Here is a 56,825-nt window from a genome sequence, read left to right as displayed (position 1 = left end):
GCGCTCATCTGGGAGGGCGATATCGAGACGCTGACGCTGACGCAGAATGCCCAGCCCGCCTTGATGGCAACTTCGATGGCTGCGATGCGCGCGCTTGAATCCGAGGGCGTGGCGATCACCAGGGCAGCCTTTGTCGCCGGTCATTCGCTGGGCGAATATTCGGCGCTGGCCGCCGCCGGGGCACTGAGTGTCGCCGACACCGCGCGCCTGCTGCGCACCCGTGGGCAGGCGATGCAAAGCGCGGTTCCGGTGGGCGTGGGTGCTATGGCCGCGATCCTGGGGCTGGACCTGGAAGCGGTGCGCGAGGTTGCCGCCGAGGCCGCGCGGGGCGAGGTCTGCCAGGCCGCCAATGACAACGACCCGACGCAGGTCGTGGTCTCGGGCGCCAAGGCCGCCGTCGAGCGCGCCGCCGAGATTGCCAAGGCCAAGGGCGCCAAGCGCGCGATCATGCTGCCGGTCAGCGCGCCCTTTCACTGCGCCCTGATGCAACCTGCTGCCGATGTGATGGCCGAGGCGCTTGCCGCGGTCGAGATCAAGGCGCCGGCGGTGCCGCTGGTGGCCAACGTGCGCGCCGAGGCGGTGAGCGACCCCGACCTGATCCGGCAGTTGCTGGTCGAACAGGTGACCGGATCGGTGCGCTGGCGCGAAAGCGTGCAGTACATGGCCGCGCAAGGCGTGACCGAGATATGGGAGATCGGCGCCGGCAAGGCCCTGTCGGGCATGGTGCGCAAGATCGAGCGCGATATCGTCTGCAAAGCCGTCGGCTCACCCGAGGATTTGCAAAAGGCGCTGGCGGAAACCGCCTGAGTTACCCCAAAAAGGCAAGCCGCGGCCGGTTGGCCGGGCAGGAAAGGATGGATTTGATGTTTGATTTGACCGGAAAGAACGCACTTGTCACCGGAGCTTCGGGCGGTATCGGCGGTGCGATTGCGCGGGCCCTGCATCAAGCGGGCGCAACCGTGGCGCTGTCGGGGACACGGGTAGAGCCGCTTCAGGCGCTGGCGGAGGAATTGGGGGAACGCGCCCATGTACTGCCGTGCAACCTGAGCGACCCGGCCGCGGTCGAGGCCCTGCCAAAGCAGGCCGCCGAGGTGATGGGGTCGGTCGACATTCTGGTGAACAACGCCGGCATCACCCGCGACAACCTGTTCATGCGGATGTCGGACGACGAATGGCAGAGTGTGATCGACGTCAACCTGACCGCGACGATGAAACTGTGCAAAGGTGTCCTGCGCGGCATGATGAAGGCGCGCTGGGGCCGGATCGTGAACATCTCTTCGGTGGTCGGCGCCATCGGCAATCCGGGGCAGGGCAACTATGCCGCCTCCAAGGCCGGGGTCATCGGCATGTCCAAGGCGCTGGCCTACGAGGTGGCGAGCCGGGGAATCACCGTCAACGCAGTGGCGCCGGGTTTCATCACCACGGCGATGACCGACAAGCTGACCGAGGATCAGAAAACCGGCCTCCTGGCGCAGGTTCCCGCCGGCCGCATGGGGACGCCCGAGGAAATCGCCGCGGCGGTCCTGTATCTGTCCAGCCCGGAAGCCGCCTATGTGACCGGAGCCACCTTGCATGTGAACGGCGGTATGGCCATGTTGTGATCGCCGCGGGGGTCAAATGCGAAAGCGTTTGCCAACGCGCCCGTCTGTGCTATAGGCGGCGCATCCTGAAGAGGGCCGGTCGATGGGGTCGGCCTTCTGCTTTACCCGGGGCATCCCGGAACCTGAACCGCCCGGACAGGGCAAAACCAAGCCACCCCGAGCGGGCAAGGGCAAAATTGGGCCAGCGGCCCCGTAGGAATGAGGAACTGACATGAGCGACGTCGCAGATCGCGTTAAGAAGATCGTTGTGGAGCACCTGGGTGTCGAAGAAGACAAAGTGACCGAGAACGCCTCGTTCATCGACGATCTGGGCGCGGACAGCCTCGACACCGTCGAGCTGGTCATGGCCTTTGAAGAAGAGTTCGGCATCGAGATCCCGGACGATGCGGCCGAAACCATCCAGACCTTCGGCGACGCCGTCAAGTTCATCACCGAAGCGTCCTGATCTTCGGTAAAAACCGACAGGTTTCCAGGCGCCTTCCGGCAGGAAGGCGCCTTTTTCGTCGTCGTGATCCGATCGCGGGTTGCCAGAATCTGCGCGTCTTTGCACCTTGAGAGTGAGGCAGGCAAAAAGGACGGGCACGAAATGATCCGATCCATCCCGATATTGAACACCGCGCGGTTGCGTCTGGCCGGCATGCGGCCGGAAGATTTCGATCGCTATGCAAGTATCTGGGCCGACCCCGATGTCGTGCGTTTCATCGGTGGACGGCCGAAGACCCGTGGCGAATCCTGGGAGGCCTTTCTGCGCAACGCGGGCCATTGGCAGATGACGGGCTTCGGACAGTGGGGCGTGGTGATGCAGAAGACCCGCCAGATGGTAGGGCAGGCGGGGTTCTTTTTCACGAGCCGCGGGCTAGGAGACGACTTCGATCCCTATCCAGAGGCAGGATGGGTCATGGCGCCCGAGGCGCAGGGCCAGGGGCTGGGCCGCGAAGCGGTGCAGGCGGCACATGACTGGTTTGACCGCGTGATTCCGGGGCGGTTGGTCGCGATGATCACAGCGGGGAACGAACGCTCGATCGGTCTGGCCCGTAACCTGGGCTATCAGGAGATGCGCAGGGCCGAATATGGCGGCTCGGAGGTTGTCCTGATGCGCCGGGACGGTCCGCCCGGACACCGCTTCTAGCCGTCGTGTCGCGAAATGTCGGCGTTTCACCGAATTCAGGTCAGAACTCGACTCGAAGCGCTGTGATATGATGGCTCTCGTTGGCTTTCAGCGGAGGAGCGGTCATGATCATCTACCCGACAATGGAATTGCAAAAAGGTCGATGCGTCAGTCTCGATCGGGGGCGCATGGAAACGCCCATGCTTTGGCATGTCGACCCGATCGCCACGGTCGAGCGTTGGGCCAAGGCGGGGGCGGAATGGATGCACCTGACGGATCTGGACGCGGTCGCGGGCCAGACAGGCAACGACGCGCTGGTTGAAGAGATCATCCGCAAGGCGGAGATCCCGGTGCAACTGGCCGGCGGCATGCGGTCTCGCGAACGCATCGAGCACTGGATCGACAAGGGGGCGGGACGGATCGTGGTCGGCACGCTTGCTGCCCGTGATCCGGCCATGGTCAAGGACCTGGCCAAGCGGCACCCGGACCAGATCGTGCTGACGGTGGATATCTGGCAGGGATATGTCATGACGGACGGCTGGAGCAGCCAGAGCGCCTATACGCCCGAGGCGTTTATCGATGCCTATGCAGGCACTCCTTTCGCGGCAATAGTGGTGACCGATATCGACAGCGACGTCGGCGATGTCGACGCGCGGCTGAGCGTGATTGCCCGCGTGGCCGAACATTCGCGGACTCCGGTCATCGCAAGCGGCGTGGTGCGGACGGTCGATGATATTTCGCGCCTTGCCTATGTGCCCAACATATCCGGGGCGCTGGTCGGTCGTGCACTGTTCCACAAGACGCTGGAACTGGACGAGGCATTGCGGATCGCAAGCGACTCGCACGAACCGGTTGCGCCGTTTCAATAGGGCTTGCCTGTCGGTCCGGGATGCGGAACCCTGATCCGGAAACGGAAACGGAGGTTTCGATGGTTGGGCTGAAGGACATGTTCGGCGGTTGCGGCGCGCCAGACAGCTTTCTGGGGCTGCGGCGCGCCGATATCGGTGCACTGGAGGCCGATATCGTCATCTTCGGCGCCGATTGCGCGACGCCCTATCGGTCGGTCGGGGCCTATTGTTCGGGCGGTCCCGCAGCGATCCGGGCCGGCAGCGCCGCCTATGCCGGCGACCCCGCCAAGGTGAACTTCGACCTTGGCGGACCCATCTTGCCTGGTGGCGTACGGGCGGTTGATGCCGGGGATGCCGCCGTTGACCCGTCCGACCCGCCCGGAAACCGGGCAAGAATCGAGGCAATGACCAGCGCCATCCTTTCGGCCGGCGCAGTGCCGGTCCTGCTGGGCGGCGACGACTCGGTCCCCATACCTCTGCTGGCTGCCTACGCCGATCACGGCCCGATCACCATTCTTCAGATCGACGCGCATATCGACTGGCGCGACGAGGTCGAGGGCGAACGCTGGGGCCTCAGCTCAACCATGCGGCGGGCCAGCGAGATGGCGCATGTGGAACGTATCATCCAGGTCGGTGCGCGCGGTGTCGGCTCGGCCCGGATGGATGCTCTGGAGGCCGCGCAGGCATGGGGAGCGCATCTGATACCCGCGCATGAACTGGACGCCGATGGCATCGACCGGGCGCTGGATCTGATCCCCCACGGCACGCAGGTGGTGATCTGTTTCGATTGCGATGCGCTGGACCCGTCGATCATGCCGGCGGTTATCGCGCCCACGGCGGGTGGGCTGACCTATGGCCAGACCCTGCGCCTGATCCGTGGCGTCGCGAAAAAGGCGCGGATCGCCGGGTTCGACCTCGTGGAATTCATGCCCTCCAGCGACCGGAACGACGCCGGTGCGGTACTGGCCGCGCAGTTGCTGACCACGGTTCTTGGTCTCATCGGGCGGCAGGCGGCAACCTCTCGCTGAAGGGCAAGTTACCCTTGCTCTTGCCCACATGGGGCAGGGCAGGGTATGAGCGGTTCTCGAACACCAAGAAGGCGAGAGGCAATTCATGCGCAGAGTCGTTGTAACCGGACTGGGACTGATCACTCCTTTGGCCAGCGGGGTCGAGGAAACCTGGTCCCGGCTGCTGGAGGGGCAATCGGGCGCGGGCCCCATCACGCGCTTTGATGCGATCGCATCGGGCGTAACCACGACCTATGCCTGCGAAGTTCCGCGCGGCGATGGCACCGGTGGTACCTTCAACCCCGACGACTGGATGCCGCCGAAAGAGCAACGCAAGATAGAGGATTTCATCCTCTACTCCATCGCGGCCGCCGAGATGGCGTGCAAGGATGCCAATTGGCTGCCCGAGGATGAAGAAGACCGCCTGCGGACCGGCGTTCTGATCGGTTCGGGCATCGGTGGGCTCGGGTCCATTGCCGAGACTGCCAACCTGATCAAGGAAAAGGGGCCCCGCCGGGTGTCGCCGTTCTTCATTCCCGGTGCGCTGATCAACCTTGCCTCGGGCCAGGTGTCGATTCGTCACGGGTTCAAGGGGCCGAACCATTCGGTGGTGACTGCCTGTTCCACCGGTGCCCATGCGATCGGTGACGCCAGCCGGATCATCCGCGCCGGCGACGCGGATGTGATGGTCGCGGGCGGAGGCGAGGCCTGTATCTGCGAGATCGGCATCGCCGGGTTCAACGCCTGCAAGGCGCTGTCGACCAAATATGCCGACAATCCCAAGGCTGCCAGCCGCCCCTATGACGCCGACCGCGACGGGTTCGTGATGGGCGAGGGCGCGGGCATCGTGGTGCTGGAGGAATACGAGCACGCCAAGGCGCGCGGTGCCAAGATCTATGCCGAGGTGCTGGGTTATGGCATGTCGGGCGACGCCTATCACATCACCGCGCCGTCCGAGACGGGCGATGGGGCCGAACGCTCGATGCGGGCGGCGCTGCGTAGCGCCGGGTTGGAGCCGTCGGATCTCGATTACATCAACGCGCACGGCACCTCGACCATGGCCGACACCATCGAACTGGGCGCGGTGGAGCGGCTGTTGGGCAACCACGCGGCCAATGTCACCATGTCCTCGACCAAATCGGCCACCGGGCATCTGTTGGGCGCTGCTGGTGCGATCGAGGCGATCTTTTCGATCCTGGCGATCCGCGATCAGGTGGCGCCGCCGACGATCAACCTGGACAATCCGGCCGTTGAAACACCGGTCGATCTGGCGCCGAACGCCAAGCGCGCGCGCAAGATCGACATCGCCCTGTCGAACTCCTTTGGATTTGGCGGTACAAACGCAAGCGTGATCTTCGGAAAGGTCGGCTGATGTGGCGCGCTCTTGCCTCGAACATGCTGACCGTTCTGGCGGTGGCATTGTTCCTGGTTGCCGGAGTGATCCTGTGGGGCAAGTCGCAATATGTTGCGGAAGGCCCCTTGGAAAACGCGATCTGTCTGCAAGTCAAAAGCGGGTCGAACATGACCCGTGTCAGCCGCGACCTGGAGGCCGCTGGCGCGGTGACCAGCGGAGCATTGTTCCGTATCGGGGCGCGGTATTCCGAAAAGGCGGCGCAGCTCAAGGCGGGAAGCTATCTGGTCAAGGAGGGCGCCTCGATGGAGGGGATCATCGACCAGATCACCCGCGGCGGCGCCAGCACTTGCGGCACAGAAATCATTTATCGTGTTGGTGTCAACAAGTTGCAGGTCGAAGTTCGTGAACTTGACCCAGCAACCGAGCAGTTCGTCGAGCTGGTGGAGTTCGATCCCACAGCGGGCGAAGCGCCGGAAGTCTATGCCGAGAAACGCGACCAGCGGGATACGCGCTACCGGCTGGCTCTGGCGGAAGGTGTCACCAGTTGGCAGGTGGTCGAGGGGTTGAAAGCCTGGGACGTGCTGTCGGGCGAGGTCGCTCAACTGCCTGCCGAAGGCATGCTTGCCCCGGACAGCTACGAGGTGCAGAAAGGCGCGGATCGCGCTGCCTTGCTGGCGGAGATGCAGGAAAAGCAGACGCTCAGGATCAATGCGGCCTGGGAGTCTCGGCAAGATGGATTACCGATCCAGACACGCGAGGAACTGCTGATCCTGGCCTCGATCATCGAAAAGGAAACCGGCGTTCCCGAAGAGCGCGGCCAGGTGGCAAGCGTTTTTGTCAACCGGCTTGAGCGCGGCATGCGGCTGCAAACCGACCCGACGGTAATCTATGGTGTCACCAAGGGGCAGGGTGTGCTGGGGCGCGGCCTGCGGCAGAGTGAGCTTCGCAAGGTAACGCCTTGGAATACATATGTGATAGACGGGCTGCCGCCGACGCCCATTGCAAACCCCGGCCAGGCAAGCCTTGAGGCGGCGGCCAACCCCGAGGCAACGAATTTCGTGTTCTTCGTGGCCGATGGGACGGGTGGACATGCCTTTGCGGAAACGCTGGAAGAGCATAACCGCAACGTCGCCAAGTGGCGTGAGATCGAGGCTCAGCAGCAGGGCAACTGACAGCAGACACGCAGGTTACGGGTCTGGTCGCCGCTTCCGGTCGGTCCAGAACCGGTCTGCTGAAACCACGCCACATGCACCCAGAAAGGACAGCGCGGCCAGCGCGGTCTCGGGCGCGGCGGTTGTGGCAAGCCAGCCCGCCAGAGGATAGGCGACAAGCCAGCAAGCGTGTGACAGTGCGAATTGCGCCGCAAAAAGAGCCGGCAGATCACTGGGCGACCCGGACGAGCGGCGCAACAATCGCCCCGATGGGGTCAGCGCCATGGAGTAACCGGCCCCGATCACGGTCCAGGTCGCCAAGAGTGCCGGCCACCCCCAGGGAGGAGACAGGCCGGCAAGCGCCAGCACCAGCCCCGCGCCGGCCATCAGCGCCCCCCCCGCCAGCATGACGGTCCGGTCGTTGCGTCGGGTCAGAAGGCGCGGCAGGAGCAAGGCGATCAACATCGAGCCTCCACCGAAAGCCCCCAACGCAAGGGCCACGTTGCGGTCGCTGCCGCCCAATTCGGCCTTTACCAGCAGCACGGTATTGACCAGAACCATCGCGCCGGGCATCGCCACGGCCACGTTCAATGCCATAAGCCCGCGCAGGTTCCGGTCATCCAGGTAGAGGCGCAGACCGCGCGTGGTACGCGCCCAGATACTGCGCCTTTCCGGGGTCGGGTCGCGGGGCAGTGCCACGGTCAGGACCAGAAGCGCAGAGCCGACAAAGCCGAGACAGGTGCCTACGAAGAGCGCATCGAATGTCACCAGGCCGAGCAAGGCGGCCGCCAGCGCCGGGCTGGCAAGGCTTTCAATGTCATAGGCAAGGCGGGACAAGGACAGGGCCTTGGTGTATTCGTCTTCCTCTGGCAAGAGCACCGGGATGGTGGCCTGAAAGGCCGGGGTAAACCCGGCGGAAGCTGCCTGAAGCACGAAGATCAGCGAATACACCTGCCAGACCTCGGTCACGAAAGGGAGGCAGAGTGCCGTTGCCGCGCGCACGAGGTCCAACGACACCAGCACTTTTCGGCGGTCGAGTCCTTCGGTCAGCGCCGCCGCAACCGGTGACAAGAAGACATAGGCCAGCATCTTGATGGTCAGCGCCGTTCCCAGGACGATCCCGGCGCGATCGCCGGCAAGGTCATAGGCGAGGAGTCCCAAGGCAACCGTTGTCAATCCGGTTCCGGTCAGCGCGACCACCTGCGCGGCAAAGAGATGGCGATAGGCGCGATGGCGCAAAACGTCGATCATGGACTTTCGAAGCACTTTTCCGGTGGCGGATGCCCCGCCGGACCGCGGGGCATCGGGTATCATTCCGCAGGTGTCGGTCTATCGGTCGGCGGTTCGGGATCCTTGCCGCCCTTCACCCATTCCCGGGCGCCCTGCATCACCGCATAAAGCACGGGAACCACCACGACTCCGACCACCGTCGCCGCCAGCATGCCTCCGAAGACGGCGGTTCCGATGGCCTTCTGGCTGGCGGCACCGGCGCTGTTGGCGGTCAGCAGCGGCACCACCCCCAGCAGGAAGGACAGGGCCGTCATCATCACGGCGCGAAACCGCTGTTGCGCGGCCTCGGCGGCGGCTTCCCGGATGCTCAGACCCTTGGCGCGTTGTTCCATCGCGAATTCGACGATCAGGATGCCGTTCTTGGACGCCAGGCCCACCAGCATGATCATGCCGATCTGGGTATAAAGATTGATGTCCGAGCCGACCACAGCGACCGCCAGCACCGCGCCGAACATGGCCACGATCACCGACAGAAGGATCGACACCGGCATCGACCAGCTTTCATATTGCCCGACCAGGAACAGGTAGCCGAACAGCACCGCCAGCCCCAGGATCACCTGTACCATGCCGCCCGAACTCAGTTGCTGCTGCGCGGTGCCTGTCCATTCAAAGGCATATCCGGGGGGCAGGGCGTTTGCCGTTTCCTCGGTCATCACCCGGATCGCGTCGCCGGTCGACAGTCCGGGCGCGGGCACGGCCGTCACCGTTGCCGAGCGGAACAGGTTGTGCCGTTTCAGCAGCACAGGCCCCAACACGTTCTCGACATCGACCAGCGTGCCCAGCGGTACCATCTCGCCCTGGGTCGAGCGGACATAGAGGTTGCCGATATCCTCGACCTTGTCGCGATAGCTGCCCTCGGCCTGGATCATCACCCGGTAGACCCGCCCGAACAGGTTGAAGTCGTTGACGTAATACGAGCCCAGATGCGCCTGCATGGTTTGGAAGACCTCGGCGACGGAAACCTGCAATGTCTTGGCCTTTTCCCGGTCGAGATCGACGAAAAGCTGCGGCACGTTCGCGCGGAAGGTGGTGTAGCTCTGCGCGATCTCGGGGCGCTGGTTGGCGGCGTAGACCAGTGACCCCACCGCCGCGGCCAGATCCTGTGCCGAACCGCCGCCGGTCTGCTGCACTTCCATCTCGACGCCCGCCGACATGCCCAGGCCCTGGATCGGCGGCGGGTTGAAGGCCACGATCGAGGCCGCGCTTTCGCCCCAGGCGACGGCGAGGATCCGGTTCAGGATCGCATTGGCACTCAAGTGCTCCTCTTGCCGTTCGCTCCAGTTCTTCAGGTTGACGATGATCATCGCGCCGCTGGGGGACACGCCGTTCAGCATCGAGAAGCCGTTGACCAGAACGGTATTGGCGACGCCCTCTATGGCCCGGAACTGTTCGTTCAGCCGGTCGGTGACCGTCTCGGTCCGCGCCAGCGTGGCGGCGTCCGGCAATTGCACGTCGACAAAGAGATATCCGTTGTCCTCCAGCGGCAGGAACCCCTTGGAGGTGTTGCTGAACAGGGTGCCTGTTCCAAGCGCCAGTGCCGCGATGATGCCCAAAGAGACAACGGGGACGATCAACAGCTTGCGCACGATGGCGACATAGCCGTCGCGGGTCTTTCCGATGACGCTTTCGAACAGGGCCAGAAGACCCGTGGGAGGGCCAGAGCGGGCCTTGAGCACCAGACCGCAAAGGGCTGGTGACAGCGTCAGGGCGTTGATCGACGAGATCACGACCGCGGTCGAAATGGTGATGGCGAATTGCGAATAGAGACGCCCGGTAATGCCGGGCATGAAGGTTACCGGGACAAAGACCGCCAACAGCACCAGCGTGGTAGCGATGACCGGGCCGGTGATCTGGCCCATCGCCTTGCGGGTCGCCTCGGGCGCGCTCAGACCTTCTTCGGCGATGATGCGCTCGACATTCTCGACGACCACGATGGCGTCGTCGACCACGATGCCGATGGCAAGAACCAGCGCGAAAAGGCTGATGGTGTTCAGCGACATGCCAAAGGCGAGCAGGAATGCAAAGGTGCCGATCAGCGATACCGGGATCGCGATCGCCGGAATCAGCGTGGCCCGCCAATTGCCGAGAAAGACGAACACCACCGACACCACCAGAACAAAGGTCAGCATCAGTGTCGAGACCACGTCATTCAGCGACTGTTCGACGAAGTCGGTGGTATTGAACGGGATCTCGTATTCGACATCGGCGGGGAAGGCATGCGAGAGCCGTTCCAGCTCGGCCGTGACACGTTCGGACACCGCCAGTGCGTTGGCCCCTGGCGCCTGGTAGATCGCCAGGATCGTCGCCGGTTTACCTTGGAAATACCCGGACGCGTTATAGAACTGGGCGCCCAATTCGACACGGGCGATATCCCCGACCCGGACAATCGCCCCGGCGCTGCCGGTCCGCACCACTATGTTTTCAAACTCCTGCACCGAACTCAGGCGGCCCTTGGACTTGATCGTGTACTGGAATGTCTGGCCTTCGGGCGCGGGGGGTGCGCCGATCTGGCCCGCCGACACTTCGAGGTTCTGTTCCCGGATGGCGGCGATCAGGTCGCCGGGGGTGATCCCCAGTGCCGCCATCTTGTCGGCGTCCATCCACATGCGCATGGCATATTTCAGGTCGGTCAGCACATCGGCCTTGCCCACGCCCTGCACCCGCGCCAGCGCGTCCTTGAGGTTGATCGACGCATAGTTCGACAGGAACACGCTGTCATAGGTGTCGTTGGGCGAGGTCAGCGTGACGACCATCAGCATGTTGGTCGAGGATTTCTGGGTCACAACGCCCGAATTCGTCACCTCGGCCGGCAGGGCCGAAAGCGCCTGCGCCACCCGGTTCTGCACGTTGACCGAGGCGATGTCCGGGTCGGTGCCGACCTCGAATGTCACGCTCAGCGAATACGAGCCGTTATCGGCCGAGCTTGACGTCATGTAAAGCATGTCGTCGACGCCGTTGACCTGCGCCTCGATCGGGGCGGCCACCGCGTTCTCGACCGTTTCGGCATTGGCGCCAGTGTAGTTGGCCGAGACATTGACCACCGGCGGCGTGATGTCGGGGAACTGCGCAACCGGCAGGGCCATGTAGCCGATGGCCCCCATGATGGTCAGGACAAGCGAAATGACGAGGGCCAGTTTGGGCCGGCTGATGAAAAGCGCCGAGAACATGGCTTAATCCTTCGGCTGTTCGGCGGCCATAACGGCGTCGACGGCCACGCCGGGCCGGACGCGCTGAAGCCCTTCGATGATGACGCTTTCGCCTTGCCGCAGCCCGTCCAGCACGATGACCGCATTATCGACCGTGTCGCCGGTCGTGATGTAGCGTTGTTCCACCATCTGCTTGTCGTTGACGACAAGAACGAATTCGCCGCGCTGGTCGCGTTGAAGGGCGGCCTGCGGAATCAGGACACGGGTGGTTGGCTCGAGCGCCGAGATGCGCACATGCACGAAAGCCCCGTCGACCAGAAGCCTTCTGTCGTTGCCGAATTCGGCCCGCAGGATGATGGCGCCGGTCAGCGGGTCGATACGGTTGTCGATGAAGACGATACGCCCGGTCTCGTCCAGATCTGTACCATTGGGCAGTCTGACATGTACGTCGGGGCTTTGTTCGCTCTCCGCAAGGCTGTCGGTCGTTTCCCCCAGTTCCTGGAGCACGTTGACAAGCTGTTTTTCGTTCAGGGCGAAACTGACATAGATCGGCGTTTCGCGGACCAGCGTGACCAGAGGCGGGTTGGTGGGCCCCACGACATCGCCTTCGGACGTGGTTACCCGGCCCATCCGCCCCGGAAATGGAGCCCTGATTTCAGTATAGCTGAGATCGAGTTCGGCCTGCCGGATCGCCGCCTGGGCCGATTTCACGGCGGCTTCGGCAACCAGTTCATTTGCGCGGGCAATGTCCACCTCCGATGCCGGAGTGGCATCGCGTCTCAGCAGTTCCTCTTTTCGGGCAAGTTCGACGCGTGCAAGTTCCAGACTCGCCTCGGCCTTGTCGAGGTCTGCCTTCCGGGCTTCGAGCGTGGCTTGATACAGGTCCGGTTCGATCCGGAAGAGAACGTCACCTTCGGCGACCATGCTGCCATCTTCGACTGCCCGTTCTTCAAGAAAGCCATTGACCCTGGCCACGATATCGACCTTGTCGATGGCTTCGGCGCGCCCGATGAACACGGCCTCTTGCGTGATATCCTGCGTGTAGGCCGCCGCGATCGAGACCTTGGGGGCGGGTTGTTCCGCCGATTGGGCATGACCGGGACAGGCAATCCCAAGACCAAGCCCCAGCGCCAATGACGCCACCCATATTCTGGTAATCGCATATGGGCCGACGTTTCTGACAATGATGTAATCGTCTTGCATGAAATACCTCGTCTCAATTTTCCGGCCATGGGCCGGTCGTGGCAGCGCGGGCACGCAGTTCGAGTCAGGCCGGTTCGTTTTCGACAATGACCCCAAAGGTCCCAACTCTCAAGCAAACCGTGGCCCGATGCGGGCGCGGGCTTTCGCATCCTGAATGCGCAAGCTAAAACGTTGTGAACCGCTTTCCAGGGAAGCCGCCATGAACGGGTCCGCGACCGGCCGGCATTTCGTTTTCGTTCTCGACGACGGCTTCACGATGCAGGCGTTTTCGTCTGCGGTCGAGGTCCTGCGACTGCTCGAGCGGGTGCGTCCTGGCTCCGGCTACAGCTATAGCGCGGCCAGTCTCTCGGGCGATCCGGTCGCAGCCTCGAACGGGTTCCGCGTGATTCCCGATGCCGATGTGAAAAAGGTTCCGCCGCGCGCGGTCATTGTGGTCGTTGCCGGCGTCCGCGCGAGCCAGAGCGAGGAACCGGCGCTCGCCTCGCTTGTTCGTGGATGGGCGCGTAAGGGGCACCCTGTCTGGGGTATCTCCTCGGGCGTGGTACGACTGGCCCAGTCTGGTGTTCTGAACAACAGGCGGGTAGCGGCGCATTGGGAGGATGTATCCTACCTGCGCGACCGTCACCCTCTGATCGAGGTAAGCGCTTCGCTTTTCGTGTCGGACGGCGATGTCATGACCTGTGCCGGCGGCGGTGCCGCCAGCGACATGATGCTGACTGTGCTGCGCCGCGATCTGGGCGGCGACATCGCTGACGAGATCGCGGCACGGCTTGTGATCGACGCGGTGCGTGGGGGGCGCGTCCGGCAGCGACGGGCGCTGGAGATGCGGTTCGAGACCCGTCATCCCGTCGCTTTTGCCGCGCTGCGCCTGATGCGGGCAAATCTGCTTCCTGCTTTGCCGATCACCGCCATTGCCCGGGCACAGGGTGTATCCGAACGGCAGTTGGAAAGGGTTTTCGCGCGCGAGTTCGGAAAAACACCCAGCGCGCTATATCTCGAATTGCGTTTTCAGGACGCGCGGTCCGAAGTGCGGGATGGTCGCCGCAGCCTGACCGAGATCGCGATGGACCATGGTTACAGCCCCGCGGGTTTCGCGCGCAGCTACCGCCGGCTTTTCGGTTTACTGCCCTCGGAGGATCGACGAAAGGCGATGTCGGAAACAATCACCTGATGTGGCGGAACCGGTCATGTGCGGTTCGTGCGGCGGACTTATCCTTGCTCCCAAAGCAAGGGAATTCCAATGACAGTCCCGATGATCATGGTCGCACCGAACGGAGCGCGGCGCGGCAAGGCCGATCATGCCCGGCTGCCCCTGACGCTGGATGAAACGATTGGCGAGGCGCTGGCCTGTTACAACGCCGGGGCGGCATCGCTGCACTTGCATGTGCGTGACGATGCGGGCCGCCATTCGCTCGATACCGGCCGCTATCGTGAGGCGCTGACGGAACTGGCCCGCGTCGCGCCGGGCATGGCGGTGCAGATCACGACCGAGGCGGCCGGACTCTACAGCCCGGCTCAGCAATTCGATTGCCTGCATCGCTTGCGCCCGGACTGGGCGAGTGTCGCGCTGCGCGAAATCGCGCGCGACCCTTTGATCGCTGCCCGTCTCTATGCACGGGCTGCGGATCAGGGGACCCGAATCCAGCATATCGTCTATGACCGGGCAGACCTGGAAATCCTGTTGCGCGGCCGCGCCGATGGCAGCATTCCCTTGCATCAGGACGAGGTGATCTGCGTGCTGGGCGCGTATGATCCGCCACGTGCCGGCGCACCGGGAGATCTGGAGGCGCTTCGGCCCCGGATTGCCGGCCTGCGTCTCGCGGTCTGCGCCTTTGGCCCCGCCGAACAGGACTGCCTGCTGTCGGCGGCGCGCCACGGAGCCGAGATCCTGCGTGTCGGATTTGAAAACAATCTGCTGTCGCCCGACGGCAGCCTCTGGCCCAACAATGCCGCAGCGGTTGCCTCGTTGCGGTGTCACCTGGAAAGGCAAGCCGCATGAGCCACGTGTTTCCCCGCCATTGTCACGCGCAGATGCCGACCGCCGTCGGGGGCGATGGGTGCTACCTGATCGACAGTTCCGGAAAACGCTATTTCGATGCGTCGGGTGGCGCGGCGGTGTCCTGCCTGGGGCATTCGAACGACCGTGTGCGGCAGGCGATCAAGGACCAGGTGGACCGGCTTGCCTTTGCTCATACCGGGTTTTTCACGTCCGAACCGGCCGAGGCTCTGGCCGATCTGCTGATTGCCAATGCGCCGGAAGGGATCGAACGGGTCTATTTCGTGTCGGGCGGTTCCGAGGCGGTCGAGGCCGCGATCAAGTTGGCACGGCAGTATTTCCTGGAAATCGGCCAGCCCGAGCGGCGGCACCTGGTCGCACGGCGGCAGAGCTATCACGGCAATACGCTTGGTGCTCTGGCGGCCGGCGGCAATGCCTGGCGTCGGCGGCAGTTCGACCCTCTGCTGATCAGCGTCAGTCACATCGCGCCCTGCTATGAATACGCAGAACGGGCAGAGGGCGAGAGCCTGCTCGACTATGGACAGCGTGCGGCAAACGAACTGGAGGCCGAGATTCTGCGCCTGGGTCCCGAAACGGTGATGGCCTTCATCGCCGAACCGGTGGTGGGCGCCACATTGGGCGCCGTGCCTGCCGTCGAGGGCTATTTCGCGCGCATTCGCGAGATCTGCGACAAGTATGGTGTCCTGCTGATCCTGGACGAGGTGATGTGCGGCATGGGGCGCACCGGGCATCTTTTTGCCTGCATGGGCGAGGGGGTAAGGCCCGATATCGTGACAATTGCCAAGGGGCTGGGGGCAGGGTATCAGCCGATCGGTGCGATGCTGTGCTCGGGAACGATCTATGACGCCATTGCGGGCGGGTCGGGCTTCTTCCAGCATGGTCATACCTATATCGGACATCCGGTCGCGACCGCCGCCGGGCTGGCGGTGATCCGGGAGATGTTGGAGCACGATCTGCCGGCGCGGGTGCGCGCCTTGGCGTCTCCGATGGAGCGTCAGTTGCACAAGGTGCTGGGGCAGCATCCGAATGTGGGCGATATTCGCGGACGAGGCTTGTTCTGGGGCGTCGAGTTGGTGGCCGACCGGGAGAGCAAGGCCCCGTTCGATCCCGCTCTCGGTCTGGCGGGAAAGATCAAGAAGGCCGCCATGGCGCGCGGCCTGATCTGCTATCCGATGCCCGGCACGCGGGACGGGCGCAACGGCGACCATGTCCTGCTGGCGCCGCCCTTCGTCATGGCCGAGGACGACGCGACACTGATCGCCGAGCGCCTGGCAGCGGCAATCGGCGACGTGATCGGGTAAGGGCAGCCCGGAAGCCATGCCTGTTGCAGGGCAGGGATGTGGGTGTGCTTCGCCCGACAGGGTATTGGAATTTCGAACGAATTCCGAAATCCAGCACACTGGGGGCGGCGCTGAATCGGAATTTGGGACAAATCGTGAAGACAAGGTTTCGATGAAACCTTGTTTCGTGGTCAGTTCCGCACACCCGCGAACTTCTGCTGCCAGCCTTCGCGGTCTTCGTCGCTGATCTTGGCAAACAATACTTCAGGCACGGTGAAAGCATGGTCTGGTTTGAGAACCCCAAGCGCGGCCGGAACGTCCTCGGGCCAGCTATCGTCGGTCGTATTCATCGCCTCCAGCATCCGCGCGGATGAGGCCGGAATGAACGGCGCCGAAAGAACCGCGTAGAGACGCACCAGGTTGAGAGCCAGCCGGACCTGCGCCGCCGCCTGGACGGGATCGGTCTTGAACAGGGTCCAGGGCGCCGCGCTTTGCAGATATTCGTTGCCTGCAGCCCAGATCGCGCGCAATTCCTGCGCCGACTTGCGAACTTCCATTGCCTCCATATGCGCTTCATAGGCGCGGACCCGCGTCGTCAGCTCGGCGATCAGTGCCTGTTCCTGCGGGCCGTAATCACCGCCGGCAGGCACTTGCTCGCCGAATTTCGAGCGGCAGAACTTGGTGATCCGGCTGACGAAATTGCCCAGCACGTCGGCCAGGTCCTTGTTCACGCTGGCCTGGAAATTCTCCCAGGTGAACTCGCTGTCGCTGTTCTCGGGGGCGTGGGACAGCAACCACCAGCGCCAGTAGTCGGCCGGCAGGATGTCCAGCGCCTGGTCCATGAACACGCCCCGGCCCTGGCTGGTCGAAAACTGGCCGCCGTCATAGTTCAGGTAGTTGAAGGATTTCAGGTGATCGACCATTTTCCACGGCTCACCCGAGCCGATCAGCGTGGCCGGAAAGCTGAGCGTATGGAAGGGTACGTTGTCCTTGCCCATGAACTGCACATAGCGAACGTCGTCGGCGCCCTTGTCGGTGCGCCACCAGCGCTCCCAATCCGCGTCCGGCTTGCCGTTCGCCTCGGCCCATTCGCCGGCGCAGGCGATGTATTCGATCGGCGCGTCGAACCAGACGTAAAAGACCTTGCCTTCCATGCCCGGCCAGTCCTCGTCACCCTTCTTCACAGGAATGCCCCAGTCCAGGTCGCGGGTGATGCCGCGGTCCTGCAAGCCGTCACCATCATGAAGCCATTTCTTGGCGATCGAGGTCGTCAGCACCGGCCAGTCGGTTTTGGAGTCGATCCAGGCGTCCAGCTGATCCTTCAACGCCGACTGGCGCAGGTAAAGGTGCTTGGTCTCGCGTACCTCCAGGTCGGTTGAGCCGGAAATGGCGCTGCGCGGCTCGATCAGGTCGGTCGGGTCCAGCTGCTTGGTGCAGTTCTCGCACTGGTCGCCGCGCGCCTTGTCATAGCCGCAGTTCGGGCAGGTGCCCTCGATATAGCGGTCAGGCAGGAAGCGGCCGTCGGCATTGGAATAGACTTGGCGTTCGCTCACTTCGCGGATCAGGCCGTTTTCGGCCAGCTTGCCTGCGAAATGCTGGGTCAGCTTGTGGTTCTGCGGGCTGGAGGAGCGGCCAAAGTGATCAAAGCTCAGGCCAAAGCGCCGGGCGATGTCGGCCTGCACCTCGTGCATCTCGGCACAGTATTCCGCCACCGGCTTGCCCGCCTTGGCGGCGGCCAGTTCGGCGGGGGTGCCATGTTCATCGGTGGCGCAGAGAAACATCACCTCGCTGCCCCGGCCACGCTGATAGCGTGCATAGAGATCGGCGGGCAGCTGCGAGCCCACCAGATTGCCAAGGTGCTTGATCCCGTTGATATAGGGGATCGCCGAGGTGATCAGAATTCGTGCCATTTTCCCGTTCCGCGCAAATCGTGTGGGGTTCCTTTAACGCAGGCGGGCAGGGGGAGAAATCCCCCTTTTCGGGGCGGCGCGCTAATTCTCCTCGCGAGACCGTTTCAGCAGGCGGCCGATGGTGAACGAGGTGCGCGGCGAGAACACGTAGTTCGTACGATCCTCGGGCGTAGGCCGTGCGCGCATGCGGGCGAGACCGAAGCCGATCAGGAACAGATGCGCGGTGGCGATCAGACCAAAGAGCGCGGGCGGTCCGAATTGTTCGATCAGGGTCGAGGCGGCATAGGGCGCGGCGATGGCGCCGAGCGCGTACCAGAACATCAGGGCGGCCGAAAGCTCGACCCGTTGTTCCGAGGTGGCAAAGTCGTTGGCATGTGCGGCCGAGATCGAGAAGATCGGGAAGGAGGTAAAACCGAACAGTCCCGCCGCCAGCATCACACCGAGCGTGCCGGTCCCGCCTGCGGCTGCGATCACGCCGCATGCACCCATCGCCGCGACCGACACCCAGATCAGCACCCAGCGGCGATCGTATTTGTCAGCCAGCCAGCCGACCGGATATTGCGCTGCGACCCCGCCCAGCACAAAGGCGGCGAGGAAGAAGGCGATCTGGTTTACCGCCAGACCAACCTCCTGGCCGTAGACCGGGCCGACCATCCGGAAGGCGGCGGAACTGACTGCCGCAACGATCACACCCGCGACCGCGAGCGGCGAGCAGGCCCAGGCCAGTCCGGGGCGCAGGCGCGGTGCGTCCGGCGTCTCGGGCTGGCTGGCCTTGGTCAGCGTCAGCGGCAGCAGCGCCGCGCAGCACAGGATTGCCAGCACATTGTATGATACGTATGAGGCCGGCGGTAGCACTGCAATGATCAACTGCGCGCACAGGGACGCGCCGGAATCCGCAATGCGGTAGGTGCCCATGGCCCGGCCGCGGATCTCGTTGGTCAGCTTGGCGTTCAACCAGGCCTCGATCACGGTGTAGCAGCCGGCGACGCAGATGCCCGATGCGATCCGCATCAGCAGCCAGGCATGGGGGTTCTCGGTCAGGGTATGTCCGAGCAGGCCCATCGCCCCCAGGGCGGTGAAGGCCGCAAAGGCGCGGGAATGTCCTACATTTCCCATCAGGCGCGGCGCCCACCAGCAGCCGATGAAGAAACCGAAGAAATGCGCCGACCCCAGAAGGCCGATCTCGGCCTTGGAAAAGCCCAGCGTGAGGCCGGAGATCGCATCCAGAGGCCCGACGCCACCGGTCGACAGTTGCAACAGGATGACGGACAGGAACAGGGCGGCAAAGGAAATGATCGTGCGCATGACTTCGGCTGGTAATGGGATGGGGCAGAGGTGTCCTCTGATTTATCGACGTTTTGAGGTCGATTTCGACCCTTTTGTCATTCCGCGCGCCGGACCGTGGCGGATATGTCCAGGTTGACCCGATCCCGTACGATATCGGCGCGGCCGGACGCCCCAAAGGCGCGGCGGCTGATGCTGCCTGTCAGCCGGATATTGAGTAAATCCAGATCCTCAGGCGCGCTTCCGGGCTGGCGGTAGAGTGCTGCCCGCAGGGTCACGGGGCGAGTCGTGTCGCGGATGGTCATGTGCCCGACGATCTCGGCGCCGTCCGAAATGCGCCCGTCGGGTCCCAGCCGGATGCGGGCCGAAACGAAGCGTATTTCCGGGAAACGCTCGGCCCAGAGGATATCGGGGCCCAGCATGGTCCGACGCGCCAGCGGCAGGCTCACGCGGGCCTTGGCGACGTCGAGCGTGACGTCGACACTGCTGCGGCTCAGGTTCGAGAAATCGACCAGCACTTCGGCGTGTGCGACCGGCATGGTGCCGCGCAGCCTTGTTCCGGCAAGATCGAAACTGAATCCCACCTCGGACCGGTTCTGGTCCAGGACATATCGGACAGGTGCCGCAGCGACCGGCCGCAGCATCGACAGCAGCAGGGCTGCGGCGAGCATGTCGCGGCGGTTGAGCAGGGGCATGGGACGGTCTCCTTCTTGCCCGGAACCCGAAGCCTGTCAGGCCGGCACCGCCTGCGTCCGGGGCCGGGACCGCGACAGTAGCCAGAGCGCGATTGCGATGTTGAGCCCGTTCCATGCAATGCCGTTGATGAAGGCCAACTGGTAGCTTGCCGTCAGGTCGTAGATCCAGCCCGACATCCAGCCGCCGAGCGCCATGCCGAGAATGGTCATCATCAGCACGAACCCGACCCGGGCGCCGGCTTCGCGCGGGGGCATGTATTCGCGGACGACCAGCGCATAGCTGGGCACGATGCCGCCCTGGCTGAGGCCAAAGAGCGTGCTGATCACGTAAAGCGGCACCATCCCGTCATAGGGCAGGAACAGGAACAGGGCCGCGCATTGCAGCACCGAACCGATCAGCAGGGTTCTGAGCCCTCCAAGCCGGTCGGCAACCAGGCCCGAGATGATGCGGCTGACGATACCGCCCAGCAGCATCAGTGACAGCATCTCGGCGCCGACTGCCGGTCCGTACCCGAGGCCGACGCAATAGGATACGATATGGACCTGCGGCATCGACATGGCCACGCAACAGCCGATGCCCGCCACCCCCAGCAGGTATTGCAGCGCCCGGGGGGACAGCCCCACGCTGCGTGCATTGATCTGAGCGGTGGCAGCGGCGGCCAGGTGCGCCTCGTCCGGAAGTCTGCGGCGCAGGACAAGCGACAGCGGGATCACGACCGCGAGCGTCAATGCGGCCAGCGACAGGTACACCGCCTGCCAGCCGCGTCCGGCAAGAACGTCGGCCATCAGGGCAGGCCAGATCGCGCCGGCCAGATAGTTACCGCTGGCCACGACCGCCACGGCGATGCCACGCCGACGCATGAACCAGTGCGAGATATCGGCCATCAGGGGGCCGAAGCCGATCGCGGTGCCAAGGCCCATCAGCAGATGTGCCATGGAAAGCAACAGGATGGTCGGCGCGAGGGTAGCCAGCAGGTAGCTGAGCGCCGACAGCAGCGCTGCCCCGACCAGGGCGCGGGTCACACCCATCCGGTCGACCAGGCGCCCCAGCCACATGTTGCCGAAGGCAAATCCCACCATCGTCAGCGTATAGGGCATCGACGATGCGGCCCGGCCGGTGCCGAACTGCGCCTCGATTGCGGGCATAACCACGATCACCGCCCACATGCCTGCCGAGGACACTGCCGCGATGGCCAGCGTGATGGCGAGGCGAAACCAGGAATAGGTGCTGTCGTGAACCGGGTGACTCATTGTGGCACGCTAGAACCGGTCAGGGGGTTTGACCAGTGTCAATTTCTGCGTCGCCGCACCCGGTGCCAGGGGCGTGAACGGGGCGCAGTTCAAGCCCGGCGCGGGGACTTCGCTGTTCGGCCAGCCAGGTCCGGGGCGGCAGGGTGCGGGCGCGTGTGCGGGTCAACCGCCAGCGCCGTGCCGCTCCGAGATGGGAAGGCGCCATGTGCCAGCGGGTCTCGACCCCCGGCGCGCCGCCATCGCCCGGGGTCAGCAGCAGGCCCAACGGCGGAGCGCCCAAGGCTGCGCCCTGTTCGGCGGCCAGATGCAACCGGCGCACTGGTGTCAGGGGAGGTGGGCCTGGCAGATCGGCCACCACCAGCGGTACCGCACCGCTGCGCAGCGCTTCCTCCATGCACCAGAGCAGGTCATCGGCGCGCACCGGATGGACAAAGATGAACCGCCCCGGATCGGCAAAGGCGATCATGCCGTCGGGATTCGGACGATCGGCCCCCCAGGCCGGCGCAAGCCACAGCACCGGCCCCTGCATCTGCCCCGCCAGCCACAGGGCAAAGCTGCGCCGGGCCGGCCCACAGGCTTCGTGCGCGCGGGCCAGCGGCAACCGGACCTCCGGGTGAGGGGTCGGGATCGCGCCAGTGGCGGAGGAACGGTGAGACAGTAACCGAGTCGGCATGGGGGAAAGCATAAATTGTTCACTTTTTGTTCTCAATAGAGAACGAGCCTGTATCTCCAGGGGCCGGCAGATCATGGTGAACTCGACCCGTTTGTTTCCCGCCCGTCGGCAACACGGAAACCAAATATGCCCGCGCAGGTTGGCGGCACGGCACACATCGAATTTCTTGAGAATCCGGGGGCATCCCCAAACGGACAGGTCCGCAACATTCCCCATTGCGGACCTGACACTTCGTGAGTGGCGATGTTTCGCTGGACAAACCGTAACAAACGGTTTCACGGGATACCAAATATCAAGTGAATAGAATGCCTATACGAAAGTATAGAGACCTAGTCCTGCGTATCGGGATCCAGCGATACTGACTGGCGCAATTTGCCGGTGGTCTTGTCAAAGATCAGGATGCGGTTGTCATCGGTGACAACCGCGTACCAGTTCGCGCCGATGGTGACGGCAAGCGCGCTTGCACCGTCGGGCAGGTCGACCTCGTCCGGCAAGGTCGGGGTTCTGTCGCTCAGGCGGATGACAATCAGCGCGAATGTCAATAGAACCCCGCCAATCATCACCGCGGTCAGTGTCATGACCATACGCCGTAGCAGTTTCAGTTGCGGGGTTTCCTGCGGTATCTCGGAATCGGAAGGGACGTTCATGGGCACCCGCATCGTGGAATTCGACATCGCGGCGGCACCGCCGCCCCGCCTTGATAAGGCGCTTTCCCGCGATGTACCAGACGAAGCCGCACTGTCCCGAACCCGGCTGGCGCGGCTGATCGGAGAGGGCGCGGTGTCGGTCGACGGGCAGGTGGTCATCGACCCCAAGGCGCGGGTCGAGGAAGGCGCACGGGTCCGGATCGCGGTCGAAGAGGCAGACGAAAGCCATATCGCCCCCGAAGCCATCGCGCTCGATGTGGTCTACGAGGATGACGACCTGATCGTCATCGACAAGCCCGCAGGGCTGGTGGTGCATCCCGCACCTGGCACGCCCTCAGGTACGCTGGTCAACGCGCTCCTGCATCACTGCGGTGCGGCGCTGTCCGGGGTGGGTGGGGTCAAACGGCCCGGAATCGTTCACCGGATCGACAAGGACACCAGCGGGCTGCTTGTAGTGGCCAAGAGCGATGCCGCGCATCACGGTCTGGCTGCCCAGTTCGAGGCGCATAGCGTCGAGCGCCATTATTCCGCGCTGTGCTACGGTGTGCCCGACGGCAGCGACCCCCGCCTGCGCGGAGTCAAGGGCGCCAGTTTTGAGCCGGGCAACGTGCTGCGCCTGACCACGCAACTGGCCCGGCACCCGCATGATCGCCAGAAACAGGCGGTGGTGTTCCATGGTGGCCGTCACGCGGTGACGCGCGCGCGGGTGATCGAGAGTTTTGGCGACCCGGCCGCTGTCTCGTTGATCGACTGCTGGCTGGAAACCGGCCGGACACATCAGATCCGCGTGCACATGGCCCATGCAGGCCACGGCCTTGTGGGCGACCCGGTCTATGGCGGGCGGCGCAAACTTTCAGAGCGTGCCCTGACGCCCGAGGCCGTTGAGGCGGTGGCCGGGTTCCCGCGCCAGGCGCTGCATGCCGCGGAGCTGGGATTCGAACACCCGGTAACCGGCGCTCGGATGCGGTTCTCATCTCCGCTGCCACAGGATCTGGAAATGCTGCTCGACACCCTGCGCCGACGGTGAAACAATCCGCACGGCAAGGTGATGGGCAAGGTCTCACATTTTCTTAATCTTAGCTTAATATCGTGACTGTACCGATTAACACTTGAATGGGCTGTATAGGTGACCCATATCCTATGTTAAGTCCTTAAACATTTGGGAGGGACATTGACGATGGCGAATTACGCAAATCTCCCGGCGCCCACGCCCGAAGGCGGGTTGAACCGCTACATGCAGGAAATCCGCAAGTTTCCGCTGCTGGAGCCGGAAGAGGAATACATGCTGGCCAAGCGCTGGGTCGAGGAACAGGATGCCGAGGCCGCGCACAAGATGGTCACCAGCCACCTGCGCCTGGCGGCCAAGATCGCCATGGGCTATCGCGGCTATGGCCTGCCGCAGGCCGAGGTGATTTCCGAGGCCAACGTCGGTCTGATGCAGGCGGTCAAGCGGTTCGACCCGGAGAAGGGGTTCCGCCTGGCGACCTATGCCATGTGGTGGATCCGTGCTGCGATTCAGGAATATATCCTGCGCTCCTGGTCTCTGGTGAAGCTGGGTACAACCAGCGCGCAAAAGAAACTGTTCTTCAACCTGCGCAAGGCCAAGGCCAAGATCGGTGCGCTGGAAGAGGGTGACCTGCACCCCGACAACGTGCGTCAGATCGCACATGACCTGGGCGTCAGCGAAGATGACGTGATCAGCATGAACCGGCGGATGTCCGGTGGCGATGCCTCGCTGAACGCGACAGTGGGCGCCGAAGGCGAAGGCTCGATGCAGTGGCAGGACTGGCTCGAGGACGAGGATGCCGACCAGGCCACCGATTACGAGGAACGTGACGAGATGGAGGCTCGGCGCGAGTTGCTGGCCTCGGCGCTCGAAGTGTTGAACGACCGTGAAAAGGATGTGCTTACCCAGCGCCGCCTGATGGATCAGGCGGTTACGCTGGAAGACTTGAGCACGCAGTACAATGTCAGCCGCGAACGCATCCGTCAGATCGAGGTGCGTGCCTTTGAGAAACTGCAAAAGCGCATGCGCGAACTGGCCCGAGAGAAGGGCATGCTATCCAGCGTCTGACCGTCTCGTGGCCGTACCCGACCCCGTGCCGCCCCGGCCGTTTTAGCATTGCCGGGGCGAACCAAGCTGAAAACCGCTGGGAAGGGGCCTTCATTGTCCGAATCCGGTTGCGGATACGGCTGGCTGTAATCACACTTTGGCACGACCACAAAGGAACGAAGCAATGAACCGGACTGCCTTGCTCTTGGCCACGGCAACCCTGATCGGTCTTTCGGTACCGGCCGATGCGCTGACCACACGCATTGGCGCCAGGGTGCTGGATGTTGACGGGGTTGTGTTCGAAGTGGTGCCGCGCGGCCGTCAGCGGACGGGCGATTTCTGGTGTGCGGCCTCGGAATATGCGCGCCGCGCGCTGGGTGCGGGCTGGAACGACCGTATCTATATTGCCCGCGGGCGCGGCCCGAGCGTGACCACCGGCCGAAAGACCGCGGTGCAGTTCACCATGTCGCCTCAGGCGGCTGGCATAACCCCTTTGGAAAACGATCTGACCAGTATTCGGGTGGGCCTGAAAGTGGGCGACAACATGTCGGTCAATCAGGCTAATGGCTATTGCGACCCGACACCGGTATGGTTCTGAGGATTTTGGCTGCCGGCCTCTGCGGGGTGCATTGGAAATGCTGACCGAATTCTTGATCCAGACCACCGGTCCCGGCCTCTATGAGTTCACCACCGATATTCGCCGCTGGCTGGCGGGACAGGGCGACGGGCTGCTGACGCTCATGGTGCGCCACACTTCGTGTTCGCTGCTGATGCAGGAGAATGCAGATCCCGAGGTGCAGACCGACCTGACCGCGTTTTTCGAGCGACTGGTGCCGCCGTCCGATCATCCGTCCATGTCTTATCTGCGCCATACCTACGAAGGGCCGGATGACATGCCGGCGCATATCAAGGCCGCGCTGATGCCGGTGTCATTGGGGCTTCCGGTGCAGGGCGGGGTGCCGATGCTGGGCACCTGGCAGGGAATCTATCTTGTCGAGCACCGAAATGCCCCGCATCGGCGCAAGGTGGCCGCCCATTTCGGCTAGAGTCGCGACCCTTTGCATCTTGCGTTGCCGATGGTGTTCTAGATTTGGATCGCAGGCCTGTATCTTGCGTATGCAAATCTCCACTACCCAAACCCTAGCATAGGCCCTATAGTTGTGGATAAGTGGGCCGAAGCGCTCGCGCAAGAGGCGGAACAAGGGACGAGGAGACGGCGGATGCGCTGCCCGTTTTGCGGAAATATCGACACACAGGTCAAGGACTCGCGTCCTGCGGAAGACCACGTATCCATTCGCAGGCGACGGTTCTGTCCGGCCTGCGGAGGACGATTCACCACCTATGAACGGGTCCAGCTGCGCGATCTCGTGGTGATCAAGACCAGCGGCAAGCGCGAGGATTTCGACCGCGACAAGCTGGAACGCTCGATCCGCATCTCGATGCAGAAACGTCCGATTGATCCCGAGCGCATCGATCAGATGATCTCGGGCATCGTGCGGCGGCTGGAAAGCATGGGCGAGACCGATATCCCGTCGAAGAAGATCGGCGAGATCGTGATGGAGGCGCTGGCCCGGATCGACACTGTCGCATACGTGCGTTTTGCAAGCGTTTACAAGAACTTCCAGGCTGCAGATGATTTCGAGGAGTTCGTCCATGAACTGCGCCCGCCCAGCCCGCCCACTGAAGAGTGACGGTCTCTGACGAACGTTTCATGGCTCTCGCCCTGTCTCTTGGCAGGCGGGAGCTTGGGGCTTGCTGGCCGAACCCGGCGGTGGGCTGCCTTATCGTGTCCGGCGGGCGGATCGTGGGGCGCGGCTGGACCCAGGCCGGCGGCCGGCCACATGCCGAGACGGTGGCGCTGGCCCAGGCCGGTGCCGCGGCGCGTGGCGCAACCGCCTATGTCACGCTGGAACCCTGTGCGCATCATGGCAAGACGCCCCCCTGTGCGGAGGCGCTGATCTCGGCAGGTGTGGCGCGGGTGGTCGCGGCGGTCGAGGACAGTGATCCGCGGGTTGCGGGCAAGGGGTTTGCATTGCTGCGCGCGGCCGGGGTGGCGGTCACGACCGGCGTTCTGGCCGACGAGGCAGCCCGCGATCTGGCGGGTTTCTTCCTGAAAACGGAACACGGCCGGCCTTGGCTCACCTTGAAAATGGCGTCGAGTTTCGACGGACGCATCGCAACCGCCTCAGGTGAAAGCAAATGGATAACAGGCGGTTATGCGCGAAAGCTCGTGCATTCCATGCGGGCGCGGCACGACGCGGTGATGGTTGGCGCCGGTACTGCGCGGGCGGATGATCCGTCTTTGACCGTGCGCGATCTTGGCATCGAGCGGCAGCCGGTGCGGGTGGTCGTGTCTCGCTATCTCGACCTGCCGCTGATGAGCCAGCTTGCCCGGACGGCACGGCAGGTTCCGGTGTGGCTGTGTCATGGGACCGGGGTCGATCCGGACCGCGCGCGTGCCTGGAAAAGCACTGGGGCCGAACTGGTTTCCTGTGCCGTTTCAGGCATGCAGATCGATGCCCTGGACCTGATGCAGCAACTCGGCGCGCGCGGGCTGACACGGGTGTTCTGCGAAGGCGGGTCGGCGCTGGCCGCTTCGCTTCTGGCCGAAGATCTGGTCGATGAACTGGTCGGCTTTACCGCCGGGCTCTCCATCGGGGCCGAAGGTTTGCCGGCAATCGGGACGCTGGGCCTGGAGCGGCTGTCCGAAGCGCCCAGGTTCCGGTTGATCGAGACCATGGACGCTGGCGGCGATGTGCTGCACCGCTGGGCCAGGGGCTGATCTGCGGGGGCTGCCCGGTTTCATTGCATTTGGACTGACAACTGAACGCGCCGACATCTCGGGTAGTCTCCGAAGCACGAAGGACTGCCAGTATGACGGCAGTACGCTCGTGTATCGGCGCCGCGCGGTTTTCCCGAAAGCCCTTATTCGTTGATGTCGCCCTTGAAGCGTTTCACCTGCCCATGCGGCAGGGCGAATGTCCTGCGCAGGGCCAGCCAGGCGACCAGCGACAGGGCGGCGAAGATCAAGAGCAGCACCGGCAGCGACGGGGTGAGGACCAGCAGCAGCAGGCCGGTGAGGGCCGCGCCGATGGCGAAGCCCAGGAAGATGAAACCGGGCAGCAGCATCTCGACCACTCCCAGCACCAGCGCGGCCGCGATCCAGAGCCACCAGATGGACCAGAGCGGCATCACTTGCCCCCCTTCAGCAGCTTGAAGGCGTCGCCGAAGGCTTCGAGCGCGTTGGCCGGCAGCACGATGGTCTGCTTGCCCGCGCCGTTGCCAAGTGCGTTCAGCGCCTCGACCTGTTTCAGGGCAACCTGGTATTGTGCCGCCTCCAGCCCGTGCGCGGCGATGGCGCGGGCGACAACCTCGGTCGCATAGGCTTCGGCCTCGGCCTGGATGCGGCGGGCCTTGGCGGTCTGCTCGGCGGCATAGAGCTCGGCATCGGCATTGAGTTCAACGGCGCGTTTGGCGCCTTCGGCCTTGGTCACCTGGGCGCGGCGTTCACGTTCGGCGTTCAGCTGTTGCAGCATGGCGTCACGGGTGGCCTGGTCGAGATTGACGTCAAGGATCTCGGCCCGGGTGACCTCGATCCCCCAGTTGTCGACCGCATCCTCGACCGAGGCCTTGATGGTGGAAATCAGTTGCGCCCGGTTCGATTGCACCTCGTCCAGGTCCATCTTGCCGATCTCGGCGCGCACGATGCCGGCCACGGTGGTGGAAATCGCCCCGTCCACATCGCGGATGCGATAGACCGTCTTTTCGGGGTCGGTGATCCGGTAGAACACCGATGTGTCGACCTGCACCAGCACGTTGTCCTTGGTGATCGCGTCCTGGCTTGCGGTGGGCAATTGCCGTTCGAGGATCGATATCTTGTGGCGGACAACGTCGAGGAAAGGCACGATGAAATTGATGCCCGGTCCCAGCACCGCATGCAGCCTGCCGAAGCGTTCGACCACGAATTTCTCGGACTGCGGCACGATGCGGATGCCCTTCAGAATGACCACGATGATGAAGATCGCCGCGGCAAGATAGACGATGTTCTGGGCGATGAGCCCGATGAATTGGTCTTCGGTCATGGTTTGTTCCTTGTGTGCCGCGCGGGAAATGCCGCTGTCGCCCGTGACCGTCGCAGGTTCCGCGAGACAGGAAGAAAGATGGAAGTTACTCTGGGTTGCATAAGTCGCTCTTCATTTCATCGCATTCTACAGGCCCAAACGAAATCCATGTCAAACTATTTGCCCGCAGATCTGCTCGAATACCTGCATAGCCGATTGCCTTTCGTTCCCGCCCTGACGGCTTGCGGTGATCTTTCGTCCGATGTCGCCGCCGGGGCGTTTCGTGAGACAGAGGCGATGTTTTTCGAGTATTTCTGGCAGCCCCGTCCGGTTGCGCTTCCGGCGGGTGCGAGAGTGCTGCGCTTGCTTGCCCGGTTGCGGCACGGCGGTTCGGTTCTGGTGCACCGGGCGGTCTCGAGGGTGCGGGAAGCCGTCGGGGAGCCCGTGCTTGTCCCGTCGACGGAGTATGAAGGAGACGGACCTTCGGGAGGGGGACCTTCCGGTGGTGTCGGAGAGGGGCCGTCCGCGCCAGAGATGCGCGGCGTTGACAGAGGGGCCATCCTGCGCCGCGAGATCGACGAGGCCCTGAAAACGGTGGAACGGTCGCAGGCCGCGCAAGAGGAAATAAACCGCCAATTGGAGGCAATCCAGGCGGCTTTGCAGAAGGCCAGCCAACCCGGAGCGCCATTCGTCTTCAACCCGAGGATCATCGTCAATATCGTCAATGCGCAGCAGGAAAAGGAAAAGTCCCGGCTTCGACGGTTCGGAACGAAGGTCAGGGATGCTATATTCCTGCTTGCGGCCGTGGCGGGCATCTATACCGGTGCGGTACTGGCATGGGACCGCAACACGGACAGCGGGCCTCGACCGGGTTCGGGTGTCGGTCAGACAACGGTAGCCGCTCCGCCCTCCCGGCCTGTCGCCTCGGACGTGGAGTCGTCTGGACCGCCGGTAATCACGGCGCCGCCGAGACCGGAAAACTCTCCCGATCCGGAGGGCCGACCGGAACTGGCCGAGGAACCGGTCGAGGAACTGGCTGAGGGACTGAAGGTCCAAGTTGTCGAGCCGACCGGCCTGGTGGTAAGGGCGGGCCCGCAGAAGCAGTCGGCCCGACTGGGGGCGATTGCCTGCGGCAAGGTGGTGCAGATCGTTCAATGGGGGTCGGAATACAGCCGTGTGCTCTACGTCGATGTCAACGGAGAGTTGCAGGAAGGGTTCGTGATCAGCCGAGGTCTTTCGGTCAGGGAGCCATGACCCTGAACGCTTGCACCTGAAGCCGAGTTCCGGCAAAGGCAGGGCGATGACAGCGAGGGCGGACATGACCGAACGGTTTTCTTTCGATTTGCAGGCCACCGACGGCAAGGCGCGCACGGGGCTGATCCATACCCCCCGCGGCGCGGTGCGCACGCCGGCCTTCATGCCGGTGGGAACGGCGGCGACCGTCAAGGCGATGATGCCCGAAAGCGTGCGCGCCACCGGGGCCGATATCCTGCTGGGCAATACCTATCACCTGATGCTGCGCCCGACGGCGGAACGGATCGACCGGTTGGGCGGCTTGCATAAGTTCATGAACTGGGACCGCCCGATCCTGACCGACAGCGGCGGGTTCCAGGTGATGTCGCTGGCGGGGCTGAGGAAGCTGACCGAGAAGGGGGTAACGTTCAAATCCCATATCGACGGGTCCAAGCACGAGCTGACGCCGGAACGCTCGATGGAGATCCAGCGGCTCTTGGGCAGCGACATCGTGATGTGTTTCGACGAATGCCCGGCGCTGCCCGCTGACCGGGACCGGATCGCCGAGAGCATGCGGCTGAGCATGCGCTGGGCCGAGCGTTCGCGCGATGCCTTTGGCGACCGGCCGGGGCACGCGCTGTTCGGGATCATGCAGGGCGGGCTGGAGCAGGATCTGCGCGAGGAGAGCGCCGCGGCGCTGAAGGCGATCGGCTTCGAAGGCTACGCGGTGGGCGGGCTGGCGGTGGGCGAGGGGCAGGCGGCCATGTTCGACTGTCTCGATTATGCGCCCGGTTTCCTGCCCGAGGACAAGCCGCGCTACCTGATGGGCGTGGGCAAGCCCGACGATATCGTCGGCGCGGTCAAGCGCGGCATCGACATGATGGATTGCGTACTGCCGTCGCGCTCGGGCCGGACGGGGCAGGTTTTCACCCGCCACGGGGTGCTCAACATCAAGAATGCCCGCCACATGGACGACCCGCGCCCGCTGGACGAGGAATGTACCTGTCCGGCCTGCCGCGGCTACTCGCGCGCCTATCTGCACCACGTGTTCCGCAGCCAGGAGATCATCAGCTCGATGCTGCTTACCTGGCACAATCTGCATTATTTCCAGGAGATCATGGCCGGCATGCGGGATGCGATCGCGGCCGGGAGGTTCGTCGAATGGGAGGCCGATTTCCACGCGCGGCGGGCCGTGGGGGATATCGAGCCGCTGTGACGGCGGTTCGGCGCTCCTGCGTTCGCAGGTCGCCCCGCCCGCCGTCCCGCAGGAAATCGCCATGGTCGGGTTTTGCGCCCTTGCGGTCACCCGGCACTCGCGTCATGCTGATCGGCAACAAACCGTTTGCAAGGTTGAAATCGGCGGGGATCCGCACCACCTTTGTAGCCCGAGACAGGAGATGGCCGGGGGTCGCCTATGAGAGGGACCGGTGCCATCTTGCCAAAGACAAGGATATAGCATGCAAGAGCCTCTGAACGCCTCTTACCCCGTCCTGCCGCTGCGCGATATCGTGGTATTTCCCCACATGATCGTGCCGCTGTTCGTGGGCCGCGAAAAATCGGTTCGCGCGCTGGAGGAGGTGATGCAGGACGACAAGCAGATCCTGCTGTCAAGCCAGATCGACCCCGGCGTGGACGATCCTGGCACCGACGGTATCTATCGCACCGGCGTGCTGGCCAATGTGCTGCAGCTGCTGAAACTGCCCGACGGCACTGTCAAGGTGCTGGTCGAGGGGCAGGCACGGGTGAAGATCACCGATTTCCTGGACAACGACGAATTCTTCGAGGCGCGCGCCGAACTGCTCAGCGAGATCCCCGGCGACGTGACCACGACGCAGGCGTTGATCCGTACCGTGGGCGACGAATTCGAGCGCTATGCCAAGGTACGCAAGAACATCCCCGAAGAAGCGCTGGCGGCGGTTGGCGAAACCACCGAACCGGCCAAGCTGGCCGATCTGGTGGCGGGCCATCTGGGTATTGATGTGGGCCAGAAACAGGATTTGCTCGAGACGCTTTCGATCAGTGAGCGGCTGGAGAAGGTCTATGGCCTGATGCAGGGCGAAATGAGCGTCCTGCAGGTCGAGAAGAAGATCAAGACGCGGGTCAAGTCCCAGATGGAGAAGACCCAGCGCGAATATTATCTGAACGAACAGATGAAGGCGATCCAGCGCGAGCTGGGCGACGGCGACGAGGGCGCCGGTGAGATCGCCGAACTCGAAGAGAAGATCGCCGCGACCAAACTGTCGAAGGAAGCGCGCGAAAAGGCCGACGCAGAGCTGAAGAAGCTCAAGAACATGTCGCCCATGTCGGCCGAGGCCACGGTGGTGCGCAACTATCTCGACTGGCTGCTGTCGATCCCGTGGGGCGTCAAGAGCCGGGTCAAGAAGGACCTGGGCCGCGCCGAAGAGGTGCTGGACGCCGATCACTATGGTCTGGAGAAGGTCAAGGAGCGGATCGTAGAATACCTGGCGGTGCAGCAGCGCAGCCAGAAGCTGAAAGGCCCGATCCTGTGCCTTGTCGGCCCGCCGGGCGTGGGCAAGACCAGCCTGGGCAAGTCTGTCGCCAAGGCGACCGGGCGCGAGTTCATCCGCATCAGCCTGGGCGGGGTGCGCGACGAGAGCGAGATCCGCGGCCACCGCCGGACCTATATCGGCTCGATGCCGGGCAAGATCATCCAGTCGCTGAAGAAGGCCAAGACCACCAATCCGCTGATCCTGCTCGATGAGATCGACAAGATGGGGCAGGATTTCCGGGGCGACCCGGCCAGCGCCATGCTGGAGGTTCTGGATCCGGAACAGAACAGCACCTTCGTCGACCACTACATGGAAGTGGAATACGACCTGTCGAACGTGATGTTCCTGACCACGTCCAACAGCTACAACATGCCCGGGCCGCTTCTGGACCGGATGGAGATCATTCCGCTTGCCGGTTACACCGAGGATGAAAAGCGCGAGATCGCGCATCGTCACCTGCTGCCCAAGCAGACCAAGAACCATGGTCTGAAGGCGAAGGAGTTCGTGCTGACCGAGCCGGCGCTGACCGACATCATCCGCTACTACACCCGCGAAGCGGGCGTGCGGAACCTGGAGCGCGAGATTGCCAAGATCTGCCGCAAGGCGCTGACCAGGATCCTCAAGAAATCCGCCGAACGGGTCGAGGTGACCCCGGCGAACCTGGAGGATTTCCTGGGCGTGCGGCGGTTCAAGTTCGGGCTGGCGGAAAAGGATGACCAGGTGGGCGTGGTGACCGGGCTGGCCTGGACCAGCGTTGGCGGCGACCTGCTGTCGATCGAGGCGCTGCGCCTTCCGGGCAAGGGCCGGATGAAGACCACCGGCAAGCTGGGCGAGGTGATGAAGGAATCGATCGACGCTGCGGCATCCTATGTGCGCTCGATCGCGCCGTCGATCGGGGTGAAACCGCCGCGGCTGGACCGCTGGGACATCCACGTGCACGTCCCCGAGGGCGCGACGCCCAAGGACGGCCCCAGCGCCGGTATCGCGATGGTGACGTCGATCGTGTCAGTCCTGACCCAGATCCCGGTGCGCAAGGATATCGCCATGACCGGCGAGGTCACCCTGCGCGGCAATGTTCTGGCGATTGGCGGGCTCAAGGAGAAGCTGCTGGCGGCCCTGCGCGGCGGCGTGAAGACGGTTCTGATCCCGGCCGAGAACGCAAAGGACCTGCCGGAGATTCCGGACAATGTGAAGGAAGGGCTGGAGATCATCCCGGTCGCGCATGTGTCCGAGGTTCTGAAGCTGGCCTTGGCGCGGCAGCCCGAGCCGGTGGAATGGGACGAGGCGGCCGAGGAAGAAGCCGCATCGTCAAAAGCCGCGCCATCGACCGGCGAGGGAGCTTCGGCAACCGCGCATTGACGCTGAACAGGATGGCCAAGGTCGAAAAATTCCAGAGGCGGGCAGAAATGCCCGCCTTCGATGTATCCGGGGGCCCGGATCTCAACTAATTCTTCGAGCAATGTGGAAAGACTGGAAACAGTGAAGTATGCTGTTGAAAACAGGATCCAGAGGCAAGATCATGGCAAAACGCACCACGCGGGCCCCCAGCACGACCCGCAAGACCACCTCTCGTAGCACCCGAAAAGCGACTGCGCTGGCATCCGAGGTCAAGGCCGAGGATTTGGCGGAAGAGTTGAACAAGCCGCTACCCGAGGTGCTGAGCGTGGCGGCGCATGCCGAAATGGATGCCGAAGACGCAGATACGGACAGTGCCGACGATGACAACGAACTTCGGAAACGCGAATTGATCGACCTTGTTGTCGCCCGGTCGGAGGTGAAGAAGAAATTCGCCAAGCCGGCCGTCGAGGCGATGCTGGCCATTCTTGGCGAGGCGATCTCGGAGGGGCGCAGCCTGAACCTTTCGCCGTTTGGCAAGCTCAAGGTCAATCGAACCAATGAAAAGGGCAATGGCCAGGTGATTGTCTGCAAGCTGCGGCGCAGCACGCAGGACGGGACGCCGGTCGAAAAACTTGGCCAAGACCCCCTTGCAGAGCCTGCCGAGTGACGCTACAAGCCAGCCTCACGGGTGATTAGCTCAGTGGTAGAGCGCTTCGTTCACATCGAAGATGTCAGGAGTTCAAATCTCTTATCACCCACCAGATTAGCAAGCCGCCAGGGGAAAACCTGGCGGTTTTTGCATTTTAAACAACGGGATGAAGCCTGTCTTTCAACCAACACCGTGCGATTCCCCGATGTGGTCCGCGAGGGGAGTGCCACGTGATCGGCGTTGTCAGAAACCGGGAAGCCGGTCGAGCAATGCGCGGCGGCCGAAAGTGGTGCCGGGGCGGTCGCCCAGATCGAACCGCAAGCCAACACCGACAAAAGCGTCGTTGCTGCTGAAATTGGCCACGCGGGCGTTGCCGGTACCGAGTTCACCGTAAAGGTTGACACCGCTGCCCAGGCCATAATCCGCGCCAATGGCCATGCGGGTCGTGTCCGAACCGACCTTGTTGTTCATGTAGTCCACGCTGGCATTCAGGCTGAGGGGCCCGCCACCGACGTCGCTGCTGATCTTGCCGCCGAGCAGGGTGGCATTGGCGCCCTGGACCCGACCGCGGGTGAAATAGCCCTCGACCCGAAAGGTGGTGAAGTCATAGGCGCCTTCGAGCCCGTAGAAATTCCGGTCGATGCCGGCCCCATCCTCGGTGCCCCAGAAGCCGCCCACCGCACCGCCATACCCGAATTGGTAGATGCCGTGCAGGGTGGCGCTGCGGCCGCTGCCGCCGATCTGGTCGAACTTGTAATAGCCAAGGTCCAGCTGGGTCGAGACGGAAGTGCCCAGTGCAAGCTCGAACGAGCCTTGCAGCGCCTGGCGCGCGCCCCTTGATTTGCTGGTGAACTGGTAATGGTTGACGTCGACATTCGCGCCGACCAAACCCTGTGCCGAAAGGTCCGTCGGCCCGAGTCCGATGGCCAATGCCGCCGCTGCCGCGCGGAATTTCATGATCCTGCTCCTTTGCCTGATGCGCATGGCTGCGCCGGCGCTTTTCGCGCTCTCTGGCACGGATCATAAATGACAGGCTGAATCAGGTAAAGGCCCTTGATTCAAAGGACGGAATCGTGTGGCCCGGGGAAGGGCAAGGCCCGTACGGATGCGGGGGCATACCGCCTCGGGCCGGCCGGATCAAAGCAGCGCCTCGAACAGCCTGCGGGTGTTTCCGGCAGTCATCTGGACAGGGTTGCCGCTGGTCGAGGGATCGTTGAGCGCGTCGCGCACCAGGATGTCGAGATCCGGATCCTTGACGCCCAATTCGGTCAGGGTTCTTGGGATGCCGAGCGCGGTGTTCAGATCGTCGACATAGGCCGCGAACCCGTCAAAGCCGCCCGCGATGCCCAGATAGGCGGCGGCCTGCGCCAGCACGCCTTCAACTGCGGGGCGGTTGAATTGCAGCACGGCGGGCATGCAGACCGCATTGGTGGTGCCATGATGGGTGTGGTAATGCGCGCCAATCGGGTGCGACAGCGCATGGATGGCGCCCAGCCCCTTCTGGAAGGCGGTGGCGCCCATGGCGGCGGCCGACATCATATGCGCGCGCGCCTCTAGGTCGGTGCCATCGGCATAGGCGCGGGGCAGGTAGTCCTTGACCAGCCGCATGCCTTCAAGCGCGATGCCCTGGCTCATCGGGTGGTAATGCGGCGAGCAATAGGCCTCGACACAATGGGCAAAGGCGTCGAGCCCGGTGCCGGCGGTGATGAATTTCGGCATGCCGACCGTCAGTTCCGGGTCGCAGATCACCACCTTGGGCAGCATCAGCGGGTGGAAGATTATCTTTTTCTCATAGGTTTCCGAATTGGTGATCACGCCCGCGCGGCCGACCTCCGACCCGGTTCCGGCGGTCGTGGGCACAGCCACGATCGGATGGATACCCGCAGGGTCGGCGCGGCTCCACCAGTCGCCGATATCCTCGAAATCCCACAAGGGGCGGGTCTGCCCGGCCATGAAGGCCAGAGTCTTGCCCAGGTCCAGCCCCGAACCGCCGCCAAAGGCCACGACGCCATCGTACCCGCCGTCGCGATAGACCTTGAGCCCGGCCGCGACATTGCGGTCGGTCGGGTTGGGATCGACATCCGAGAACATCGCCCGGCCCAGGCCCGCGGCCTCCATCAGGTCGAGCGTGCGGGTGGTGATCTCCATCGTGGCCAGCCCCTTGTCGGTGACCAGCAGCGGTCTGGTGATCCCGGCGGCCTTGCAGGCCTCGGCGATCTCGGAGATCCGCCCCGCGCCAAAGCGGACCGCAGTGGGATAGGACCAGTTGCCAAAGAGTTTCATGGGCGTATGCCTTTTTCAGTTGGTAGGAGCTGGGACAGGACAAGGCGTGAAAGCCGGGCACTGACAGGCCCGCGCCGCAGCCGGCATCCTTGTAGCCGGTCCAGTACAGGGCAGGGTCGAGGAGATCGCAGCGGTTCATGAACAGGGTGCCCGTTTTCAGCCACCGGGACGATGGCCGTGGCGCGGGCGGTGTCTCGGCTCCCGATCGAGGCGGCCAGCCCGTATTGGCAATAGTTCATCAAGGTGATCACCTCCTGGTCACCGGAGACCGGCATGATCCCCGCCACGGAGCCGAACGTCGCTTCGTGCCTGATTCCCATGGCATGGTTCACACTAGTCCGGATTCGGGGCATCAGACAGGCGTTGCTTGCTGAGGACATGATCCGGCAGCCAAAGCGTAATCTGCGGAAAGATCATGATGCTCGCCAGAGCGAGGGCCATCACCTGCCTTGGCGGCAGGCCGGGCAGCCGCAGCCGGTTAAAGAGCCGCTGTGCGGGCACGGCGTGGGCAACCAGCAGCACAGAAGGCGGTATCGGGACGCCGGATGAGAATGCGGCAAGGGGCGCGCCTGTAGCCATGAGCTTGTCATCCCGTGGTTGATCAGCCTGCGCAGGTCGATGCTGACGCCGATGGCCACGCCCGCCATTCAGCCCGCCCGTCCTTGATTTGTTCACATTTGAACACTGGTTCTGACTTTGTGCGAATTTGAAAATGCGCCAGGCTGAACTAGCTTTTGACAAGGTCAGAGATCTGGAGGACACGTCATGAGCTGGAACCCGCTGCTGGACGCGCATGTGCCGATCGGCGATGCAGTTGACGCGATTGAAACCGTCATCGTGCCCAGGGCGCGCGATCTGGGTGGTTTCGAAGTTCGAAGGGCGCTTCCGGCGCCGCGTCGGCAGATGGTCGGGCCGTTCATTTTCTTCGACCAGATGGGGCCCGCCGAATTCCTGACGGGGCAGGGCATCGACGTGCGTCCGCATCCTCATATCGGTTTGGCGACCGTCACCTATCTCTACAAGGGTCGGCTGCATCATCGCGACAGCCTTGGTACCGACCAATGGATCGAACCGGGGGCGGTGAACTGGATGGTGGCCGGCAATGGTGTTACCCATTCCGAGCGCACCGACGGAGAGGCGCGCCGCGCGCCGCTATCGATGTTCGGTATCCAGACCTGGGTTGCGCTGCCTGAACAGCTGGAGGAGGCGCCGGCCTCCTTCGAGCACACGCCTGCCTCGGCGTTGCCGCTGCTGGAAGCGGAGGGCAAGCAGGTGCGCCTGATTCTGGGCGATGCTTGGGGCACCTCGGCACCGGTCAGCACGACGTCCGAAATGTTTTATGTCGACGCAAAGCTGGAGCCCGGCGCGGCCATTCCGTTGCCGGACAATCACGAGGACAGGGGGGCTTATGTGCTCGACGGATCGGTCGAGGTTGCGGGACAGGTTTTCGAGGCGGGCCGGATGATGGTTTTTCGCCCCGGTGACAGGCTGAGCCTGCGGGCCGGCCCGCAGGGCGCGCGGCTGATGCTGTTGGGGGGCGCCACGATGGCTGGTCCGCGGCATATCTGGTGGAACTTCGTGGCGACCAGCAAGGACCGTATCGAGGCCGCCAAGGAAGCCTGGCGCGCGGGTGACTGGGCGCATGGGCGGTTCCGGTTGCCGCCGGGAGACGACCGGGAATTCACGCCCTTGCCCGCGCGCTGAGAAAGTGGCAGGCGGTGACAAATGACCATCCGACCCGCCAAACCCGCCGATCTGCCTGCTATCCGGGCGCTGCATCTGACCAATTGGCGCGCCTCATACGCGGGCGTGCTTCCGGCCGATTTTCTGGGCGCGCCGGTGGAGCATGAAATGGACATGCGCTGGGCGGCAATGCCGCCGGAGGACGACATCCTGATGGTTGCCGGTGCAGTTGCTGGTTTTGTCCTTGTCCGCCCTGACCACCCCGAAGGACCGCTGGTCGAAAGCCTGCATGTTGACGCCAAGGCGCGCGGAACCGGTCTGGGCGAAGCGCTGATCCGTGCGGTGGCAGAGGAGTTGCGCCGCCGGGCCTTTGGGTGCATGTGGTTGGAGGTATTGGACGAGAACGCATCGGCACGTCGTTTCTACAGGCGCATCAATGGTGTGGAAGGCCCTGTTTTCACGGACGAAATCTGTGGAAACCCAGTTTCTGCACGCAGGGTGTGCTGGGCGTTCCAGGACAATTTTCCGGGCGCAGGCGAAAAAATTGCGAAACCTGCTTGACGATACCGGAGCAGGGCCATAATACACCCAAACGTTCCGCAGGGAACGCCATATCACGCAGCGCGCGGTTGTAGCTCAGTCGGTTAGAGTACCGGCCTGTCACGCCGGGGGTCGCGGGTTCGAGCCCCGTCAACCGCGCCACTGCCTGACCTTTCCAGGGGAACTGGACCGGCTCGGAGGGCGACATAGATGCGCGGTTGTAGCTCAGTCGGTTAGAGTACCGGCCTGTCACGCCGGGGGTCGCGGGTTCGAGCCCCGTCAACCGCGCCATTCATCTCCTGCCAAAAACAAGGAACGACGCCACCACGGCGTTCCCCGCTCTTGCCTGAAGCTTTGCTTTTCCTGTATCGGCAATGAAAACGGGCAGGGGTTTTCAAGGTGAAGGTGGATGCGAATACGGCCGTTCTGACGATCTGTCGGGACGATGCCTATTTCCTGACGCGGTTCGTGCAGTATTACGGCGGGCTGTTCGGGCGAAACAACCTCTACATCATCAGCCACGGCGATGAACCTCTGGTGCGTGAACTGGCGCAGGGGTGCAACATCTTCCCGGTGCCCGCAATCGAGACCAGCCAGTTCACCATGCTGCACTGGCGCACCAAGAATTACCTGAAGAACGCGCTGCGTCAGTGGTACAAGCATGTTCTGGTCTGTGACGTGGACGAGTTCGTGGTGGTGGATCCCGCAACGGGAATGAATCTGCGGACATGGCTGGACAAGGCGCCCGGACGCACGGTCTATACCGCGATGGGGCTCGAGATCGTGCATCTCCGTGATCGCGAGAAGGACGACATCGGGGCCGGAATTCTCGGGCCGCGGATGCATGCCCAGGTGGCGCTGCACTATGCCAAGCCCTGTATCGTGTCGCGTCCGGCCAAGATCGGCCGGGGCGGGCATTATGCCGAGTATGAAAAGCTGAACATGCCCGAATTTCTCTACATGTTCCACATGAAGTATTGCGACTATGGGCTTTATGTCGAAACGCTAAATCGCCGAAACGCATTCATCGAGAAACAGAAGGAAGTGGCCGCCGGCGGCGCCGTTCGCACCAATCCGAAATGGTTCGCCGAGGGCCGCAACGATGACGCGGTGTTCGCCGCATTCGAAGCCCGGCCGGTGGATGAGAGTTTCGATCTGGAGCATGTGCGCCAGGTGATGCACGCGACCTGGGAACAGCGCGGCGACGGGCTGTGGCATTTCCATCGGCCGGAATACGAGGAGCTTTACAAGCTGCCCGACCGGTTTGCCGGGGCCGACCGGGCCTGAGGCCCGGCCGGCGGTCATTTACTTCGCCGTCAGTGCATCCAGGATGCGCGCCCAGGAGCGGATGCCCTTGTGGAAGCTCTGGACGTCGTATTTCTCGTTCGGCGAGTGGATCGCATCGTCTTCGTTGGCATAGCCCACCAGCATCGAATCGAGCCCCAGGATCGACTTGAAGTAGCCGACCACCGGGATCGAACCGCCCATGCCGGTGAACACCGCCTCGCGGCCCCATTCGTCGGAGAGCGCGCCGCGGGCGGCCTCCATCTCGGGGCGGGCGATATTCATCACCGAGGCCTTGGACCCTTCGAGGTCGTTGTCCCAGATCACCTTGGCGTCGGGGCTGAGGCGGTCTTCGACATGTTTGCGGATCGCCACGCGCAGCTTGTCGGGGTCCTGGTCGCCCACCAGGCGGCAGGTGATCTTGCAATGCGCCTTGCTGGGGATCACGGTTTTCGACCCGGCGCCGTTGTAGCCGCCCCACAGCCCGTTGACCTCGAGCGTGGGGCGCGCCCATTGCTGTTCCAGCGTGGAATAGGCTTTTTCGCCATGCGCCTGCGAGTAGCCGACCGAGGAAAGGTAGTCCTGCTCGTCGAAACCGCAGTCCTGCCATTGGCGCAGCTGGTCGGCGGGGACCTCGTGCACACCCTCGTAGAAGCCTTCGACCGCGACGCGGCCGGTGTCCTGGTCGTAGAACGAGGTGACGATGCGCGACAGTTCGCGCAGCGGGTTCAGGCCGGGGCCGCCGTAATGGCCCGAATGCAGGTCGATGCGGGGGCCGACGATGGTGAATTCATCCTTGAGCATGCCGCGCAGCTGCGCCGCGATCGACGGCACGCCACGGGCCACCATCGAGGTGTCGCAGACCAGCGCGATATCGGCCTTGAGCTCGTCAGCATGCGCCTTGAGGAAGGGCACCAGCGAGGGCGAACCCGATTCCTCTTCACCTTCGAAGAAGAATGTGATCCGGCAGGGCAGGGAGCCATGCACCGCCTTCCAGGCGCGGCAGGCCTCGACAAAGGTCATCAGCTGGCCCTTGTCATCCGACGAGCCACGGCCTCGGATCACCTTGCCGTTGGCGGTATCTTCGATCACCGGGTCGAACGGCGGGCTGGTCCACAGGTTCAGCGGGTCGACCGGCTGCACATCGTAATGGCCGTAGAACAGCACATGCGGCGCATCCGGGCGGTCGGCCGCGACATGGCCCACCACCATTGGGCGGCCGGGGGTGACGCGCTTTTCGGCCGCGATGCCGATGCTGGCCAGATCGGCGACCAGCCAGTCGGCGGCGCGGTCGCACTCGGCCGCATAGGCCGGGTCGGTCGAAATCGAGGGGATTCGGATCAGCTCCATCAGCCGGTTGATCGCGGCGGGCAGGTCCGCGTCGATACGGCCCAGAACAGCGTCGAGTGACATGGGGTTTCCTTTGCTTGGCCTTGGCTCGCGCGAGAGCCTAGCAGCGCGCCGGGCGCTGTCCAGAGGAACCCGCGGGCGCCTATGGGAAACTCATGATCGTTATCCGTGCCGCAAACGGTGTGACAAGCGGCGCAGGGCGTCTTGAGACGTCGAACAGGCAGGGGTATTTGACCCAGATCAAGGCCGCGACATCGTTGCAGGATGTAGGCGGTTGAAAAAATCATGTGCCGGAGATATGCATTCAAGTCTGTGAATGCGGCGCATAACCGCGAAACGCCGGCATCGGGCCGGGATATCTATGGAGGACCCGGTGGACCATAACGCGCAACTCGACGCCGCCATCCAAAAACTTCATGACGAAGGCCGCTACCGGACCTTTATCGACATCGAGCGGGAAAAGGGCAATTTCCCGCACGCAGTCTGGACGCGCCCCGACGGCAGCAAGCGGCCGATCACGGTATGGTGCGGCAACGATTACCTGGGCATGGGGCAGCACCCGGTCGTGTTGCAGGCGATGCACGAGGCCATCGACGCCACCGGCGCCGGGTCGGGCGGCACCCGCAACATCTCGGGCACGACGGTCTATCACAAGCGGCTGGAGGCGGAACTTGCCGACCTGCATGGCAAGGAAGCGGCGCTGCTCTTTACCTCGGCCTATATCGCCAATGACGCGACGCTGAGCACCCTGCCCAAGCTGTTTCCGGGCCTGATCATCTATTCGGATGCGCTCAACCATGCCTCGATGATCGAGGGCGTGCGCCGCAATGGCGGGGCCAAGCGCGTGTTCCGCCACAACGACGTGGCGCATCTGCGCGAATTGCTTGCGGCCGACGATCCGGCGGCGCCCAAGCTCATTGCCTTTGAATCGGTTTATTCGATGGATGGCGATTTCGGGCCCATTGAAGAGATCTGCGACCTGGCCGACGAGTTCGGCGCGCTGACCTATATCGACGAGGTGCATGCGGTCGGCATGTACGGGCCGCGCGGCGGCGGCGTGACCGAGCGGGACCGGCTGGCGCATCGCATCGACATCATCAACGGTACGCTCGCCAAGGCCTATGGCGTGATGGGTGGGTACATTGCCGCCAGCGCCAAAATGTGCGACGCGATCAGGTCTTATGCGCCGGGCTTCATCTTTACCACCTCGCTGCCGCCGGCGGTTGCGGCAGGTGCGGCAGCCTCGGTCGCGCATCTGAAGAAGGCGCAGAAATTGCGGGATCAGCACCAGACCCAGGCGAAGATTCTCAAGATGCGCCTCAAGGGGCTGGGCCTGCCGCTGATCGACCACGGCAGCCATATCGTTCCCGTGATCGTCGGCAATCCGGTGCATACCAAGAAGCTGAGCGACATGTTGCTCGAAGATTTCGGCATCTACGTGCAGCCCATCAATTTTCCCACCGTGCCGCGCGGCACGGAACGGCTGCGGTTCACCCCGTCGCCGGTGCATGGGCCGGACGAGATGGATAAGCTGGTGCGGGCGATGGACATTCTTTGGGCCCACTGTGCGCTGAATCGTGCCGAACTGGCGGGTTGACCTCACGCTTTGGTGTCCAATTCCTTTGCCTCGTGTTACGGTTGAGGTAACAAAAGGCGCGGACGAATCGTTATGGGGACGATTCCCGTGCTGTCGATAACACTCGGCAAAAACCATGAGGCGGCAGGCATGATTGGGCGCAGGTTCCAGCGCAAGTCTGATGAAGCAGAGGTTGAAACACCTAAGGGCTTTGACGACTTCGAGTTGCGGCTCGGCGACATCATGCGCGGCGAGCGCGCCACAATGGGCAAGTCTCTTCTCGATGTTCAGCGCGAGTTGCGGATCAAGGCAAATTACATTGCCGCGATCGAGAATTGCGATCCGTCGGCCTTTGATACGCCCGGGTTCATCGCTGGCTATGTGCGGTCCTATGCCCGTTACCTGGGCATGGATGCCGAAGACTGTTTTTCGAAATTTTGCGCCGAGAGCGGTTTTGAAGTCGCGCATGGCATGTCGGCGCAAGCCTCCGGCGTCAAAAAGCAGTCGACAAACGCGACACAGCGTCGGGTTTCGCAGCGCGATCCCTTCATCACTCCGAATACCCCCTTTGCACCTGCCCGCGATCCCGTTCTTTCCCGGATCGAACCGCGTGCCGTTGGGTCCATCATGGTTCTCGTGGCGTTGATCGGCGGCATCGGCTATGGCGGATGGTCTGTGCTCAAGCAGGTTCAGCAGGTCCAGGTCGCGCCGGTCGAGCAGGCCCCGCTGGTGCTTGCCGACCTCGATCCGCTGAACGGGGCTGGCCGCGACACCGAAGCCGCTGATGGCCCGACTGTCGAAGCGCTTGACAGACTCTACCGGCCGCAGGCGCTGGAGGTTCCGGTTCTGGTGTCGCGCGATGCGCCCATCGCCTCGCTCGATCCCAGATCTGTGGGCATGTTCCAGACCCCGCAACTCCCCGAAGTACAGTTGACCGAGACCCAGCGCGCGGTCGACGCGCTCTTGCCGCAAGTGGTTGAGGAACTGGAGCCCACGCTGAAGATCGTGGCCGTCAGCCCGGCCTGGATGCGCGTCACCTCGGCGGACGGCAGCGTGATCTTCGAAGGCACCTTGGGTACTGTGGAACAGGGAAACACCTATGAGGTCCCCCTGACCGAAGAACCACCGACCCTGCGTGTCGGCGAATCCGGCGCAGTCTATTTCACGATGAACGGTGCCCATTACGGTCCGGTGGGCGCGCGCGGAACGGTTACCAAGAACGTCGAGCTGTCGATGGATGCCGTTGGCGAAAGGTTCGCGGTCGCGGATCTGGAGGCCGACCAGAACCAGGCGTTGCGCCAGTTGCTGGTGGCCGAGGCGCAGGACGCCGCAACCCGGGCACCCGCGAACTGATCCCGGTTGCCGTCGGAGGCGCATGGGCCTATCTAGAGGCCAGTCTTCCAAGTATCGGTGGCAGGTTCCATGTCTCACAATCCCGTGCGCCCCTGGCGTAACATTTACCGACGCAAATCGCGCCAGATCATGGTGGGCAACGTGCCTGTGGGCGGCGACGCGCCGATCTCGGTCCAGACCATGACCAACACGCTGACGACCGATGTGGCCGCGACAGTTGCCCAGGTGCAGGCGGCGGCCGAGGCGGGGGCGGATATCGTGCGCGTATCGGTGCCGGACGAGGCCAGCGCCCGCGCCTTGCGCGAGATCGTGCGGGAAAGCCCGGTGCCGATCGTGGCGGATATCCATTTCCACTATCGCCGGGGGATCGAGGCGGCCGAGGCAGGCGCGGCCTGCCTGCGCATCAACCCCGGCAATATCGGCAGCCCGGAGCGTGTCCGCGAGGTGATCAGGGCGGCGCGTGACCATGGCTGCTCGATCCGTATCGGGGTGAATGCCGGCAGCCTGGAAAAGCATCTGCTGGAAAAATATGGCGAGCCTTGCCCCGAGGCGATGGTCGAAAGCGGGCTGGAGCATATCCGCATCCTGCAGGACAACGATTTTCACGAATACAAGATCAGTGTGAAGGCGTCGGACGTGTTCCTTTCCGCGGCCGCTTACCAGGGCATCGCCGAAGCGACGGACGCGCCGATCCATCTGGGCATCACCGAGGCAGGCGGGCTGGTCAGCGGCACCATCAAGTCGGCCATTGGCCTCGGCAACCTGTTGTGGATGGGGATCGGCGACACGATCCGGGTAAGCCTCAGCGCCGACCCGGTCGAAGAGGTCAAGGTCGGCTACGAGATCCTGAAATCGCTGGGCCTTCGGCACAGGGGCGTCAACATCATTTCCTGCCCCAGTTGCGCGCGGCAGGGTTTTGACGTGATCAAGACGGTCGAAATCCTGGAAAAGCGGCTGGAGCACATCAAGACACCAATGAGCCTGTCCATCATCGGCTGCGTGGTCAACGGGCCGGGCGAGGCGTTGATGACCGATGTCGGCTTCACCGGCGGCGGGGCGGGGTCGGGCATGGTCTATCTGGCAGGCAAGGCCAGCCACAAGATGTCGAACGAGCGGATGATCGACCATATCGTCGAAGAGGTGGAGAAAAAGGCCGCCCAACTGGAGCAGACCGAAACCGGCCAGGCTGCGGAATAACGCCGGGGACAGGCCCGCGCCGTCGTTATCCGGTACGGGACAATGGCGGGCGAAATCCGCCACGTGCCTGCGTCAGATCCCGAACCAGCCTGGCGATTCTGGCATCCCTCATGGCGAGGTCGATGTCCGACTTCTCCAGAGACCGGCGCAGTTCCTGGATGCGGACGGTCTGCTGATCGACGTCATGCAATGCCTGGCGCAACCTGCGCGCGGCCAGGTACCAGAGCAGAAAGAAACCTGCGGCGGGAACCAGTCCCGCAAGGGGGCGAGAGAAATCGTATCCATGCCCCGAGTCATAAAGGACAATTGGTTAACAACTCGGTCATGCCGATCACCTGAAACATGGTGATCTGGCGGCGGAAACAGGACGCGCTTGCGCGCGCCCTGCCTGGTTCAGCTGCGTTCGTCACGCAGCGCGTCGACGATCTGTTGCATCTGTTCGGCGGGCAGAAACCCGCGCAACATCTCGGTTTCAAGAACGAAAGATGGCGTACCGGAAATATTGAGCCGTTGAGCCAGGGCACGGGTCTCGGCAATCCGGCGGGTCACTTCGTCACTGTTCATTTCCGCCTTGATCGCCTCGACATCGAGCGCCAGTCCCTCGCCGATCCGGGCGAGCGTGACATCGGTTACGTCGCCTGTGAACTCCATCAACGCGTCATGGACCTGGCCATAGGCCTCGTCCCCGGCGACGATCTTGGTCGCGATGGCAAAACGGGACGCCTGTAGCGATGCGTCACCCAGAATCGGGAATTCCTTGACGATGAAGCGGATGTTGCCGTCCTCCTGAAGCAGCTTCGCCACCTCGGGCGCGGCGCGGCGGCAATATCCGCAGCGGTAATCCATGAATTCGACCAGGGTAATGTCGCCGTCGGGATTGCCCCCGACCCAGGAATAGCCATCCTCGAAGATTTCGGCCGAGTTGACCTGGATCATCTTCACGTCCTGCTGGGATTCGGCCTCGGCCTGGCGCTGTTCGAGTATGTTGATGGCCTCGATGATCACTTGCGGGTTTTCCAGAAGGTAGGCGCGGACCTGCGCGCCAAAGGCCGCCCGCTCTTCAGCAGACATCGTGTCAAGATCCAGCGCCTGTGACGGGCCGGTCAGAAGCATGGCGGCAAGCGCCGAGGTTGCTAGGGTGCGAAACATCATCTCTTCCTTTTTACAGATCGTTCCGAAGCCAGGAGGACATCCTGTGCCCTCTGCCAGCCGGGCGAACCGGTGGGCAGGGCGCCGACGGCCCGCCTGGCGTGAATCAGTGCGTCTTCAGGGCGGCCCTGAAGCGCGTAGCGTTCGGCGGTCACGACGGACGCCATGCCGTCGTTACCGGTTTTCGAGTAGGCGACCGCCAGGTCCCGCAACATGCGGATATCGCGATAGTCGCGGGCGCGGGCGCGCTCCAGCACCTCGAGCGCGGCCTTGTCCTGCCCGGCGCCAAGCAACGCGCGGCCATAACCGGCAAGGATAAGCGCGTTGTTGGGGGCAAGATCGACCGCCTGCTTGTAGGTTGCGACTGCCGCCTGGGTCTGGCGGTGCTCGATCAGGATCTGGCCCTTGAGTTCCACGTAATAGGCATCGTCCGGACGTTCCGCGATGGCGGCGTCGATGGCGGCACGGGCCTGGGCCAGATTGCGGTCGCGATGCCAGGCAATCGCCTCGCGCATCATGCGTATGTCGCGGTGATGTTCTTCGGCGGCACGCCCCAAAGTCCATTTCGAGCTGCGCGAAAAAGCCGAAACCTTGCCACGCACCCGTGCAAACCAGTAATCGGCATCCGGATTGGCGGGGGCCTGGTCGCCATAGCTTTCGAGATAGGTCTCGGCACTGCGGATCCGGTCACGGGTCAAGGGGTGGGATTGCATGTAGGGATCCTGGCGTTCAACCGACAGCAACTCTTGCCCGGCGAAGGTGCGGTGCAGGTCGATCAGACCCTTTATCGAGATGTCGGACCAGCGCAGATAGCTTACCGCCGAATTGTCGGCCGCCGTTTCCTCGGCGCGGGTGTGTTTCAGGAAACCGCGCAGGGCCGAGCTTTGTGTGCCTGCCGCTATGCCCATCGCCGCTTCGCCGCCGCCGGCCGCAGCGGCCAGCAGAGACAGGCCAAGCCCCAGCCTGGACAGGGTTCGCGCGTTTTCCAGGTTCCCAATGCGTCTGGCTATGTGGCCGTTCGCGATGTGTGCGGCCTCGTGGGCGATGACCGCCTGCAGCACATCGGCGCGCTGCACCTTTTCGATCAGGCCGCTGTGGATGAAGATCGCATTGTGATCGAGAACGAAAGCGTTCAACGAACTGTCGTCCACGACCAGCAGCTTTATCCGCCGCGGGTTCAACCCGGCAGCGCGCAGGATCGGAAAGGCAAGTTCCTCCAGCCCGTTTTCGATATCCGGGTCGCGCAGCAAGGTGATGGCCGAAGCGGAGCCCGCCGTGACCAGCCACAGGATGGTCAGCAGAAAAAGGGCCGGGATTGACGCCAGCCGGGATACGCGTTCAAAAGCCATGGCCGCACCATGGGAGAACGTCATGAGAAACTCAAGTCGATCCAATGTCGATCCCTTCATCGTGATGGATGTCATGGAGGCCGCCCGCAAGGCCGAGGAGGCCGGCCGCAGGATCATCCACATGGAGGTCGGCCAACCCGGCACCGGGGCACCGAAAGGAGCCTTGGAGGCGTTGGAAAAACGCCTGAGATCAGACGCATTGGGCTATACCGTTGCCCTGGGCCTGCCAGCGCTCCGGAGCCGCATCGCCCGGCTTTACGGCGACTGGTACGGGGTAGATCTGAACCCCGAGCGGGTCATCATCACCCCTGGATCCTCCGGCGGATTCCTGCTTGCCTTTACGGCGCTCTTCGACAGCGGCGACCGGGTTGGTATCGGAGCGCCTGGGTATCCCTCGTATCGCCAGATCCTGCGGGCCCTGGGTCTGGTACCGGTCGATCTGCCGACGGCGCCGGAGAACCGGTTGCAACCGGTGCCGGCGGATTTCGCGGGCATGGATCTTGCGGGGCTGATGGTGGCTTCTCCGGCAAACCCGACCGGTACCATGCTCGACCGTTCGGCCATGGGGGCGCTGATCGAGGCGACACAGGCGCAAGGCGCAAGTTTCATCAGCGACGAGATCTACCACGGCCTGGAATACGAGGCCAAGGCCGTGACCGCTCTGAAACTAACCGACGACTGCTATGTCATCAACTCGTTTTCGAAATATTTCTCCATGACGGGCTGGCGCATCGGCTGGATGGTGGTGCCGGAGGATCAGGTCCGGGTGGTCGAGCGCATTGCCCAGAACATGTTCATCTGCGCCCCGCACGCCAGCCAGATCGCGGCCCTGGCCGCGATGGATTGTGACGCGGAACTGCAAGCGAACCTCGCTGTCTACAAGGCAAACCGCAAGCTGATGCTGGAGGGGTTGCCAAAGGCCGGGTTCACGCGGATCGCACCGCCTGACGGGGCATTCTACATTTATGCGGACGTCTCTGATCTGACCGATGACAGCCGTGCCTTTGCCGCCGAGATCCTGGACAAGGCCGGTGTTGCGGTGACGCCGGGTCTCGACTTCGATCCGGTGCGCGGCGCGCGGACCTTGCGGTTTTCCTATGCGCGCGCCACTGAGGATATCGAGGAGGGGATGGCGCGCTTGGCGAAGTTCATGGCCGGGCGCGCGCAATTCACGGATTAGAAGTTTCCAGCGCGGCAGCAGGCGGCTATTCTCTGCAACAAATCCGCAAAGACCGGGATCATGAGCAGGATCATCAGCTTCATAGTTGCGCTCTGGGCGCTGGCCGCTCCATCACTGGCGCAGGATTTCAGCGGTCTGGCGCGACTGCGGGCAGAGGAGACGCTTGCCGTCCAGGCGCAGCGCGGGGCTGTGCGCATCGCGATGACGCTCAGCCAGGGCGTACCGTTCCGGCTGTTCACGCTGGATGCGCCGCGTCGTCTTGTACTGGATTTCCAGGAGGTCGACTGGACCGGCCTTCGTGCGGATATGCTGCTTGTGGATGAGGCGATTTCCGGTGTGCATTACGGCAGCTATGTCCCCGGCTGGTCCCGGATGGTGCTTGAATTGGCAAGGCCGCTTGTCGTGTCCGAAGCCGCGATGAACGTCGACAACGTCACTGGTGAGGCAAGGTTGACAGTGATGTTGCAGCCTGCCGGAGAGCAAGAATTTGCAGCCGGAACCGGTGCGCCAAGCGATCCGCGCTGGGATCTGCCTGCGCCGCAAGACCTGCCAGCCTTGCCCGAAAGAGCACCAGACGCGCCGTTGCGGGTGGTGCTCGATCCGGGGCATGGCGGGATCGACCCCGGCGCCGAGGTTGAAGGCGTCGTCGAAAAGGAGCTGATGCTGCGTTTCGCGCGCGAATTGCAGGATCTTTTGCTGCGCTCGGGCGGGTTCGAAGTGATCCTGACCCGGGACACAGATGTTTTCGTCTCGCTCGAACGGCGGGTGGCGCTGGCGCACGAGGCCGGGGCGGATGTGTTCCTCTCGCTTCACGCCGATTCGCTGAGCGAGGGCATGGCACATGGCGCGACGGTTCACGTGCTTGCGGAAGAAGCCTCGGACGTAGCCTCGGCCAAGCTGGCCGAAAGGCATGACCGCGACGATCTGCTGGCAGGCGTCGATCTGAGCGAGACCGACGACAAGGTGACCGACGTGCTGCTCGATCTGGCACGACAGGAGACCCGGCCGCGAACCGAAGCACTGGCGCGGGCCCTGGTTGATGGCATGGCTCAGCAAGGGGGGCCGATGAACCGCCGCCCGCTGCGGGCTGCATCGTTTTCGGTGCTCAAGGCCGCGGATATCCCTTCCGTTCTTGTCGAAGTCGGCTTTCTGTCGAGCCCGAGGGATCTGAAGAACCTGCAGGACGACAACTGGCGGGCGGCCATGGCGGCAGGTATCCGCAACGGGCTGATGAACTGGCGCAAGGCCGATCTGGAAAATCGCTCGCTGGTGCGCCAATAGGGCCGCAAGTATTCAGGCGCAGCCGACAGGCCGAATCCCGCTTCGTGTTTTGACGCTAACCGTTCGCGCCCTTATATAGGCGTCATCGCACTACAAAGGCAGCTACGTGATCCGTTTCATCCTCTCTTTCTTCGGGGCCATATTCAGCCTCGTTACGCTGGGCATCTTCATGGTGGCCCTGACCATCGGAGGTATCTTCTGGATGTATGGCCGGGATCTGCCCAGCCATGAGTCGCTGGCCGAGTACAAACCGCCGACGATCAGCCGTATCTATTCGAGCGAAGGGCATCTGATCGACGAGTTCGCGAAAGAACGGCGCCTGTTCACTCCGTCCGACGAGATACCAGACCTGGTGAAGCAAGCGTTCATCTCGGCCGAAGACAAGAACTTCTACAGCCACCAGGGATATGACATCCGGGGTATCGCGGCTGCCGGGATCGAGGCCGTCCGCTCGCGCGGGAGCAATGTTCGTGGGGCTTCGACCATCACCCAGCAGGTGATGAAGAACTTCCTGTTGTCCGGCGACCGCAAGGCGGAACGCAAGATCAAGGAAATCATCCTGGCCGCGCGGCTGGAACAGACCTTGAACAAGGAACAGATTCTCGAACTCTACATGAACGAGATCTTTCTGGGGCAGAACTCCTATGGTGTGACCGCCGCTGCGCAGACCTATTTCAACAAGACGCTCAGCGAACTGGCCCCGCATGAGGCGGCAACCCTTGCGGCCATGCCAAAGGCGCCATCGGATTATCATCCGGTGCGCGAAAAACAGCGCCTGCTGGACCGGCGCAACTATGTTTTGCGCGAAATGCGCGAGAACGGCTATATCGACCAGGCGACCTATGAACGCGAGCGGGACATGCCGCTCCGCTCTGTCCAGAACGGCGATTTCGACAGTTTCCGCACTGCGCTGCCGCCGCGGGATTACTTTACTGACGAGATTCGTCGTCAGTTGAGCGAGGATTTCGGCGAGGGCGAATTCTTTACCGGCGGGTTCACCGTGCGGGCCTCGATCGACGAGGAAATGCAGGTCGAAGCCGCCAAGGCCCTGCGCAGGGCGTTGGAAAGCTATGATCGCGACCGCGGACAATGGCGGGGCACAGGCAAGAAGGTCGATGTTGCCCTGCTGGCCGACGAAGACGCCTGGCGCGCTGCGCTGGCGGCAACAGAGGTGCCGCGCGATGTCGATCTGGGTGGGCGCTGGCATCCGGCGGTTGTGCGCGACATCGGCGATCAGTCGCTGGTCGTCGGCATCGAGGACGGCCCGGCCGGCGGCAGGGTCCCGCGTTCCGACATCAAGTGGATGAAGGGCAGCTTTGCGGACAATTTCAAGCTGGGCGACGTGGTTCTGGTGCGCGCGGGCACGGAGGAGGGCGAGTGGTCGCTGCGCCAGGTGCCCGAGGTGCAGGGCGGGTTCATGGCGATGGACGTGAACTCGGGCCGGGTCCTGGCCATGCAGGGTGGGTTCAGCTACCAGGATTCGGTGTTCAACCGGGCCACCCAGGCGCTGCGCCAGCCGGGGTCGAGCTTCAAACCCTTCGTCTATGCCGCCGCTCTCGACAGCGGCTACAGCCCCGCGACCATCGTGGTGGACGCACCTATCGAGGTGAACACGCCGCAGGGCCTGTGGCGCCCCAAGAACTCGTCCAACAAGTTCTATGGCCCGACGCCGCTCAGAACGGGGATCGAACAGTCGCGCAACCTGATGACCATTCGCCTGGCGCAGGAAGTTTCGATGCCGGTGGTGGCGGGCTATGCCGAACGGTTCGGCGTTTATGACAACATGGGGCCGTTCCTTGCCAACTCGCTGGGGTCCGAGGAAACGACGCTTTACAAGATGGTGGCGGCCTATGCGATGTTCGCCAATGGCGGCGAGCGGGTAAAACCGACGCTGGTCGACCGTATCCAGGACAGGTTCGGCAAGACCATCTATCGCCATGATCAGCGCGAATGCGTCGACTGTCTGTCGGACCGGCTGGCACCGGGGCAGGCGCCGCGGATCGTCTCAAACCGCGAACGGGTGATGGATGCGATCACCGCCTATCAGCTGACCTCGATGATGAAAGGCGTGGTCGAGCGCGGTACCGCAAGCGGTACCGTGAACCTGCCGGTACCGACGGCGGGCAAGACCGGCACCACCAACGATGCCAAGGATGTCTGGTTCATCGGCTTCACCTCGAACATCGTGGCGGGCTGCTACATCGGCTATGACAACCCGGCGCCGATGGGGCGCGGCGCCTATGGATCGTCTCTGTGCGGGCCTGTGTTCCAGGAATTCATGGAAAAGGCGGTTGCCAAGTATGGCGGCGGCCCGTTCGAAGTTCCTCCCGGAGGGCACTTCATCAAGATCGACCGATTTACCGGCGCGCGGCTGCCGGATGATGCCAGCGGCAACTACGTCGTGGCGGAATATTTCCGCGATGGCGCCGAGCCGATCTTTGGCCTGACCTATGACGGCGGTTTCGCAATGGGGTCCAACCTGCCGCTGTTCGAAGAGGTGCAGCAGTCAGGCCAGCAGGTCCGCACGTCCACGGGTGAGGTCACGACCGTGGGACCGAAGGCGAATTTCGGCACTGTCAGTTCGGGCGGATTGTACTGAGTTGCAGGAGGCACGCCACGCCGGGATGCGGGGAGGAAACATCCGTCCCTTCGCGTTTCCAACCTGAGCGACCGATCCTGAAGTTCGGCGCAATTCCCCTCGCCCTCGCTTGCCCGCGCCCCGGCAGTGGTTTATCAGGCGGTTTCACGAGAGAAAGAGAGCAGGACAGCCCATGCGCGCCGAAACCCAGAACATCGTGTCCGAGATCGAGAAGTCGCTTGGCCTCCTGGCCAAGCGGATGGATTACGACACCGCGCAGCACCGGCTGGAAGAGTTCAACGCGCGGGTCGAGGATCCGAACCTGTGGGATGATCCGGAGAAAGCGCAGAAGCTGATGCGCGAGCGGCAGACGCTGGTCGATGCGATGGAGACCTACAACGGTATCAAGACCGACCTGTCCGACAATATCGAGCTGATCGAACTGGGCGAGATGGAAGGTGATGCCGACGTCGTCAAGGACGCAGAGGCCGCGCTGAAGGCGCTGCGCGATACCGCAGCCGAGAAGGAACTCGAGGCGCTGCTGGATGGCGAGGCCGACGGCAACGACACGTTCCTGGAGATCAACGCGGGCGCGGGTGGTACCGAAAGCTGCGACTGGGCCTCGATGCTGGCGCGGATGTATGTCCGCTGGGCCGAAAAGAAGGGCTACAAGGTCGAGCTGCAATCGGAAAGCGCGGGTGAAGAGGCGGGAATCAAGTCTGCCGCCTACAAGATTTCCGGCCACAACGCCTATGGCTGGCTGAAATCGGAGTCGGGTGTGCATAGGCTGGTGCGCATCTCGCCCTATGACGCGGCAGCGAAACGGCACACCTCGTTCAGCTCGGTCTGGGTCTATCCGGTGGTGGACGACAATATCGAGATCGAGGTGAACCCCAGCGATATCCGGATCGACACCTACCGGTCCTCGGGCGCGGGCGGGCAGCACGTGAACACGACCGACTCGGCGGTGCGGATCACCCATATTCCAACCGGCATCGTGGTGACGAGTTCCGAGAAATCGCAGCACCAGAACCGCGACATCGCCATGAAGGCGCTGAAATCGCGGCTCTACCAGCTGGAGCTGGACCGGCGCAACGCCGAGATCAACGCCGCGCACGAGGCCAAGGGAGACGCGGGCTGGGGCAACCAGATCCGGTCCTACGTGTTGCAGCCCTACCAGATGGTCAAGGATCTGCGCACCGGGCACGAAACCAGTGACACCAGGGGCGTGCTGGACGGTGATCTGGACGGGTTCATGGCGGCGACGCTGGCGATGAAAGTGTCGGGCAAGAGTCGCGCCGACGCCCAGGCCGAGGACTGATGCAGGCCGGGGCGGGGGTGTTGCTCCCGCCTCGCGTGCCGCGCGCCTCCCCGGAGTATTATCGAAAAAGATGAAGGGGCAGGGCGTTCGAGGCGCCCCGATGTCCGTCACACTGCCTTGCGGTCTGCTGCGGCACCGCTGCGCCCTGCCTGTCCGCTGCTCTGGCGGCGATGTCGGCATGAGCGCGTTTCATGTGACCGCGGGAGCGGGCGTTCTTTGACGTAAAGGGTCGCCGGTTGCCGAAACCCGATGCTTGGACAATGCACCCTCAGCGCCGCGTGCCGATGCGCAAAAGATATATGCAAACAGTGGGTTTAAATGCTTGAAACCCGCCGCTAGGCTGCATCAAACACCATTATGGAGCACCTTTACATGGACCTGATCCGATCCTCTGCCACTGATTTGCTGTCTGCATTGTCGACCGGCCGCTTGACGTCGGAAGCGTTGATGGAAGCGACACTTGACCGCGTCGCGTCGGTCAATCCTAGCGTGAACGCAATCGTGGCGCTCAGGGACAGGGAGACGTTGTTGCGTGAGGCGCGCGCGGCGGACGCCGCTTCGGATCGCGGGCCGTTGCACGGTCTGCCGATCGCGGTCAAGGACCTCGAGAATGTCGCCGGGGTGCCAACCACGATGGGCTCGCCCTTTTTCGCGAATTTCGTTCCCGAGAAAGACGGTTTGCTGCCGTCGCGGCTGCGCGCTGCGGGAGCGATTCCGATCGGCAAGACAAACGTGCCCGAGTTCGGAATTGGATCTCATACCTTCAATCCGGTTTATGGCGCGACCAGCAACCCCTACCATCCCGAATTGACCTGTGGCGGTTCGTCCGGCGGAGCGGCTGTCGCGCTGGCGACGGGAATGATCGCGCTCGCCGACGGCTCCGACGAGATGGGGTCGCTGCGTAACCCGGCCGCGTGGAACAATGTCTACGGGTTTCGGCCGGGGTGGGGGACCGTACCGCTGAATCCGGAAGGTGATCTGTTTTTGCATCAACTGGCGACGCTGGGTCCGATGGCGCGCAGCCCGTCCGACATCGGCATCCTGCTGGACGTGATCGCCGGTGCGGACCGGCGCGTTCCCCTGTCGGTGGACAGCCCGCCATGCTCGCCGGTTCGTCCGGCAGATCTGGCGGGTCTCCGGATCGGGTGGCTCGGAGATTGGGGCGGCGCCTATCCCATTGAAGCAGGGATACTCGACATCTGCGAGTCGGGTCTGCGTGTCATGGAAGCGCTCGGTGCGATCGTCGAACCGGTCGCTGCGCCGATGGATTCCGACAAAATCTGGCAAGCCTGGATCGATCTGCGGTCCTGGGGAAAGGCCGCTACGCTGGAGCCGCTTCTGCGTCAGGACCCCTCCATGCTGAAGGATACGGCGGTCTGGGAGATCGAGCGGGGGCTGAAGCTGTCGGCAATGGATGTGCATCGGGCCAGCGTTTCGCGTTCCGCGTGGTTCCGGCGGTCGCTGGAACTTTTCGAAACCTATGATGCACTTGTCCTTCCGACAGTGCAGGTCTGGCCGTTCGACATGAATGTGCCGTACCCGTTGGAGATCGCGGGGCGGACCATGGACACCTATCACCGGTGGATGGAGGTGACGATTCCCATCGGGCTCATCGGGTTGCCGGCTCTGGCCGTTCCGGCCGGCTTTGGTGCGGCGGGGGTGCCCATGGGCTTCCAGATCTTCGGTCCGCGTGGAAGCGACGCCAGGTTGCTGGCGATCGGCGAGGCCTACCATCTGGCGACAGAATGGCCGCAAAAACGTCCGGCGATGTAGGCATTTGCGTTAGGCTGAGGAAAAAGAGATGGAAAAACCCTTTGGCGTGCCGCCCATGCATCCGGCCACATTTGCGATGCTGGGAGCCGCACTCGGACAGGGATTGCGGGACTACCGCCGCGCTCCGGTTTTCGGCCTTCTGTTTTCCGGCTTCTACGTCATGTCGGGGCTGCTGATCGCCTGGATCACGGTCTGGACTGGAACGACCTTTTGGCTGGTGCTGGCGGCGATAGGGTTCCCGCTTCTGGGGCCTTTTGCTGCGGTCGGGCTTTACGAGGTGTCTCACCGGCTGGAGCAGCGAGAGCCTTTGGACTTCGCCGAGATCTTTGGCGTGGTAATCCTGCAAAGCCGTCGCCAGCTTCCATCCATCTGCGCCATCATGGTGCTGGTTTTCCTGTTCTGGTTCTTTTTGGGGCACATGATCTTTGCCCTGTTTCTGGGCTTGTCGACGATGACGAACGTGTCCTCGTCCCTGGATGTGTTCCTGACCCTGAACGGGTTGACCATGCTGGCAGTCGGCTCGATCGTCGGGGCCGGTTTTGCGGCGTTGCTCTACATGATCACGGTCCTGTCGATCCCGATGCTGCTGGATCGGGAGCTGGATTTCGTGACAGCCATG

At 63.4% G+C, this 56,825-nt stretch carries 51 protein-coding genes and 3 tRNA genes (2 of these 54 running past the window's edge); 36 read left to right on the top strand and 18 right to left on the bottom strand.

The genetic code is table 11. The annotated features are described in order from the left end of the window. The 8 genes from fabD to mltG all read left to right on the top strand — a co-directional run. Positions 1-807, top strand: partial view of an ACP S-malonyltransferase gene (gene fabD / locus BLT75_RS07235; RefSeq protein ID WP_093029277.1) — the 3' portion only. 132 nt of this gene lie to the left of the window's left edge; only the last 807 of its 939 coding nucleotides appear in the window; its start codon lies off the left edge, out of view; the stop codon is at positions 805-807. 56 nt (positions 808-863) lie between these two features. Continuing rightward, a complete protein-coding gene (fabG, locus tag BLT75_RS07230) occupies positions 864-1,601 on the top strand; it encodes a 3-oxoacyl-ACP reductase FabG (RefSeq protein ID WP_093029689.1) in 738 nt (245 codons plus the stop codon). Positions 1,602-1,812: 211 nt separating this feature from the next. Next, entirely contained in the window at positions 1,813-2,046 is a 234-nt protein-coding gene (locus tag BLT75_RS07225; RefSeq protein ID WP_028091986.1) for an acyl carrier protein, read from the top strand. A 141-nt stretch (positions 2,047-2,187) separates the two neighbouring features. Then, the gene (locus BLT75_RS07220; protein WP_093029275.1) at positions 2,188-2,730 is read left to right on the top strand and encodes a GNAT family N-acetyltransferase; all 543 of its coding nucleotides are present in this window, start codon (positions 2,188-2,190) and stop codon (positions 2,728-2,730) included. Between the two features lie 104 nt (positions 2,731-2,834). Beyond that, positions 2,835-3,578: a 1-(5-phosphoribosyl)-5-[(5-phosphoribosylamino)methylideneamino] imidazole-4-carboxamide isomerase gene (locus BLT75_RS07215; protein WP_093029273.1), complete on the top strand. Its 744-nt coding sequence runs from the start codon at positions 2,835-2,837 to the stop codon at positions 3,576-3,578. 59 nt (positions 3,579-3,637) lie between these two features. Further along, on the top strand, positions 3,638-4,585 hold the full coding sequence (locus BLT75_RS07210; protein WP_093029688.1) for an arginase family protein: 948 nt from the start codon (positions 3,638-3,640) through the stop codon (positions 4,583-4,585). An 85-nt stretch (positions 4,586-4,670) separates the two neighbouring features. Then, the gene (gene fabF / locus BLT75_RS07205) at positions 4,671-5,936 is read left to right on the top strand and encodes a beta-ketoacyl-ACP synthase II (protein ID WP_093029271.1); all 1,266 of its coding nucleotides are present in this window, start codon (positions 4,671-4,673) and stop codon (positions 5,934-5,936) included. Next, on the top strand, positions 5,936-7,090 hold the full coding sequence (gene mltG / locus BLT75_RS07200) for an endolytic transglycosylase MltG (protein ID WP_093029269.1): 1,155 nt from the start codon (positions 5,936-5,938) through the stop codon (positions 7,088-7,090). The genes fabF and mltG overlap by 1 nt, the downstream gene beginning before the upstream one ends. Positions 7,091-7,105: 15 nt before the next feature. On the opposite strand, the gene BLT75_RS07195 is transcribed toward mltG, so the two are convergent. The 3 genes from BLT75_RS07195 to BLT75_RS07185 are packed head-to-tail and all read right to left on the bottom strand — an operon-like array spanning position 7,106 to position 12,708. Beyond that, the gene (locus BLT75_RS07195; RefSeq protein ID WP_093029267.1) at positions 7,106-8,320 is read right to left on the bottom strand and encodes an MFS transporter; all 1,215 of its coding nucleotides are present in this window, start codon (positions 8,318-8,320) and stop codon (positions 7,106-7,108) included. 59 nt (positions 8,321-8,379) lie between these two features. Further along, positions 8,380-11,526, bottom strand: coding sequence for an efflux RND transporter permease subunit (locus BLT75_RS07190; RefSeq protein WP_093029265.1), 3,147 nt, complete (start codon positions 11,524-11,526; stop codon positions 8,380-8,382). 3 nt (positions 11,527-11,529) lie between these two features. Then, complete coding sequence (locus BLT75_RS07185) at positions 11,530-12,708, bottom strand: efflux RND transporter periplasmic adaptor subunit (protein WP_093029263.1); 1,179 nt, start codon at positions 12,706-12,708, stop codon at positions 11,530-11,532. 199 nt (positions 12,709-12,907) lie between these two features. Between BLT75_RS07185 and BLT75_RS07180 the strand changes: the two genes are divergently transcribed. The 3 genes from BLT75_RS07180 (at position 12,908) to BLT75_RS07170 (ending at position 16,026) form a co-directional block, all read left to right on the top strand. Then, positions 12,908-13,879 (top strand): GlxA family transcriptional regulator, encoded by a 972-nt coding sequence (locus BLT75_RS07180; protein ID WP_176827874.1) that lies wholly within the window; start codon positions 12,908-12,910, stop codon positions 13,877-13,879. A 69-nt stretch (positions 13,880-13,948) separates the two neighbouring features. Further along, positions 13,949-14,707, top strand: coding sequence for a beta-keto acid cleavage family enzyme (locus tag BLT75_RS07175; protein WP_093029259.1), 759 nt, complete (start codon positions 13,949-13,951; stop codon positions 14,705-14,707). Then, positions 14,704-16,026 (top strand): aspartate aminotransferase family protein, encoded by a 1,323-nt coding sequence (locus BLT75_RS07170; protein ID WP_093029257.1) that lies wholly within the window; start codon positions 14,704-14,706, stop codon positions 16,024-16,026. Before BLT75_RS07175 ends, BLT75_RS07170 begins: the two co-directional genes overlap by 4 nt. Positions 16,027-16,196: 170 nt before the next feature. Here the strand turns inward: BLT75_RS07170 and metG are convergent, their stop codons facing one another. The 6 genes from metG to BLT75_RS07140 form a co-directional block, all read right to left on the bottom strand. Then, entirely contained in the window at positions 16,197-17,915 is a 1,719-nt protein-coding gene (gene metG / locus BLT75_RS07165) for a methionine--tRNA ligase (protein WP_093029255.1), read from the bottom strand. An 81-nt stretch (positions 17,916-17,996) separates the two neighbouring features. Continuing rightward, entirely contained in the window at positions 17,997-19,220 is a 1,224-nt protein-coding gene (locus BLT75_RS07160; RefSeq protein WP_093029252.1) for an MFS transporter, read from the bottom strand. A gap of 77 nt (positions 19,221-19,297) precedes the next feature. Next, positions 19,298-19,894 carry a YceI family protein gene (locus BLT75_RS07155; RefSeq protein ID WP_093029250.1) on the bottom strand — a complete coding sequence of 199 codons (597 nt, stop codon included), beginning with the start codon at positions 19,892-19,894 and terminating at the stop codon, positions 19,298-19,300. A gap of 36 nt (positions 19,895-19,930) precedes the next feature. Beyond that, positions 19,931-21,145 (bottom strand): MFS transporter, encoded by a 1,215-nt coding sequence (locus BLT75_RS07150; protein ID WP_093029248.1) that lies wholly within the window; start codon positions 21,143-21,145, stop codon positions 19,931-19,933. Between the two features lie 19 nt (positions 21,146-21,164). After that, positions 21,165-21,818 (bottom strand): ImuA family protein, encoded by a 654-nt coding sequence (locus tag BLT75_RS07145; RefSeq protein ID WP_425441125.1) that lies wholly within the window; start codon positions 21,816-21,818, stop codon positions 21,165-21,167. A gap of 329 nt (positions 21,819-22,147) precedes the next feature. Beyond that, complete coding sequence (locus BLT75_RS07140) at positions 22,148-22,465, bottom strand: DUF6476 family protein (RefSeq protein WP_093029244.1); 318 nt, start codon at positions 22,463-22,465, stop codon at positions 22,148-22,150. Here BLT75_RS07140 and BLT75_RS07135 point away from each other — a divergent pair. The 6 genes from BLT75_RS07135 to ribD all read left to right on the top strand — a co-directional run bounded on the left by BLT75_RS07135 (position 22,464) and on the right by ribD (position 27,300). Beyond that, positions 22,464-23,492, top strand: coding sequence for an RluA family pseudouridine synthase (locus BLT75_RS07135; protein ID WP_093029242.1), 1,029 nt, complete (start codon positions 22,464-22,466; stop codon positions 23,490-23,492). The genes BLT75_RS07140 and BLT75_RS07135 overlap by 2 nt on opposite strands. Positions 23,493-23,642: 150 nt before the next feature. Beyond that, positions 23,643-24,539, top strand: a complete 897-nt coding sequence (gene rpoH, locus BLT75_RS07130; protein WP_093029240.1) for an RNA polymerase sigma factor RpoH — start codon at positions 23,643-23,645, stop codon at positions 24,537-24,539. A 163-nt stretch (positions 24,540-24,702) separates the two neighbouring features. Then, positions 24,703-25,116, top strand: a complete 414-nt coding sequence (locus BLT75_RS07125) for a hypothetical protein (protein ID WP_093029237.1) — start codon at positions 24,703-24,705, stop codon at positions 25,114-25,116. Positions 25,117-25,153: 37 nt separating this feature from the next. Beyond that, a complete protein-coding gene (locus BLT75_RS07120) occupies positions 25,154-25,564 on the top strand; it encodes a secondary thiamine-phosphate synthase enzyme YjbQ (RefSeq protein WP_093029235.1) in 411 nt (136 codons plus the stop codon). Between the two features lie 174 nt (positions 25,565-25,738). Next, on the top strand, positions 25,739-26,209 hold the full coding sequence (nrdR, locus tag BLT75_RS07115; protein ID WP_093029233.1) for a transcriptional regulator NrdR: 471 nt from the start codon (positions 25,739-25,741) through the stop codon (positions 26,207-26,209). Beyond that, positions 26,206-27,300, top strand: coding sequence for a bifunctional diaminohydroxyphosphoribosylaminopyrimidine deaminase/5-amino-6-(5-phosphoribosylamino)uracil reductase RibD (ribD, locus tag BLT75_RS07110; RefSeq protein WP_281243129.1), 1,095 nt, complete (start codon positions 26,206-26,208; stop codon positions 27,298-27,300). The genes nrdR and ribD overlap by 4 nt, the downstream gene beginning before the upstream one ends. Before the next feature lie 143 nt (positions 27,301-27,443). Here the strand turns inward: ribD and BLT75_RS07105 are convergent, their stop codons facing one another. Beyond that, the gene (locus BLT75_RS07105) at positions 27,444-27,710 is read right to left on the bottom strand and encodes an NfeD family protein (protein ID WP_093029231.1); all 267 of its coding nucleotides are present in this window, start codon (positions 27,708-27,710) and stop codon (positions 27,444-27,446) included. Continuing rightward, positions 27,710-28,600, bottom strand: coding sequence for an SPFH domain-containing protein (locus BLT75_RS07100; RefSeq protein WP_093029229.1), 891 nt, complete (start codon positions 28,598-28,600; stop codon positions 27,710-27,712). Before BLT75_RS07100 ends, BLT75_RS07105 begins: the two co-directional genes overlap by 1 nt. Positions 28,601-28,747: 147 nt before the next feature. Between BLT75_RS07100 and BLT75_RS07095 the strand changes: the two genes are divergently transcribed. The 5 genes from BLT75_RS07095 to BLT75_RS07075 all read left to right on the top strand — a co-directional run bounded on the left by BLT75_RS07095 (position 28,748) and on the right by BLT75_RS07075 (position 34,421). Further along, entirely contained in the window at positions 28,748-29,833 is a 1,086-nt protein-coding gene (locus BLT75_RS07095) for an SH3 domain-containing protein (protein WP_093029227.1), read from the top strand. 64 nt (positions 29,834-29,897) lie between these two features. Then, entirely contained in the window at positions 29,898-31,028 is a 1,131-nt protein-coding gene (tgt, locus tag BLT75_RS07090; RefSeq protein WP_093029225.1) for a tRNA guanosine(34) transglycosylase Tgt, read from the top strand. A gap of 241 nt (positions 31,029-31,269) precedes the next feature. Further along, entirely contained in the window at positions 31,270-33,681 is a 2,412-nt protein-coding gene (gene lon, locus BLT75_RS07085) for an endopeptidase La (protein ID WP_093029223.1), read from the top strand. Positions 33,682-33,841: 160 nt separating this feature from the next. After that, complete coding sequence (locus BLT75_RS07080) at positions 33,842-34,327, top strand: HU family DNA-binding protein (RefSeq protein WP_245706408.1); 486 nt, start codon at positions 33,842-33,844, stop codon at positions 34,325-34,327. A gap of 19 nt (positions 34,328-34,346) precedes the next feature. Continuing rightward, positions 34,347-34,421, top strand: a tRNA-Val gene (locus tag BLT75_RS07075). A gap of 131 nt (positions 34,422-34,552) precedes the next feature. Here the strand turns inward: BLT75_RS07075 and BLT75_RS07070 are convergent. The 4 genes from BLT75_RS07070 to BLT75_RS24040 all read right to left on the bottom strand — a co-directional run bounded on the left by BLT75_RS07070 (position 34,553) and on the right by BLT75_RS24040 (position 37,171). Then, on the bottom strand, positions 34,553-35,266 hold the full coding sequence (locus BLT75_RS07070) for a porin (RefSeq protein WP_093029221.1): 714 nt from the start codon (positions 35,264-35,266) through the stop codon (positions 34,553-34,555). A 180-nt stretch (positions 35,267-35,446) separates the two neighbouring features. Continuing rightward, positions 35,447-36,592 (bottom strand): iron-containing alcohol dehydrogenase, encoded by a 1,146-nt coding sequence (locus tag BLT75_RS07065; protein WP_093029219.1) that lies wholly within the window; start codon positions 36,590-36,592, stop codon positions 35,447-35,449. Beyond that, positions 36,589-36,912, bottom strand: coding sequence for an aldehyde dehydrogenase family protein (locus tag BLT75_RS25240; RefSeq protein WP_425441124.1), 324 nt, complete (start codon positions 36,910-36,912; stop codon positions 36,589-36,591). The genes BLT75_RS07065 and BLT75_RS25240 overlap by 4 nt, the downstream gene beginning before the upstream one ends. 13 nt (positions 36,913-36,925) lie before the next feature. Then, on the bottom strand, positions 36,926-37,171 hold the full coding sequence (locus BLT75_RS24040) for a hypothetical protein (RefSeq protein ID WP_143028525.1): 246 nt from the start codon (positions 37,169-37,171) through the stop codon (positions 36,926-36,928). A 186-nt stretch (positions 37,172-37,357) separates the two neighbouring features. Here BLT75_RS24040 and BLT75_RS07055 point away from each other — a divergent pair, with 186 nt between their 5' ends. The 5 genes from BLT75_RS07055 (at position 37,358) to BLT75_RS07035 (ending at position 40,102) form a co-directional block, all read left to right on the top strand. Then, positions 37,358-38,296, top strand: a complete 939-nt coding sequence (locus BLT75_RS07055) for a pirin family protein (protein WP_093029215.1) — start codon at positions 37,358-37,360, stop codon at positions 38,294-38,296. 21 nt (positions 38,297-38,317) lie between these two features. Continuing rightward, complete coding sequence (locus tag BLT75_RS07050; protein WP_093029213.1) at positions 38,318-38,836, top strand: GNAT family N-acetyltransferase; 519 nt, start codon at positions 38,318-38,320, stop codon at positions 38,834-38,836. 64 nt (positions 38,837-38,900) lie between these two features. Beyond that, positions 38,901-38,977: transfer RNA gene (locus BLT75_RS07045), tRNA-Asp, on the top strand. 52 nt (positions 38,978-39,029) lie between these two features. Beyond that, positions 39,030-39,106 (top strand) — tRNA-Asp (locus BLT75_RS07040). Between the two features lie 108 nt (positions 39,107-39,214). After that, positions 39,215-40,102 carry a glycosyltransferase family 2 protein gene (locus BLT75_RS07035; protein WP_093029211.1) on the top strand — a complete coding sequence of 296 codons (888 nt, stop codon included), beginning with the start codon at positions 39,215-39,217 and terminating at the stop codon, positions 40,100-40,102. Positions 40,103-40,120: 18 nt separating this feature from the next. Here the strand turns inward: BLT75_RS07035 and BLT75_RS07030 are convergent, their stop codons facing one another. Next, positions 40,121-41,512 carry a M20/M25/M40 family metallo-hydrolase gene (locus BLT75_RS07030; protein WP_093029209.1) on the bottom strand — a complete coding sequence of 464 codons (1,392 nt, stop codon included), beginning with the start codon at positions 41,510-41,512 and terminating at the stop codon, positions 40,121-40,123. 310 nt (positions 41,513-41,822) lie between these two features. On the opposite strand from BLT75_RS07030, the gene hemA reads away from it, so the two are divergent. From hemA to ispG, 3 genes are all read left to right on the top strand, one after another. Next, positions 41,823-43,046 (top strand): 5-aminolevulinate synthase, encoded by a 1,224-nt coding sequence (hemA, locus tag BLT75_RS07025; protein WP_093029682.1) that lies wholly within the window; start codon positions 41,823-41,825, stop codon positions 43,044-43,046. Positions 43,047-43,175: 129 nt separating this feature from the next. Beyond that, positions 43,176-44,378, top strand: coding sequence for a helix-turn-helix domain-containing protein (locus BLT75_RS07020; RefSeq protein ID WP_093029680.1), 1,203 nt, complete (start codon positions 43,176-43,178; stop codon positions 44,376-44,378). 69 nt (positions 44,379-44,447) lie between these two features. Next, complete coding sequence (ispG, locus tag BLT75_RS07015; protein WP_093029207.1) at positions 44,448-45,575, top strand: flavodoxin-dependent (E)-4-hydroxy-3-methylbut-2-enyl-diphosphate synthase; 1,128 nt, start codon at positions 44,448-44,450, stop codon at positions 45,573-45,575. A 393-nt stretch (positions 45,576-45,968) separates the two neighbouring features. Here the strand turns inward: ispG and BLT75_RS07010 are convergent, their stop codons facing one another. Further along, a complete protein-coding gene (locus BLT75_RS07010) occupies positions 45,969-46,727 on the bottom strand; it encodes a DsbA family protein (protein WP_093029205.1) in 759 nt (252 codons plus the stop codon). After that, entirely contained in the window at positions 46,724-48,097 is a 1,374-nt protein-coding gene (locus BLT75_RS07005; RefSeq protein ID WP_093029203.1) for a M48 family metalloprotease, read from the bottom strand. The genes BLT75_RS07010 and BLT75_RS07005 overlap by 4 nt, the downstream gene beginning before the upstream one ends. Between BLT75_RS07005 and BLT75_RS07000 the strand changes: the two genes are divergently transcribed. The 6 genes from BLT75_RS07000 to BLT75_RS06975 all read left to right on the top strand — a co-directional run. Then, positions 48,096-49,253, top strand: a complete 1,158-nt coding sequence (locus tag BLT75_RS07000; protein ID WP_093029201.1) for a pyridoxal phosphate-dependent aminotransferase — start codon at positions 48,096-48,098, stop codon at positions 49,251-49,253. The genes BLT75_RS07005 and BLT75_RS07000 overlap by 2 nt on opposite strands. Positions 49,254-49,313: 60 nt before the next feature. Further along, positions 49,314-50,534, top strand: coding sequence for an N-acetylmuramoyl-L-alanine amidase (locus tag BLT75_RS06995; protein ID WP_093029199.1), 1,221 nt, complete (start codon positions 49,314-49,316; stop codon positions 50,532-50,534). 106 nt (positions 50,535-50,640) lie between these two features. Further along, on the top strand, positions 50,641-53,133 hold the full coding sequence (locus tag BLT75_RS06990) for a penicillin-binding protein 1A (RefSeq protein ID WP_093029197.1): 2,493 nt from the start codon (positions 50,641-50,643) through the stop codon (positions 53,131-53,133). Between the two features lie 172 nt (positions 53,134-53,305). Then, a complete protein-coding gene (gene prfB / locus BLT75_RS06985) occupies positions 53,306-54,433 on the top strand; it encodes a peptide chain release factor 2 (RefSeq protein WP_093029195.1) in 1,128 nt (375 codons plus the stop codon). Positions 54,434-54,805: 372 nt separating this feature from the next. Then, on the top strand, positions 54,806-56,206 hold the full coding sequence (locus BLT75_RS06980; RefSeq protein ID WP_093029678.1) for an amidase: 1,401 nt from the start codon (positions 54,806-54,808) through the stop codon (positions 56,204-56,206). Between the two features lie 28 nt (positions 56,207-56,234). Next, a protein-coding gene (locus BLT75_RS06975; RefSeq protein ID WP_093029193.1) for a DUF2189 domain-containing protein crosses the window boundary here: on the top strand, positions 56,235-56,825 show its 5' portion. 180 nt of this gene lie beyond the right edge of the window; 591 of the gene's 771 nt are visible here — the first part of the coding sequence; its start codon is at positions 56,235-56,237; the stop codon falls past the right edge of the window.

It is taken from the genome of Ruegeria marina, assembly GCF_900101475.1.
Classification (GTDB): Bacteria; Pseudomonadota; Alphaproteobacteria; order Rhodobacterales; family Rhodobacteraceae; genus Ruegeria_B; species Ruegeria_B marina.
This window is presented reverse-complemented; position numbering and strand designations above follow the sequence as displayed.

Coding starts and splice junctions, on each gene's coding strand:
- BLT75_RS07175 (WP_093029259.1), top strand. CDS start 13,949: ATGACAGTCCCGATGATCATGGTCGCACCGAACGGAGCGCGGCGCGGC.
- BLT75_RS07070 (WP_093029221.1), bottom strand. CDS start 35,266: ATGAAATTCCGCGCGGCAGCGGCGGCATTGGCCATCGGACTCGGGCCG.
- BLT75_RS07190 (WP_093029265.1), bottom strand. CDS start 11,526: ATGTTCTCGGCGCTTTTCATCAGCCGGCCCAAACTGGCCCTCGTCATT.
- BLT75_RS07225 (WP_028091986.1), top strand. CDS start 1,813: ATGAGCGACGTCGCAGATCGCGTTAAGAAGATCGTTGTGGAGCACCTG.
- BLT75_RS07170 (WP_093029257.1), top strand. CDS start 14,704: ATGAGCCACGTGTTTCCCCGCCATTGTCACGCGCAGATGCCGACCGCC.
- BLT75_RS06995 (WP_093029199.1), top strand. CDS start 49,314: ATGAGCAGGATCATCAGCTTCATAGTTGCGCTCTGGGCGCTGGCCGCT.
- BLT75_RS07065 (WP_093029219.1), bottom strand. CDS start 36,592: ATGAAACTCTTTGGCAACTGGTCCTATCCCACTGCGGTCCGCTTTGGC.
- BLT75_RS07055 (WP_093029215.1), top strand. CDS start 37,358: ATGAGCTGGAACCCGCTGCTGGACGCGCATGTGCCGATCGGCGATGCA.
- BLT75_RS07000 (WP_093029201.1), top strand. CDS start 48,096: ATGAGAAACTCAAGTCGATCCAATGTCGATCCCTTCATCGTGATGGAT.
- fabF (WP_093029271.1), top strand. CDS start 4,671: ATGCGCAGAGTCGTTGTAACCGGACTGGGACTGATCACTCCTTTGGCC.
- rpoH (WP_093029240.1), top strand. CDS start 23,643: ATGGCGAATTACGCAAATCTCCCGGCGCCCACGCCCGAAGGCGGGTTG.
- BLT75_RS07050 (WP_093029213.1), top strand. CDS start 38,318: ATGACCATCCGACCCGCCAAACCCGCCGATCTGCCTGCTATCCGGGCG.
- mltG (WP_093029269.1), top strand. CDS start 5,936: ATGTGGCGCGCTCTTGCCTCGAACATGCTGACCGTTCTGGCGGTGGCA.
- metG (WP_093029255.1), bottom strand. CDS start 17,915: ATGGCACGAATTCTGATCACCTCGGCGATCCCCTATATCAACGGGATC.
- BLT75_RS07080 (WP_245706408.1), top strand. CDS start 33,842: ATGGCAAAACGCACCACGCGGGCCCCCAGCACGACCCGCAAGACCACC.
- fabG (WP_093029689.1), top strand. CDS start 864: ATGTTTGATTTGACCGGAAAGAACGCACTTGTCACCGGAGCTTCGGGC.
- BLT75_RS07210 (WP_093029688.1), top strand. CDS start 3,638: ATGGTTGGGCTGAAGGACATGTTCGGCGGTTGCGGCGCGCCAGACAGC.
- BLT75_RS07220 (WP_093029275.1), top strand. CDS start 2,188: ATGATCCGATCCATCCCGATATTGAACACCGCGCGGTTGCGTCTGGCC.
- BLT75_RS07140 (WP_093029244.1), bottom strand. CDS start 22,465: ATGAACGTCCCTTCCGATTCCGAGATACCGCAGGAAACCCCGCAACTG.
- tgt (WP_093029225.1), top strand. CDS start 29,898: ATGACCGAACGGTTTTCTTTCGATTTGCAGGCCACCGACGGCAAGGCG.
- BLT75_RS06980 (WP_093029678.1), top strand. CDS start 54,806: ATGGACCTGATCCGATCCTCTGCCACTGATTTGCTGTCTGCATTGTCG.
- BLT75_RS07195 (WP_093029267.1), bottom strand. CDS start 8,320: ATGATCGACGTTTTGCGCCATCGCGCCTATCGCCATCTCTTTGCCGCG.
- BLT75_RS24040 (WP_143028525.1), bottom strand. CDS start 37,171: ATGGCTACAGGCGCGCCCCTTGCCGCATTCTCATCCGGCGTCCCGATA.
- BLT75_RS25240 (WP_425441124.1), bottom strand. CDS start 36,912: ATGGGAATCAGGCACGAAGCGACGTTCGGCTCCGTGGCGGGGATCATG.
- BLT75_RS07185 (WP_093029263.1), bottom strand. CDS start 12,708: ATGCAAGACGATTACATCATTGTCAGAAACGTCGGCCCATATGCGATT.
- BLT75_RS07100 (WP_093029229.1), bottom strand. CDS start 28,600: ATGACCGAAGACCAATTCATCGGGCTCATCGCCCAGAACATCGTCTAT.
- BLT75_RS07010 (WP_093029205.1), bottom strand. CDS start 46,727: ATGATGTTTCGCACCCTAGCAACCTCGGCGCTTGCCGCCATGCTTCTG.
- BLT75_RS07160 (WP_093029252.1), bottom strand. CDS start 19,220: ATGCGCACGATCATTTCCTTTGCCGCCCTGTTCCTGTCCGTCATCCTG.
- BLT75_RS07150 (WP_093029248.1), bottom strand. CDS start 21,145: ATGAGTCACCCGGTTCACGACAGCACCTATTCCTGGTTTCGCCTCGCC.
- BLT75_RS07095 (WP_093029227.1), top strand. CDS start 28,748: ATGTCAAACTATTTGCCCGCAGATCTGCTCGAATACCTGCATAGCCGA.
- BLT75_RS07105 (WP_093029231.1), bottom strand. CDS start 27,710: ATGCCGCTCTGGTCCATCTGGTGGCTCTGGATCGCGGCCGCGCTGGTG.
- lon (WP_093029223.1), top strand. CDS start 31,270: ATGCAAGAGCCTCTGAACGCCTCTTACCCCGTCCTGCCGCTGCGCGAT.
- nrdR (WP_093029233.1), top strand. CDS start 25,739: ATGCGCTGCCCGTTTTGCGGAAATATCGACACACAGGTCAAGGACTCG.
- BLT75_RS07215 (WP_093029273.1), top strand. CDS start 2,835: ATGATCATCTACCCGACAATGGAATTGCAAAAAGGTCGATGCGTCAGT.
- ispG (WP_093029207.1), top strand. CDS start 44,448: ATGTCTCACAATCCCGTGCGCCCCTGGCGTAACATTTACCGACGCAAA.
- BLT75_RS07120 (WP_093029235.1), top strand. CDS start 25,154: ATGCTGACCGAATTCTTGATCCAGACCACCGGTCCCGGCCTCTATGAG.
- BLT75_RS07030 (WP_093029209.1), bottom strand. CDS start 41,512: ATGTCACTCGACGCTGTTCTGGGCCGTATCGACGCGGACCTGCCCGCC.
- BLT75_RS07125 (WP_093029237.1), top strand. CDS start 24,703: ATGAACCGGACTGCCTTGCTCTTGGCCACGGCAACCCTGATCGGTCTT.
- prfB (WP_093029195.1), top strand. CDS start 53,306: ATGCGCGCCGAAACCCAGAACATCGTGTCCGAGATCGAGAAGTCGCTT.
- BLT75_RS07005 (WP_093029203.1), bottom strand. CDS start 48,097: ATGACGTTCTCCCATGGTGCGGCCATGGCTTTTGAACGCGTATCCCGG.
- BLT75_RS07180 (WP_176827874.1), top strand. CDS start 12,908: ATGAACGGGTCCGCGACCGGCCGGCATTTCGTTTTCGTTCTCGACGAC.
- BLT75_RS07145 (WP_425441125.1), bottom strand. CDS start 21,818: ATGCCGACTCGGTTACTGTCTCACCGTTCCTCCGCCACTGGCGCGATC.
- BLT75_RS07135 (WP_093029242.1), top strand. CDS start 22,464: ATGGGCACCCGCATCGTGGAATTCGACATCGCGGCGGCACCGCCGCCC.
- BLT75_RS07020 (WP_093029680.1), top strand. CDS start 43,176: ATGATTGGGCGCAGGTTCCAGCGCAAGTCTGATGAAGCAGAGGTTGAA.
- BLT75_RS07155 (WP_093029250.1), bottom strand. CDS start 19,894: ATGCCCCTGCTCAACCGCCGCGACATGCTCGCCGCAGCCCTGCTGCTG.